The organism is Chryseobacterium rhizoplanae (genome assembly GCF_900182655.1).
GTDB lineage: Bacteria > Bacteroidota > Bacteroidia > Flavobacteriales > Weeksellaceae > Chryseobacterium > Chryseobacterium rhizoplanae.
In genome coordinates, this window is the sequence record NZ_FXTC01000015.1 from 57672 (window position 1) to 110770 (window position 53099).

The window sequence follows — 53099 nt, forward strand, 5'->3', positions numbered from 1 at the left end:
TGAAGTCTCTTGTTCCTGGTGTACATCTAACGGAAGCAGTCAATGGGCTGCAAGCTTTGGAAGAATGCAGGAAAAAGCAGTTTTCCATTATCATGATGGATGTACAGATGCCGATCATGAGCGGCATTGAGGCGACACGAAATATTAGAATGCTGCCGGGATATGAACATATACCTATCATAGGTGTTACAGCCGGAAATGTGTTGGGTGAAAAAGAAAAGTGCCTTGAAGCCGGAATGAATGATTTCCTTCCCAAACCTATAAGGCAGGCAGACCTTGTTGAAGTACTCAAAAAATATATTAGTGTTTAGGTCTTGTGAAAAATGGAGTTAGGGTCTCTTCTGTTAATATTAGGTGACAAAATTTATACTAAGATAATAGGAGATGATTATTTTTAATCTGATATAATGCTTTTAGTAAATGAACTGCCTATTATGGAATGTGATCTTAAAAATTCTTATAGCGTGAAATATGAAGACAAATACGTATTCCAAAATGAGAAATGGCTGATTAAAGAAAGAATCGGATATTTTGTAATGATTGAATTGAGAACAATTTCATAATACAAAATTGGAAAATATTAAGTCTTTTCAAGATTTTTAAAGCGATAGAATTTTTGTTTCGACAGAGAATTCTATTGACGTTTTACTTCTATAATCATTTTAGAACTGATTAGTTTGATTTTCTTAACTTTGAAAAATGAAAGAAAAGCTAAAAAGAGTTGTTTCGGAGTTTAATACTGAATTAAAACTAAAAGGTTTCCGTGCATTCCAGATTGAGCAGGATGGAAGTGAAACCCGTGTCTACAGCAGAAAAGAATTTTATAAAATCTGCCTTACGACGGGGAAGAGTATGATTCATTATTCTGATAAAAGTTTCGAGCAGGAAGGAACGGTACTTTTTTTCGGAAATCCGCATATTCCGTATTCCTGGGAAACTATTTCAACAACTTATAAAGGCTATACCATTCTTTTTTCTGAGGAATTTTTTAAAAATTCTGAACGTTCCGAGAGCCTCCAACAGTCATCTTTCTTTAAAATTGGCGGAACTCCCGTTCTGAAAATTACTGAAGAACAAAGACTTTTTCTCAATACCATTTTTCAAAAGATGATTGATGAACAGGAAAGTGACTATGTCTACAAGGATGAGCTGATTCGTAATTACATCAGCTTGATTATCCACGAATCTTTGAAATTGGAACCTGCCGAAGATTTTGATCAAAACAAAAATGCGGCATCAAGATTATCATTCGTTTTTCTGGAACTGTTGGAAAGGCAATTTCCCATCGAAACTACAGGCCAATCTCTGCAACTGAAATCAGCTCAGGATTTTGCAAAAAATTTAAATGTCCACGTTAATTATCTCAATCGAGCCGTGAAAGAAGTTACTGGAAAATCCACAACGACTCATATTACGGAACGAATTCTCACAGAAGCAAAAGCATTGCTGCAGCACACCGACTGGAATATCTCAGAAATAGCTTTCGCATTGGGATTCGATTATCCAACATATTTTAATAATTTCTTTAAAAAACAAACCGGAACCAATCCAAAAACATTTCGTTTGAAGGAAGTTTGATTTTCTTAATTTTTGGTTTGATTATCATTAACTGTTAGCACGCCGCTGTTTCTAATTTTGTATCAGTAATTTTTAAACAAAATTCAGATATGAAAATAGTAACAACAGTGATGGCTTTGTCCTTTCTTTTCATCGGACAGGTATTCGCGCAGAATAAAAAATCAAATCCAGGAAAAATGAATACAACAGAACAAAACGAACATTATACTTTCCAGCTCAGTGATAAAGTAACCCGAAAAGAAGTTACCTTTAAAAACCGTTACGGAATCACACTTTCCGGAGATTTATATCTTCCAAAAAATGCAGGAAACGAAAAACTGGCGGCGTTGGCAATCAGTGGACCGTTTGGTGCGGTGAAGGAGCAGTCTTCCGGTTTGTATGCCAATCAAATGGCGGAAAGAGGTTTTGCTGTTATCGCTTTTGACCCTTCTTATACCGGCGAAAGTGGCGGTGAACCAAGAAATATAGCTTCACCCGACATCAATACCGAAGATTTCAGTGCAGCTGTTGATTTCCTGGGACTTCAGGAAAATGTGGACAGAAATAAGATCGGGATCATCGGAATTTGCGGATTTGGGGGAATGGCACTGAATGCTACTGCGATCGATAAGCGAATAAAAGCCGTTGCGACCACGAGTATGTATGATATGACAAGGGTAATTTCTAAAGGATATAATGATGTAGTTACCCTCGGGCAACGAACAAAAACGCTCGAAGACCTGAATCTGCAAAGATGGAAAGACGCGGAAACAGGGGAACAGGCATATCCATCTTCTCATCTTCCGGAAAAATTAACTGGCAGTGAACCTCAATTTGTAAAAGATTATTTTAATTATTACAAAACGTCAAGAGGTTTCCACGAGCGTTCAGTAAATTCAACAAAAGGTTGGAGATTGACCAGCGCACTTTCATTTATGAATATGCCCATTTTAAGTTACATCAAAGAAATTTCACCGAGACCTATGCTTTTAATTGCCGGTGAAAATGCACATTCAAGGTATTTTTCAGAAGACATTTACAAAATAGCTGCAGAACCGAAAGAACTGATGATTATTCCGAATGCGGTTCACGTTGACTTATATGACAAAGTGGATGTGATTCCTTTTGAAAAACTGGATAATTTCTTCAGAACCAATTTAAAATAATTGAACATTGCAATAGCTGAATCTGCTTTTTTAAAAAGCGGATTCATCCTTTTTATTTCTCTAAATATTTAATAATGAGCTTTAACGAAGATATCTTTACCAGACTAAAAAATGGTGAAACAATAATGCCCGGCGACCCGGAAATTCATAAATTGCTGGAAGCTTCTTATGAGATTAAGAAACAATTGATTGAATTAAATAATTCCACAGAACCGGATGAGGTTTTAAAAATATTAAGTCAAATTATCGGCAAAGAATTGGAGAATATAGCGGTGTTTACGCCTATTTACATCAATTATGGAAAGAATCTCAATATTGGTAAAAATGTATTCATCAATTTCGATTGTACTTTTCTGACTTTAGGCGGAATTACCATTGAAGACAATGTTTTAATCGGCCCGAAAGTAAGTCTGATAACGGAAAATCATCCTTTAGAACCTCAATACAGAAAAGGATTAATTGGAAAATCCATTTTAATCAAGAAAAATGCCTGGATTGGAGCCAATGCAACCATTTTACCGGGAGTTACGATTGGAGAAAATGCTGTAGTTGCTGCCGGAGCGGTTGTATCCAAAGATGTTTCGGACAATGTTGTGGTGGGAGGAATTCCTGCAAAAATCCTCAAAACAATTGAATCATAAATTAAATATAAAACAATGAAATATTTAATCATCATTCTTTTAGTGTTTAGTCCAACTGTAATCGCACAAAATAAAGTAAATTCAAACAAAATAAAATCAAACGAAATGAGTACAGATATTCCTAAAATAAGTGATTTTCCGACAGGTGAAGAAAACACAGCTTATGCGCAGTATTTTATTGGCAAATCCTATTTGGCGCCACTTACAAGCAATAAAGATTTAAATGTTCCCCTTTCTAATGTCACATTTGAACCGGGTTGTCGCAATAATTGGCACAGCCACACAGGCGGACAGCTTTTGATTGTCGTGGGTGGCGAAGGTTTATATCAGGAAAGAGGAAAACCCGCGCGTCGTTTAAAACCCGGAGATATCGTAGAAATTGCTCCGAATGTTGAACATTGGCACGGTGCTACCGCCGACAATTGGTTTTCGCATTTAGCAACGAATGGAAATCCGCAAACCAATCAAAATGTTTGGCTGGAAGCTGTTTCCAATGAAGAATTTGCTGAAGCCAACAAAAAATAATTTTCTATGATGAGCAAAAACAAGTTTCTACAATGGATTATTCTTTTTATTCTCACATTAAGTATAACAAAAATGAATGCACAAGAAAATAAAACCAATCAAAATTTGAATGCTAAAGAACAAAGTTTGGTAAAGATTTCTTCACTCACGGCAACTGGAAATCTTGGAAGTCTAAAACTTCAGTTACATGCCGGATTGGATTCTGGTTTGACGATTAATGAAATTAAAGAAGCCTTAGTTCAATTGTATGCATACTGTGGTTTTCCGAGAAGTCTGAATGCTCTTAATACTTTTAAATCAGTTTTAGACGAAAGAAAATCAAAAGGTATTAATGATATCGAAGGAAAGAAAATCATTGTCGAAAATAATGTTGAAGACAAATATGAACAAGGCAGAAAAACCCTTGAAGAACTTACAAAAATGCCACAAACCAAACCGGCACCAGGTTTTGGTGAGTTTGCTCCACGGGTTGACGCTTTTTTAAAAGAACATCTTTTTGCTGATATTTTTGTGAGCGATGTGCTGACTTATCAGCAAAGAGAAATGGTGACGATTTCTGCTCTGGCTTCTCTGGAAGGAGTAGAAGGACAGTTGCAATCGCATATTAATATGGGAAAAAATACCGGAATTACTGAAAATCAATTAGCTCAATTGGCTGATTTGGTTCAAGAAACCGTTAATAAAACTCAGGCAAATACAGTTCGAAAAATCATTGGAAAACCGCTTGTTCAGATTATTGAGAACGATATGATGATTCGTATTTCCGAAATTGAAATTATCCCTGAATTTTTAGAAGAATATAATTCTATTCTGAAAGAAGAAGCTTCAGCATCAGTAAAGCTGGAGAAAGGTGTGATTGCAATTTTTCCGATGTATCAAAAGGAAAATTCAACTCAGATAAGAATTGTAGAAATCTATGCGGACAAAGAAGCATATCAGTTTCATTTGCAAACGCCACATTTTTTGAAGTATAAATCATCAACCTTGAAAATGGTAAAATCCCTGAAATTAATAGATATGGAAAGTATTGACAAAGAAGCGATGTATGAGATTTTTAAAAAGATAAAGTAGTATCAGACAAACAGTAAATTGCAATATAAAGTCATTTTATTTACACGCTTAATTTTGAAAATTTTATTAAAGAATTCAGAGAAATTAGTCTAAAAAAAATTCAATAAAAAATGGCGCCAACTGTATTCAGTTGGCGCCGTTTGGCTTTTGGTGACCTCGACAGGATTCAAACCTGTAACCTTCTGAGCCGTAATCAGATGCGCTATTCAGTTGCGCCACGAGGCCTTGTGTTACCTTGTTGTTTAAAGGTTTGCAAATATAGCACTTTTTTCCGTTCTTTGAAAGATGAAACAAAGAATTTTACTTTTATTTACGGTTTTTGCGCTAACAGCTTGTAAAAGAGAATCAAAAATTTCGTCCTCAGATTGGACCAATATATCCGCCCGCACCCAATTTAAGGAACATGATGGTGCCTTGGCGCTAAAATCGGGAAATTTTACTTATAATTTTAAGCAAAATCAAACTCCATTCAAGAAAATAATCCTGTTGAATGCAAGTATGGCAGGGTATATTTCGGAGCTTGGAGCAGAAAATGTAATCATAGGAGTTTCAAGTCCGGAGTATATTTATTCAGATAAAATTCAGAATCTGCTTAAAGAAGGAAAAATCCAAAATGTAGGAAGCGAGCAGAAATACGATGTTGAAAAGATTATCTCCATGAAGCCGGATGCTATTTTTACCAATCATATTGCCAGTTTTGACAATACTTATGAGCTTTTGAAAAACAATGGTATTCAGGTGATATTTCTGGATGAATACATGGAACAGAAGCCTTTGGAAAAAACGGCTTATATTAAAATTTTCGGAGAGTTTTTAGGGAAAGAAAAAGAAGCAGAAACAAGATACCAGGAAGTTGAAAAAAATTATAGTGAACTGAAAAAACTAGCATCAACTGCCAAAGAAAAGCCAGTTGTTCTTGCCAATGAAATGTACGGGGACGTATGGTATCTTCCAGGTGGAAATACCTCTGTTGCTCATTATATTTCTGATGCCAATGCGAATTATGTCATGAAGGATAATAAAGATGAAAAAGCACTGACGATGAGTTTTGAGGAAGTATACGCCAAAGCCGGAAGCGTTCAGTATTGGGTGAATGCAGGAAGCCACGCTTCAAAAAAAGAAATGCTGGGCATGAATCCTTTCTATGGGAAACTGGGTGTGTTCAATAAAGGGAAAATCTACACCATTGCAGGAAAAGAAAAACTAAAAGCCAATGATTTCTTTGAAAGTGGCGTGGTAAGAGCAGATTTGATCCTTAAAGATTACATTAAGATCTTCCATCCTGAACTTTTACCGGATTATCAGCTTACTTATATGAAAGAATTGCAGTAACTCGTACTATTTGCTTATTTTTGCCTTTCCTTTTATCAAGTTATGTGGAAAAAAATTAAACAGCTTATCTTCATCATTCTTGTTCTGAATGTAGTTTTTATTATCTGGGGCAGATTCTTTAATCCGCCGATTACCCTTACCCAGATAGGAGGCCTTTTTGAATACGGAAAACTTCACAGGGATTATATTTCCTATGATGAAATGGGAAACAATGTGAAAAAAGCCGTAATTGCTTCTGAAGACCAGAAATTCTTTGATCATGACGGTTTCGATTATACAGCGATCGAAAAAGCGATGAAATATAATGAGAAAGGCAAAAAAATAAGAGGCGGAAGCACCATTTCCCAGCAGACCGCAAAAAATGTATTTCTTTGGCAGGGAAGAAGCTGGGTGAGAAAAGGATTGGAAGCAGTCTACACTTTCATTATTGAAAAAGTGTGGAGCAAAGATATTATTCTTGAAAGATACCTGAATTCCATTGAAATGGGACAGGGAGTATTTGGGGTAGAAGCTGCAGCACAGTATTATTTTGGAAAATCATCCAGGGACTTAAGTGCTTCAGATGCAGCCTGGATTGCCGCGGTATTGCCTAATCCAAAAAAATATGATCCTAAAAATCCATCTCCTTATTTAAGAAAGAAACATAATTGGATCATGAGACAGATGAGGAATGTGAGTTTGAAATAGTATCTTTGTACTAATGAAATTCTTTAATTCCAGCACAAACTTTGAGTCAGTTCTTAAAAAATATTTTTCTTTTAAGAATGAAACCCTTTCTTTAGAACCCTTTGCAGAGTTTTTAGAGACGATCAAAGAGGCAGACTTTACAGATGTGCTCAATTTTTTCAGAAGCAATCCTAAATTTGCTGAGAACTTTAAACATTATATCCACAATATTTTTAGAGGAAGACCTTTCAATCTTTCATTAACGGAGGCTAATATTCTCTCGGAAAATGCTTTCTTTCCGGAGCTTAAAAAAAGAATTCTGAACAAGGTTCTACCCCCCGTTGAAAACGAAAAGACCGTGTGGTTTATGATTGATAATGTGAGTCTTAGGCCTAAAAAGGATCTGAGATATATGCATAATCTTCCTGAAAACGAGATTGACGAATTTTTAAACATGCTGGGTGCTTCAGATTTTATTCTGAAACCCAATGTGAAAAAAGAGCTCATTTTCTCTATGAATATCCTTTCCTGGAGGGTTACTGGGATGGCTATGGAGGTAGAAGTGGTGAGAATGGCTCCGCAATACAGAAATCTGGACAATCCGTTTCTGGCCCTTCAGAATGAGCTGGAAACATTAGCAGAAGATCTGGTAAAAGATCCCGAACTTCAGCTTCACTCCAAAGACAGCAGATATAAGCAGATTAAAATCTATTCAGAACAATGCCTGGAATTTGTGAATATTGCCTTTAAAAATTCCGCCAAATATGGTATTTCAGGGAAGATTAACCAATCCCTGCTTAAGATCCGCCAACAGACTGAACGGATTTATGACATTGTGCAGTTATTGGTTATTGATACCGATGAAGACGTTCTGATAAAATCTAAGCAGTTGATATTTAATATTCTGAGCTACAAATCTCATAAAAATAATATCTCTGATCTGATTAACGACAGCACAAGACTGATTTCGCACCTTATCACCAATCATACCGCAGAAACCGGAACGCACTATATTACTTCTACCCGTAAAGAATATATGACGATGTTCTACAAAGCGAGTGGTGGTGGAATCATTGTAGGAGCACTTTGTGTTCTGAAAATGCTGTACGGATATATCCCGGGAAGTGACTTTTCACACGCTTTTCTGTACTCTATGAACTATGCAATGGGATTCGTGATGATCTATCTGATGGGCTTTACCCTTGCTACAAAACAACCGGCAATGACTGCTGCTACCATGACAAAAGTGTTGTCTGAAGAAGGAAATGCCCAAAGAAATAATACTGAGTTTGCCCATTTGGTATCCAAATTATTCCGAAGCCAGTTTATTGCCTTTGTAGGAAATGTACTGCTTGCTTTTCCGGTGGCACTATCCATTATATATGGCCTGGATGTATTTTTCTCTCAAAACCTTGCCGTAGAAAGATCAGATAAATTATTAAAAGACCTTGATCCTTTTAAATCCAAAGCGATTCTCCATGCAAGTATTGCCGGGTTTTATCTTTTTATTTCAGGAATTATTTCAGGGAATATCGGGAATAACTCAGTGTTTTACCAGATTCCGGAAAGAATTGCCAAAAATCTTTCAATCAAAAGCTTTTTCGGAAAGAAATTCGCGAAAGGACTTTCAAAATATTATGCTAAAAACTGGCCTGGAATTGTTTCCAACTTCTGGTTCGGTGTATTTCTTGGAGCAACAGCTCCGGTAGGAATGTTTTTCGGCCTTGACTTAGATATCAGACACATTACTTTTGCAGCGGGTAACTTTGCATTGGGACTGTATGGAAAAGATTTTTCAGTAGATTCCTATACATTCTGGATGTCTTTTGTAACGGTTTTTCTGATTGGTTTCTTCAACTTCCTGGTAAGCTTCAGCTTATCCATGTTCCTGGCATTCCGATCCAGAAAGATGAATTTCGGACAGGTAAGTGAGATCTATAAAGAGATTTTCAGATACTTTATGAAGCATCCACTGAAATTCTTCATACCATTAAGCTCCCGACTGGATAAAAAAGCCGATGACCTTATGAATAGTACCATTTCCAATAAATCTGAAGAACATTAATTAAAATAAAAAATGCTACCTGAGGGTAGCATTTTTCTATTGTTATAACTATTAAAGACAAATAGGAAGCAAAGGGCACTTTGTTGGTAAAGTTGTCCAATAGGCACATTCATTTTCATTAGCACAGCTTACAGCACAGCAGATCTGTCCAACGCCTCCCCCTTGTATTGTTTTTAAAGTTTTTCTTGTCAGTTTTTTTGATGCAATTGATTTTTTCATAGTATTAATTTTTTTTTGAATCATAAATATATCAATTAATACTGAATTATATGATTTGTATTTTAAAGTATCTCAAAAAATTTATAAAATTTGTAAATCCTTAAATTTATCCACTCCAAATTTATCCTGGAACTTTTTCAGATAAAAGCTTTTTCGCATTTTAAAATCATGCTTCAGCAAGGGAGAATCAATTTTAATAATAATACATTCATTTTCTATATTGACACTTCTTATTTCACGGAAAAGACTTTCATCAAGATAGTCCTCAAGGAAATCTTTAATGTCAAAAGCAACAAGTTTATGTTCAAAACCATAAATCCTGGCAAAAGATTTTACCAGTTCAGAGGATTGATATTCACGTTTTTTCTTCTTCATTGTCGTGGTGCGGGTTTCGGGTTGCGTGATTCGAGGTTATGGAATTCAGGTTTTGGGTTTTGGTTCTTTTTTTATTGTAAATTGTTTTTATTCCAATTTTCTATGACCCATTTTTTATAAATATTAAGTTTTCCACCTAGTGTATTATATGAATTTCTTAATGTTTCAAATTCTGAAGCAAAATTGGGGTATAAGATGATGATTTTTTCTAAATGATTAATTGTTTCATCATTACTTGCATGGCTATAAATCAGGAAGCGAATGTAGTCATTTCTGTAAGATGATCTTCCATAGCCTTCTACAATATTCGCAATCACTGAATCGGAAGATCTTCTCAGCTGGCTGCCTAATTCAAAAAGTTCATATTTAGGGAGAAGAAGTGATGCTTTATGCGTTTTTAAAAATAATTCAAAAGCTAATTTGTAAATGTCCAAGTTTCTATAACTCATATTATTTGTGTTTTAGGATATTAAGTTAAGATAAAAAGCATTTCGATAATAAATAAATTAATTTTTTATCATACAGATAAACTCGCAATTTTAACCTCGCATCTCGCACCTCGTATCCCGTACCTCGTATCCGCACTACACTTCAAAAATGATACTTTCTTCGTTAATTTTCTTCACAACACTTTCAGTTCTTTCCCTATGAGTATCGGTAATGAAGATCTGTCCGAAATTTTCACGATTTACAAGCTCAATCAACTGGGAAACTCTTATATCATCAAGCTTATCAAAAATATCATCCAGTAAAAGAATAGGGGTCTTTTGGGTAAGTTCTTTCACAAGACTCATCTGAGCCAGTTTTAGAGAAATAAGAAATGACTTTTGCTGACCCTGAGATCCTGTTTTTTTGATTAAAACATGGTCCATTTCAAAAAGAAGATCATCCTTATGGATTCCTTTTGAGGTATAGGTGAGCATACGGTCTCTTTCAATGTTTTCTTTTAAAAGGTTTTCAAAAGAATCTTCCAGCAAATGAGATTCATAAATAACAGACACGGTTTCTTTCCCACCGGAGATAATCTGATAGAAATTCTGAACAATAGGGTTGAGCTGTTCTACAAACTCTTTTCTTTTTCTAAAAATTTTAGTCCCGAATCGGGTAATTGGGTCATCATAGATTTCCAGTGAATCCTTATCCCATGTTCTGTTTTTAGCAAAATATTTCAGTAAAGCATTTCGCTGCTGAATTGTTTTCTGATATTGGATAAGGTCGAAAAGATATTCTGAATCCGTTTGAGAGATCATAGAATCCAGAAACTTTCGTCTGCTTTCCCCGGAATCTGAAATAAGATTAGAATCATACGGAGAAATCATAACACTCGGAAGGTAACCGATATGGTCCGCAAGCCTGTCATAGCTCTTGTCATTCTTTTTGATCACCTTTTTAGCTTCTTTGGGCTGGGTAATCCTGATAATATCTTCGCTGTCTTCATTCTGAATTTCAGCATCAAGAGTAAAGAAGTCTTCTTCTCTTTTAATATTGTTCACATCTGTATTTCCCAGAAAGCTTTTTCCTACAGATAAATAATGCAGGGCGTCAAGAATATTCGTCTTTCCCACACCATTATTGCCCACAAAACAATTGATCTGCGGGGAAAATTCAAATTTTTTCTCAGAGTGGTTTTTGAAATTGTAGAGGGAAAGCTTCTTGATAATCATTCGTCAAAAATACTCCATTATTAGTAAAAATAAAAAAGGAAGTGCAGAACAAGTTTCCACCCCGAATGAATAATAAGAGTCATCTCTTTTGTTTTCAGAGAAATAGATGAAAATATAAGTTATGATGCTTGACATAAAAAAAGCAAGAGCATATGCTAATTCAAGGTAGAAAACTGAGATCATACTGCTGATGAAAACAAGCGCATAAGCAATATATTTGGTATTTTGAACCCCTATCAGCATAGGAAAGGTCTTTACGGTGTCACTATTCATATCCCGGATATCAAAAGGAAGCACAAGAGCAGTAATAAAGAAAAAGCTGATCAGGAAAATAGGAATACTGAACTCAGGAAGAGTGAGCCAGCAGTTGACCAGTGCCCAAACCAATCCTACATAAAAAACTTTCAGCAGTGGGATTTTCCGGATATAAACATCGAGAAAAAAGCTGTTATAGAGCAGTCCCAATACGACAATAATGAACCATTTCAAAAGCCTTATTTCATTGTGGTTATGAATGATTAATAAGGCACAGACAATTCCTGCAACAGCATTGATGACCACTATTTTGAAAAAATGTTTGGTATATTGGTATTTAGTGTACAGATAACCACTGAAATAGGTGATGAAAATTAATGCAAAGGTAGGGAAACGGAATGTGTTTTGCTCTTTCATGAAAAATACTGCAAAAAGAGTTCCCATAAGAGAGACATAAAATTGACTGTCTATGACAGTTTTTTTCAGTATTTTTAAAATGTTCATTTATCAAAATTAATATATATGAAAAGATTTTCCAAGATTTTTATGCTTTTGCTTGTAATGCTGAGCTTTTCAATGGTATCCGCACAGAAAAATTACGATACCCAATGGAAAAAAGTTGCTGAAAACAGCACAAAAGGAGCTTACAAATCTAATCTTCCCATTATTTTAGACATACAAAAACAAGCCATGAAAGAAAATAATGCCTTTGAACTAATCCGTTCTCTGAAAGCTGAATTCAGTATTGTAAACCAAACGGTAGACGACGAACAGAATGATTCCGCTTCCCAATTTTTTAAAAAACTTAAAGATGCAGAGGGCAAAATGAGTGGGGAAGGAAAATTGGTATACAAAGTTTTACTGAATGGTTTTTTCATGGATTATTACAATCAGAACTCATGGAAAATAAACGGAAGAACCAATATCAATTCTCAGGATGTTGCACAGATTGAGACCTGGAGCAAGCTCGATTTTAAAAATTATTTGACAAAAAGCTTTCAGGAACTCGATCAGGAAAAACCTGAAATGAAAAAGATTTCTCTGGAAAAGTATAAGAATATATTTTCCGGAACAGGTGATATCGCCTATTTCCCAACATTGTATGATTGGTATGCCATAAAGAAAGTAGAGTTTTTATCTGAAAACAATATTTTCACAAAAAATGAACTGACAGCCAACCGTACTGCAATCAATGCAATTTATGATGAACTGATCGCTCAGAATACAGGAAATGCAAAGCTGTACTTTATGAAAGAAAAGATTACAGAGAATTGTAACTTCAATCACTGTAAAGATAAACTTGAACAGCTTCAGAATCTTTTAAAATCCAATGTAGAAGGAGATTATAAAGTGATGATCATGGGAGAGATCATGGATGAGCTTGTGGGTAAAAAGAAACCTAAAGAAGCTATTGCACTGGCTGCGCAGGCTAAAAATGAATATCCGAAATCTCCATTCATTGAGAATATCAAAAGTAAAGAAGAGCAGATTGTAAATCCATATCTGACTTTAAAATATGAAGCTCAGACTCAGAATAACCTTCCCATTCATTTTGTTGCACAATATCAGAATGTGTCAGAGTTTACCCTGAATATTTATGAAGTAAAAGATGACTTTACATCACTGCTTCAATACGTTCAGAACTCTTATTCCAATACTTTTGGAAAACTGAAAAAGAATCTGGTAAGGAAAGAAACATTCCAGCTTCCTGATCCTAAAGATTATCAGAATCATAAAACTTCACTGGAAGTGAAACCGCTTCCTTCAGGAGTATATGTAGCAGAATTTACGATTGCAGGAGCTGACATGAAAGATTCAGACTCCAGACAGAATTTTTACTTCCTGGTATCCGGAAACAAGATCATCTATCAGTCTAAAACAGACAGAAATCCTCTTTCTGATGAGTTAAAACTGGTTAATAGTGAAAACGGAAAACCACTGACGAATGAAGGACTTCGTTTTTATGAATTTGTTTCCAATAAGACATTAAATAAAATTGAAGGTAAAACCAATGAAAATGGAGTATTTAAGTTCCCTTCTTCGGAAAACAAAGACTATTACAGAACTTTCCTGATCCAGCAGCCTAAAACCAATGATTTCCAGATCATGCAGGTCTACGGAAACAGAGGGTCTGCTGAAGATTATAATCCTAACAAACAAACCCGCTCAACGGCTCAGATCTTCATAGACAGAGGTATTTACCGTCCCGGACAGACGGTTTATTTCAAAGTTATCAATACGAATATCAATAAAGAAGTTGAATCTGTTCTTTCAGGATTAAAGCAAAAAATAACTTTATTAAATACCAATAGCGAGGAGGTTTCTTCCCAGGAATTTACCACCAATGAGTTTGGCTCATATCATGGAAGTTTCATTCTTCCAAAAGGAAAACTGAACGGTAATTTTTACCTGAGAATAGAGGGAGAAAGCCAGGGATATAAAAACTTCAGAGTAGAAGAATACAAAAGACCGAAGTTTGAAGTCACCTTTGATCCGGTAAAAGAGGAATACAAATACGGACAGACCATAGAACTGAAAGGAAAAGCAGTAATGTTCTCCGGTGTTCCGCTGAATAATACCACAGTAAACTATGAAATCAAAAAACAGAATATCAGATGGAGATATTTCAGCTGGTATCCACAGGACGATGATAATGAGAACTCAATTCTGGGTGAAGCAAAAACCAATGAAAAAGGTGAGTTTACGATTCGTCTGGAACTTAAAAAAGATGAAAAACTGGAAGGGATACAAATTGATAACTATGCCATCAATGCTTCTGTAACAGACATCAATGGGGAAACACAGACTGCAAATACTCAATTGAAAGTAGCTTCGGTATCTCACTATATTCAGGCAGAAAATATCGCCAATACTTTTGCTGATGAAAATGTAAAAGTAAAGGTGGAAACCAAGAACTATAACGATCAGAATCTTAAGAAACCATATCAGGTTAAGTTATCAAAACTGATCGCTCCGGATAGAATTTTCAGAGATAATTTCAAATCTGATGTGCAGAATCTGCCGAAATATTCAAAAGAAGAGTTCATCAGCAAATTTCCACATGATCTTTTTGATGAAAATGATGAAATCAAAAACTGGAAAACAGAAAAAATATTGATAGAAAAACAACAGCAGCCATCTGCAGACAATGCTCAGCTAACAACAAATCTTGATTTAGGAAAACTGGAAGCGGGAGATTACCAGCTGGAACTTTTCAATATCGAAGGAAAGGACACGATAAAAAGTGCTCAGTATTTCAGTGTTTGGGATAAAGCTTCTTTAAAGCCTTCTCAAAAAACTTTTCTGACGGTTATTGCTCCGAAAGAAGAATTGTCAAGAGGAGAAAAAGCCAAAGTATATGTTTTCTCAGCAATTCCTGATGCATTGGTCAATGTTTTTGTACAGGACGGATCCGGGAAAACGGTTTCAGAAGTTCGTCAGCTCAAAAAAGGAATATTAGAATATACCGTTGAAGTTCCTAAAGACAAAAGTGTATCCACACTGAATCTGCAGTTTCAGCTGGTCGCATTTAATGATGTAAAAACAGAATCTGCAGCTTTAAATATAAAAGATACAGAAAAGCCGTTAAAAATTGAAACGGTGACCTTCAGAGATAAACTGGAACCGAATGCTAAGGAAAAATGGACGGTAAAAGTAACCGGAAATGATAATGAAAAGATCAATGCTGAGGTATTGGCCAATATGTATGATATGTCTCTGGATCAGTTTGCTGCAAACAGCTTTACTTGGAGAAAATTGTACACCCCATTTGTGATTGTTACTTCTTATGGAATCAACAATTACCTTCAACAGCAAAACTATCAGAAAAGACTGAGATATTTCGAAGACAGATATATAAATGTTCCTCAGTTTAATTGGTTTGATGGTGATTTTGCTCAATATGGATTAAAAGGAAGAGTTTCAGGGGTAATGGTTAGCGATATGGTAATGCCAGCTCCTGCTGCAAAAGAAGCAGCAATTGCCGGAGCCAGATTTAAGACTGCCAGAGCATCTGTTGCAAAAGAAGTTGTAATCAATGAAGAGGCGATAGATGTAATGGCATCTAATGCAGACGGTGTTTTAGATCATGATGATGTTGAAAAAAATCTGGAAAAAGTAGCGGTACGTCAAAATCTGAACGAAACAGCCTTCTTCTATCCGGATCTTAAAACCGATGCCGAGGGAAATGTAAACTTCGAGTTTACTTCTCCGGAAGCATTGACAAAATGGAAACTGATGTTCCTTGCTCACACAAAGGATGCAAGAGCAGCTACACTGGAAAAAGAAGTGGTAACGCAGAAAGAATTCTCTGTGACACCGAACTATCCGAGATTCCTGAGAGAAGGGGATGAACTGAACCTACAGTCAAAACTTTCAAATCTTACAGATAAAAAATTGAACGGTTCTGCCGAGTTACAAATTCTGGATGCCTTTACCAATGAAAATATTTCTTCAAAATTTGGAATGAATTCAGGGGTGCAAAACTTTAACTTAACTGAAAACGGAAGCAGTGCATTAACGTGGAAATTAAAAGTTCCTGACAACGTTTCCTCTGTTATTTTTAAAGTGGTTGCCAAAGCTGGCGCGTATTCTGACGGTGAGCAGCAAGCCATTGCTGTATTGCCAAACAGAATGCTGGTGACGGATGCCATTCCTGTATTTGTGAAAGAAGGAGAAACCAAAACATTTGTCCTGGATAACCTTAAAAACAATACATCCACAACAGCTTCTAATATTTCCAACACGTTAGAACTGACAACCAATCCGATCTGGGAGATTATGTTTGCCCTTCCAAGTCTGAAAAATGATCAGAATAACTCAGCAGATGTGATCTTCAATAAATGGTTTGCGGATGTGTTGGCTTCAGAAATATTCAAAGCAAATCCGAAAATGAAAACGGTTTTTGAAGAATACCAGAACAAAGGATTATTACATTCAAATCTCGAGAAAAATCAAGAGCTGAAACAACTCTTGCTGGAAGAAACCCCTTGGGTACTGGAAAGCAAAAATGAAACGGAACAGATGCAGAAACTGGCATTATTATTTGATGTCAATACGATGAAAAATTCGATTAATCAGGATTGGGAGGATTTCAAAAAACTGCAAAACCCTGATGGTGGATTCTCATGGTATCCGGGTTATCCAAGTTCTTACGGTACTTCATTGTATATCCTTAAAAACTTAGGAAAAATCAACTCCTGGTTAAAAGATAATGTGAAAGACTATCAAAGTGCCGACCAGAATGCTATTACAGCTAAATTGATTCAGTATGTAGACAATGAGGTGAATAAATATTTTGATGTGAAAAAGGGTAATGTCTGGAACAACTGGACTATGGATTATCTTGATACCAGAAACTATTGGGAAAAACAGTATCCTTTAAAAGGAAAAGGTGCTACTCTGAAAACGTTAGTTAAACAAAAAGCGAAAACGGCGAAGATCACAGATTTCACATTCTTCGGACTTCACCGCGCAGCGTTATTAATGAATGATTATGGTCTGAAAGAGGTATCTGATAAATTGATGACTTATCTTAAAGAAACCTCTACAGATACAAAAACACAAGGGATTTACTGGAAGCAAAACCTGAACGACTGGGGATGGTTTGGTTCCAAAGTGGTGAACCATGCAGGAGCATTGGAAGCATTCAATAAATTAAAATCCAACGATCAAAGTTTTATTGAGGAAATGAAGATCTGGTTGGTAACTCAGAAGGAAGTCAACTCATGGGGAAGCTCAAGAGGCACAGCAGAAGTGATCTTTACTATTTTAAATTCAGGAAAATCATGGACCGGAACAGAAAGTGATAAAGCGACTATCGTTTGGGGAGGAAAAGAACTGGTTCCTCAGACCCAGGCAACAGGCTATGTGAAATCAGCAGTGAAAACAGACATCGTAGATAAAAACCTAGCCACCGTAACCGTTACAAAACCTGGTCCCGGAATTGTTCAGGGTGGATTGTTCTGGCAGTATTACGAAGATCTCGATAAAATCAAATCTTCCGAAAACTATATTTCTGTAACAAAAGAATTATACAAAAAAGTGAAAACGGTAAACGGAGAAGAACTTCAGAAAATCTCTTCTGAAACGCCGTTGAAAGTAGGAGATAAAGTAACCGTAAGAATGATTCTGAATACAGACAGAGCCATGGAATTTATCCACATTAAAGATATGCGTGCAGCAGGATTTGAACCTGTAGATGTATTATCCGGATATCAGTGGAAAAATAATCTTGGGTATTATCAGTCGACCAAAGATGCTTCTACCAACTTCTATATTCAGTACATGCCAAAAGGAAAATATGTTTTTGAATACGATTTGGTAGCCAATGCATCAGGGAAGTTCTCCAACGGAATTACGACCATGCAGAACTACTACGCACCACAGATGAATGCTCACACCAAGGGAAGTAATGTGACAATATCAGAATAATTTATAAAAAGAGGCTGTCTTAAAAGTATCATTCTGAATGAAATGAAATGGAGTGAAGAATCTCATAAATTTGGTTATTAATAGGATTCTTCCTTCGTTGGAAATCGAAGATTCGACGTAGTCAATGACAAAAGCCAATTTATTTGAATTTTGAAACAGTCTCTTTTGTTGAAAGATTTAAATGTAAATAGAATTAAATCGAAAAATCAAACAATTGTTTAATTTTGGAATGGTTTTTGGAATTAGGTTAGTAGAAATTTAAAAAATTATAAAGATGAAATTTTCTAAAACTTTAATTACTGGATTGGTATTGATGGCTGGAGTAAATGCTTTCGCGCAAAAGAAAGCAGAAAAGTTTGAAAAACTACAGATTGAAATGTTCCCCAAAGCTAAAGAAGGATATAAGCAGGTATATATTCAGCTTCCCGTAGCAAAAAACGAAAACGATTTAAAAGTTGAACTTTTTGTTGGTGCTGAAAAAATGGTAGACTGTAACAACTATTTCCTGATGGGAGAAATGAAAACCCAGGATCTTCAGGGATGGGGCTATAATTACTATGAAGTAGAGTCTAAAGGAGAAACAGCAGGAACCCTTATGGGATGCCCAGGGCAGAAACAAACTAAAAAGTTTATTACTCTAAAGCCTGAAACCGTAAGATACAACAGTAAACTCCCATTGGTATTCTACGTACCGAAAGACATCGAAGTTCGTTACAGAATTTTACGTCCGGATGCCGGCATGAAAAAAGCAGTTCAAAGATAAATCAGCTTATTATAATTATACAGGAAACTCTTCACAGCAATGTGGGGAGTTTTCGTTTTTTTATATATATCAATTTGGAATTAATTGAACGTGTCGTTTGTCATTCCGCAGGAATCCAGGTTCGAAAATTCAGAATCATCTTATTATTAATTTTGTTTCCATTAACCTTAAATTTTATTTAAAACCAATTTTTATTGAATGATTTCAAGTAAATATTTCCTCATTATTTTCGCTGAGTGAAACGCCCTTGCGAACGAAAAAATAAATAATGATTTTGCGAACATCGCGTTGTATTATAGGTTTTGGCTAAAGCCGTTTGAAATTTTAACCTTTATCAAATGGGCTCCCTTCGACTAAGCTCAGGATAATGGTCCGTTCCTATTGAATAATCATTCTCGCAAATTTTACTGATTATTATTCCCCAAGTCTATCCACCACTTTGTCATTCCGCAGGAATCTAGATTATAATAGTCAGAATCAGAATAAAAAGTTAAGGGTGTTTTTTTTTAGATTGAACTTGCTTTTATTCCCTATGTTCTCTGAAAAAACACATAACAAAAAGGAAGTGCGAAAAGTAGAGTTAAATATTTTTTCAAACTTTTTTAGTTTTTAATTAACATTTAAACACACCGGGCAAAACTTTATTTTATAGGGCTTTAAACTTAAACAGATTTTAAACTTACTTTAAATTCACACTATTGTAGAATTATCTTGAAGGATTTTACTTTTTTTTGCATTATATTTGTTGTAAACATAAACCATGAAAAACAATTTATTGATTTTTACGTTTAGTTTTTTTGCTTTCCCCGCTTTTGGCTGGGCACAGTCTGCGCCGGATTTTAAAGAACTTCTGGATAGTGCTATGGTTCGGGACTCGAACCTCAAAATGCAGGTGACCCAAAACAAACTTACCGATCTTGATGAACACAAACTGAAAGACATCTTTCTTCCTACGCTGGAATTGAGTGGTAAAGCCGGCTATCTCAACGGAACAGCAAGACTGACGTCCCCTGAATTCAATCTCGCTCCCTTTATTAATATTCCTGAAGGGACTTTCAACAATAATTTCAATGTATCAGGATTTTCAGGTATCGCCAAGGCAGATGCCAAAATGCTTCTGTATTCCGGAGGGAAGGTCAAATACATGAAAAAAGCAGTTGAAGAAAAGAAAAAATCTGAAGACATCCTTTTGGAGAAGACAAAAGATGAGGTGATTGCGACTATTTCTAAAGCATACGATCAGCTGGCTCTCATTCATCAGTCTAAAAAAGTACTGGATGAAAGCAAAAAAAGACTTGATATCAACAGAAAAACAGCCGATAAAGCGCTTGGTTACGGTTTGATCACTCCTTATGACCATAAGAAAATTGAACTTGCTCAGGCTACTTTAGATGCAAAAATGGTAGAATATGAAGGGAAAAAAGAATTGCTTCTTACCCAGCTTTATATTTTAACAGGAATCAATAGAGAAAGGCTAAGAATGATAGATCCGGTATTATCTCCTGTGGAATTACTGGCCGCAGAAAAAGGAATAGAACAAAGAGCTGAAATCCGTGCACTAGAACATGGTATAAGTGCTGCAGATTATAAAATAAAAGCCGAAAGGACATGGATGATTCCTAAAGTGCAGCTGATGGCTTCCGCCTATTATATTGGCTTGTATGGCAATAGGATCAAATCTTCGGAAAATATAATCCCGGCAGTTCCGATACTGGGATATGAAGGAAAAAAACTGGACTGGAGACCTAACAATATCAACGTATTCCCTTTGATTACGGCAGGAGTAGGTTTTAAATGGGAGATTTTTGACGGTAAAGAAGGGAAACATGCTGAAGAAACAGCTAAAGTTGGAAAAGAAGTATTGCAGAACCAGAAAGAAGATGCGCTGAAAAAACTGACACTGAACCTGGCTAATAATCAGACCAATTATGATATCGCTTCCGCTCAGATTACCTTAAAAGCCAAAGAAAAAGAACTGGCAAAAAATGCACTCGTACAGGCAGAAAAAGAATTCCGCTACGGAATGAGCAAATCTTCACAGCTTATTGATGCGGAAAACGATCTTGAAGCTTCCGAACTTGAATATCAGAATGCCATTTTCAACCAGAGAAGAGCGGGAATAGAACTGATGAGGTCTACCCAGGAGCTGGATATCACCAAATTTTATTTAATCCCTTAAAAATTTAAATGATGCATAAAAATATATCTATACTCTTCGCTGCTCTGTTCCTGTTGGGGAGCTGTGACAAAAAAAATGAAAAAATAAAAGAACCTGAAGGGAAAACCAAAAAGGATGTAATTTCTTTTGCTCCTAAAGTTACCGGAAGGATCTTAAAAATATACGTTTCCGAAGGCCAGACGGTGAAAAAAGGAGATACCTTGGCACAGCTTGATGTACCTGAAGTATCTGCAAAAATAGCGCAGGCACAAGGCGCAGTAAATGCTGCTTCAGCTCAGGAGCAAATGGCAAAAAACGGAGCTACAGCAGATCAATTGAGACAGCTTAATGCCAAATATAAAGGTTTGAAAGAACAATATGAATTTGCCCAGAAATCTTACAAAAGAGCCAACAATATGTTCCGCGACAGCTTGATGTCTCCGCAGGCTCATGACGAAATTTATGCAAAACTGCAGGGTGCAAAAGCACAATATGATGCGGTAGTGGCAGAGCTGGATGACGTAAAAAGAGGAACCCGTTTTGAAAAGATAGAAATGGCAGCAGGACAGGCATCACAGGCCAAAGGAGCTTTGCAGGAAGCCAATGTAGCCTATTCCGAAAGATACATCATTGCCACCAATGATATGGAAATAGAAACCATCAGCTTAAACACAGGAGAGCTTGCTACAGCTGGTTTTGCCTTGTTCAACGGATATATCCCGGAAAGTACTTATTTCAGGTTTACCATCCCGGAAAGTGCTATTTCAAAATATAAAAAAGGGCAGGAGGTTACGATGCAGATCGTTTATAATAAAGAAAATATTACAGGAAATATTGTATATATCAAACAGCTTACAAAGTATGCAGATATTACAACGGCTTACCCTGATTACCAGTTGCAGGATGCAATCTATGAGATCAAAGTAAAACCCAAAGACATGAATAAGGCTAAAAGTATTTTAGTCAATGCTAACATAATTCTGAAATAAATTAAAAGAACGGATGAAATTTTTCTTGAATTTCATTCTTCAAAATATAAAAATATACAGATGAAAGAATTTTTCCGTCTTTTGAAACGTGAGTTCAAACTTTTTATCGGCAATTCTACCTTAAGGACGGTGTTCTTTTTGGCACCGGTCTTCTATGCAACCTTGCTGGGGTTTGTCTACAAAAGCGGAAAAGTTGAAAATACTCCGGTACTGGTTGTAGACAGGGATAATACCCCTTTGTCTAACCAATTGACGGAAATGCTGGACGATAATAAAAGCATCAAAATTATCAGATATCTGCAGGAGCCTCTGAGCATCAAAGATGAGGTGATCAGGCATGAAGCAGCAGCTGTAGTGATTATTCCCTCAAGGTTTGAAGGTGACATGCTTCAGAAAAAATATCCCGAACTGAATGTTTATATCAATACAGGAAATGTTTTAACAGCAAATTTTGCTTCCAAAGCACTTCAGTTAACCATAGGAACCTTTTCTGCCGGAGCATCCATCAAAGCTCTTCAAAAGGCAGGAATGCCCGCAGTAAAGGCAGCGACACAATATGAGCCTTTCAAAGCTAATTATATCACTCTCTTCAATACTACCGGAAACTACCTGATCTTCATGTGGCCGGCAATGCTGGCAGTCGTATTACAGCAGGTGATCCTATTAGCTATGGCTGTAAGTTTTGCTGCCGAATTTGAAAGAGGTTCTTTTGTGAAAGAATACCTGAAAATGAAAAAATGGGCCTTTCCAACCATGCTCATAAAAGTAATTCCTATCTGGGTATTTTCTATTCTCATTGTAGGTATTTACTACTTTATGCACATGATTTTCCATGTTCCGATGCCGGAAGGAATACTCAATTTTATTTTGCTGACAGCTGTTTTTGTAGGATCGGTCTCATTTTTGGGAGTATTTATCAGTATTCTGATTCCTGATGCATTGAAGGCTACACAGATACTTATGGTTATTGCTTCACCAGCTTTCATTATCAGTGGTTTTACATGGCCATTGAATGCGATGCCTGCTTTCGTTCAGTTTATCGCTAATATTATTCCGCTGACCCCTTTTTTACAGGCTTTCAAAATATTATTAATTCAAAAAGGTTCAGTAGAACTTACATTCCCTTACCTGAAACATTTGAGTATCCTTTTAGTGGTTTACGCTGTGATAGGCTGGATTGCATTAAAGATCAAACTTTGGTTTATTTTCAGAAAAGCAGCACCACAGGGAATTACGGTCGAGAATGCTCCTCAGGAAGATGTTGAGTAGTTTTGTTTTTTTAGTTGCTGGCTGCTAGTTTTTTAGTTTCTGGTTAGATAGATGATAGTTGTATTAGGTTGTTGGTTTCTATTAAGTTAAACAATTTAAAATAGCAGCAAAAAATAACCACATCGCTTAACTCTATATTATCATCACCCGAGACCTGCCAACTTGAAAATCGACATCATACATTCCATATCACTTCTTAACCTTTATCTCCACATTTAACCATTAAACCCGCAACCCGAATCCCGTAACCAACAACTCTCAATTTTTTCCGACAACTATAAAATCAAACAAAAAAACTGATATATTTGTCTGTAGTAAAATAGAAATTATATGGAAAATGTATTTGATGCAAAAGATGCTCAAAATTATATTGATAGGATAAATAAGTTAGTGGAAGACACCCATGGTTTGTGGGGGAAAATGACGGTGGACCAGATGCTGGCACACTGCTGTATAACCTATGAAATGATTTATGAGCCGGAAAAACATAAAAAACCGGGATCTATTGCAAAATTTATATTAAAAACCTTTGTGAAACCTAAGGTAGTGGGAGAGAAAGCATATCCAAGAGATTCCCCGACGGCTCCACAGTTTTTGGTGACTACCAGAAAAAACTTTCACGAAGAAAAAACAAGACTGATTGGTTTTATTCAGAAAACACAGCAATTGGGGGCAGAGGCTTTTGATGGGAAGGAATCTTTTTCTTTCGGAAAATTAAAAGCTCAGGAATGGAACAATATGTTTGCTAAACATCTGAACCACCATCTGTCACAATTTGGCGTTTAAAACTCACTGTATGAAAAAAACTTTATTACTCTTTCTTCTGGCGGCCAATTTTGTATTGGGGCAGATGCCGGATATTTCAAACACATGGCTGAACAACAGTAAACCTTATCTGGGAACTATCGGAAACAAAGGTCAGGAACTGAAACTGAAGATCAATATTTCTGAACAGAATAAAAAAAATGATCAGGAGTATTTTGTTTCAGGATATTCTCTTGTGGATACCAACTACACAAAATTTGAAGGTAAGATGACCATTTCAAAATATAAAGACTCCAGAAAGCAGGGAACCGTGTTTGGGGAATATGAACTGGCAGAAGAGAATAAAGGAAAACATTCAGGGCTTTTTAAGGGAAAATTTGTCTACAATTTTAAATGGAATAAGAAAACAGAAAAGATTGAAGGACAATATATTGAGCTTATAGGGGACTGGAAAAGCTATGATAATACCCTGGAGTTTAAGACTCATTTAAAAAACCAATAAAAATACGCTGACCTTCACATTCCGAAGCCCATATCTCGAATTCACACTTTAAAAACCACTAACATTATGAAACTAGGAGCATTTTCAATCAGCTTAAGTGTAAAAGACCTTCAGAAATCCAGGGACTTTTATGAAAAGCTGGGCTTTACAACAATGGCAGGAACTACGGAAAGTAACTATCTGATCATGAAAAACGGTTCTACACTCATAGGACTTTTTCAGGCTATGTTTGACGGAAATATGCTTACTTTCAATCCGGGATGGGATGAAAATGCACAGAATCTTGAATCTTTTGACGATGTGCGGGAAATTCAGAAAAAATTAAAGGAAAGCGGAGTTGAGATCGGAAAAGAAGCTGATGAAACTACTTCAGGTCCTGAACATATCTACCTGAAAGATCCCGATGGAAATATGATTCTTATAGATCAGCACAGGTAACCAATCTGGAAAACGGGACAAAAATTACTTAAAAAAACTTAACTAATAAAAAACAACTATGGCAACAGTAAACGTTTATTTAACCTTCAATGGAAATTGCAAAGAAGCATTCGATTTCTATAAATCTGTTTTCGGTGGAGAATATCCTTACATCGGAACATTTGGAGAAATGCCTCCAATGGAAGGGAAGGAAACTCCGGAGGAAGACAAAGACAAAATCATGCACGTTTCACTTCCGATTTCTAAGGAAACTATATTGATGGGAAGTGATACAGGAGGAGAGTGGTCTTCCAATTTCAAGGCCGGGAACAATTTCTCTATTTCTATCAACGCAGGGTCTAAAGAAGAAGCTGATAAATTATTCGGTGGTCTTTCTGCAGGGGGACAGGTAACAATGCCAATGGCAGATACTTTCTGGGGAGCTTATTTCGGAATGTTTAGCGATAAATTCGGAATCAACTGGATGGTAAACTATGATGATCCTGCGAAAATGCAGCAACATCCATAAAATTAATATTTTGTATTTGAAATATAGTTAGTTACCGGCAGCCACATTGCCGGTTTTTTATTTGCTCTATATGATGTAGTGAGAGAACAGGTTCCTGGATAATCTGTTATGTGGTGAAATAGTATTTGCTATTATTGATTTAAATTATTAATTTTGTTAAAAACGATAGATAATAGTAATTGGTAGGCATGAGAAAGGTTTTTACGAAGTTGGCATTCACGGTATTAGGTTTGGGATCCATATTGACATATGCTCAAAAAAGTGATCTGGGAGCATGGTACATGTATTTTGGAAATAACAAAATCAGTAAGAAACTGAACTGGCATAATGAAATTCAGTACCGTAATTTTGATGCGGTTGGAGATCTGGAACAATTACTGATCCGTACCGGGATTGGATATGATCTTACAGAAAACAATAACAATGTTTTATTGGGATATGGTTTCATTCTGAGCCAGCCTTATGTAAACGGTGAGAAAAAAGAAAATATAGAACACCGAATTTTCCAGCAGTATATTACCAAACAGAAATTCGGGCGTTTTTACCTTCAGCATCGTTACCGTTTGGAAGAACGTTTTCTGGAAGATGATTTCAGGATGAGGTTCCGATACATGTTGGGAGTTAATATTCCGATTACCCAAAAAGAAATGCTGCCGAAAACCCTTTATGCATCAGTATACAATGAGATTTTTCTGCACTTCAACAGCCCGGTTTTCGACAGAAACAGAGTCTATGGTGCTTTAGGATATGTCATCAATAAAAATATGAGGATTGAAGCAGGTTATATGAATCAGATTCAGGAAAACAGAAACCGCGGCCAGTTTCAGATTGGTTTTTATAATAATATTCCATTTACCAGAAACTGATTGTAACCGCTGCCGAATGCTTGATGAAGACCATTATTTGAAAATAAAAAATAATAAACACAAAAAATAAACACTTATGCATTCAGGAAAAAGATTTGGAGCCCGTGAGTTCATTATCTGGACCAGACGGAGCATTTATGCTCTGATCGTATTGTCAGCTATCCCTACAGTTTTGTATTTTCTAGGCTGGAAATTTCTCTCAGTTCCGTGGCAGCCGATTGCCATCATGGGGACAGCAGTCGCTTTTATTGTCGGTTTTAAAAATAATGCCAGCTATAGCAGGCTTTGGGAAGCAAGACAGATTTATGGCGCGATCATTAATGACAGCCGTAGTTTCGGATATATTCTGAGAGATGCACTGCTTTCCAAAGATGAAGGTAAAGTAAAAGAAATGTTTCTCCGTCATTATGCATGGCTTACCGCATTGAGATTTCAGCTCCGTGAACCAAGAGCTTGGGAAAACATGGGTACAGAGCAGTTTGATGAATATTCTAAAAAATATGACATTCCGGAGAGGCTTTCCAAACTGGATGAAGAATTGAAAAAATACCTGTCCGAACCCGAACTTCAGTATATTTTAAGCAAGAAGAACAGGGCAACACAATTGATGGCAAAGCAGAGCAAAGTTTTATCTGAAGCCTATGAAAAAGGAGAACTCAACGATTTTCAATGGACGCAGATCAATCAACAGCTGGTGAAGTTTACAGACAATCAGGGGAAAGCTGAAAGAATTAAAAACTTTCCGTATCCAAGAAACTTCTCTTCAATCACCACTTATCTTTTGCTGTTGTTCATTGTTTTTGTGCCTTTCGGATTGCTGAAAGAACTCGATAAATTAGGAGACGGAACAATAGTGGAAGGCTGGACATTGTGGTTTAATATTCCGTTTTCTTTATTGGTGACATGGTGTTTTCATACTTTGGATAGTGTTGGAGAAGCTTCCGTAAATCCATTTGAAGGAAGTCCTAATGATGTGCCGATTACTCAGATCAGCCGTACCATAGAAATCGATATGAGAGATATGCTGGATGAATCTGACCTTCCGCCGGCCATCACTCCAAAAAACAACATTGTCCTCTAATTTAAAATTAAAAGATTAAGATATTTTCCGCAAAAAGCAGGAAGTTTATTAATCAAAACAAAAGAATAACACTTAAAAAAAACAACTTAAAAATGATTCACAGCTATGTTATAATATCCATTGCAGTACTGCTGTCTGTGATGATATTGGTAATGATCGGCCAGAAACTAAAAGTCGCTTACCCGATTTTTCTTGTGATTGCAGGATTACTGATAAGCTTTGTGCCGGGAATGCCGCGTATAGAAATAGAGCCTGATCTTGTTTTCCTTATTTTCCTGCCGCCTATTTTGTTTGAAGCGGCCTGGTTTACCTCATGGCAGGACTTTCATAAATGGAGAAAACAAATATTTTCAATGGCCTTCGGATTGGTGTTTTTAACATCCATCGTTGTGGCTTACCTTTCTTCTTCCATTATTCCGGGGCTTACGGTAGCAATGGGATTTTTGCTGGGAGGTGTCAATTCTCCACCGGATGCGGTAGCGGCGACTTCGGTTTTGAAGCATATGAAAATTCCTAAAAAAATAACCAATATCCTGGAAGGAGAGAGCCTTATTAATGATGCATCCAGTTTAATTGTATTTAAATTTGCCCTTGCAGCCGTTATTTCAGGACAGTTTATCTGGAGAGATGCTGTACAGGATTTCTTTACGATGGCGATCGGAGGTATTGTGGTGGGAGTGGCGACCGGCTTTTTATTTGGGGCTTTGCTTAGAATTATTCCTACCAATTCTAATATCGATACCATTATTACCCTTATTGTGCCGTACATTATGTATGTGGGAGCAGAGCACTTCCATTTTTCAGGAGTGCTGGCAGTAGTAGCCGGAGGTTTACTGATGTCTTATAATTCTCATTGTTATCTAAGTCATACCTCAAGAATACAGTCCGGGAATGTGTGGAGTGTATTGATATTCCTGATGAATACGATCATCTTTATCCTGATTGGTCTTGAACTTCCCATTGTAGTGGAAGGAATGAAAGAATATACCATTTCTGAAGGTATTTTCTACAGTGTGGTAATTGGTGGAGCCATCATCGGGACAAGAATCCTGTACAGCTATGCATTGATGTATTTCCCAAGAGTTTGTTCTAAAGAATTAAGGGTAAAAGTTCCCAAACCAGATTGGAGAGAACCATTCATTATCAGTTTTGCAGCGATGAGAGGAGTAGTTTCACTGGCTGCAGCACTTTCTATTCCTGCTTTTTTACCAAACGGAGACGCATTTCCACATCGGAACATTATTTTATTCGTAACTTTCGTTATTATATTGATTACCCTTGTAGGGCAAGGATTATTGTTGAGCCCGATCCTGAAATTATTGAATATTCAGGATGCCGGAAGTGAATTGCCGGAAGAAAAACAGGAAGTGATCCTGATGCGTAAGCTGAAGGAAACAGCACTGCACAAGCTTGATAATGATTTCTCTGAACTGGCAGTCACAAACAGCTTGGTTCGTCATCAAAAACATAAGCTGGAAAATGAAATGATGTTGATGGCAGACAAAGCCCAATGTATGGCCTCCACAGGAGACTATGTATCCGCAATCAATGAAAATAAAGATGTACTGCGACAGATCATTCAGGCACAAAGAAATGAGCTGCATAGAATGAAAAGAGAAAAGATATTTGACGATCATGTGATGAGAACCATTGAAATGCAGCTGGATTTTGATGAAGCGAAGATCACAGGTTTTTCACATGCATAATTCAACAAAAAATAAACCACTAAAGTCACAAAGAGTGTAGATCAGAATAAGTTTAAGTGTACTTTTCATTATTTGAAATTTAACTTTAAACAAATTCAGGTTAAAACTTTTATGACTTTTGTGGTTAAATAGTATAGACAAAATGTTTAATTTTAGACATATTAAATCTATAATATGAGCACACCCATCACTGTTCAATACAAAATAAATGCTCCGGCTGAAAAAATCTGGAAAGCATTGACCGATAAAGATGAAATGAAATCCTGGTATTTTGATATCCAGGATTTTGCATTAGAAATAGGAAAAGAATTTAATTTCTACGAACCCGGAGGTGAAAATAAATACCATCATCATGGAGAGATTTTGGAAATAATACCCAATCAGAAGCTGAAACATACATGGTCATATCCTGATTTTTCAGTATTAAAAACTATTGTGACCTGGGAATTACTGCCGGAAGACGGACAAACTCTGGTAAAGCTGACTCATGAAAATATTGAAAATTTCAAAGACTTAGGTGATGGTTTTTCAAGAGATAGTTTTACACAAGGCTGGAACACTATCTTGGGACAGAGTTTAAAAGAATATGTAGAAAAGTAGACCATGATTACACTACAGCCCTTTACAATTCACGATGCGCCGCTGCTGATTTCAAAGATAGAAGATGAAAGAATGCTTCTTCAGTTTGCCGGGCCCGGATACCGTTTCCCGCTTACAGCAGAACAGCTGGAGACCGATTTGTCCGATGAAAAAAGAACCTTGTTTACCATTGCAGATCATACAGGAACAACGATTGGCCATGCTCAGATTTTCTTAAAGGAAAAGACATTTCTGCTGGGCAGGATTCTGATCTGGGATGAAAACAACAGAGGGAAAGGATATGGTAAAAAAGTAATGCAGGAACTTCTGAAATATGGTTTCAGCCATTTTGATAAAGAAATTGCAGAGCTTAATGTTTACGACTGGAATACCGGAGCTATTGAATGTTACCGGAAAGTAGGTTTTGCTTTTGACCCTGAAGTTAGAAGCGAAGCGAAGATTAATACAGAAACCTGGGTTTCCCTGAATATGAAAATCCATAAAAATACTTTTGAATTACAGGAATCATGACACAGTTTACTGCACTTCGTCCCATCCTCTGGACAGAAAATCTTGATGAGACCATAGGGTTTTACATGCACGTTCTGGGTTTTACCCTGATGGGTAGAAATGATGATTGGCAATGGGCTTCCCTTCGTAAAGATGAAATATACATTATGCTTTCTCAGCCTAATCAGCATGAAAAAAATACTTCAATCGGTTTTTCCGGCTCATTGTATTTTAATGTAAATAAGGTGGATGAACTTTGGGAAGAGCTTAAAACAAAGGCCAAAGTCTGCTATGAGATTGAATCTTTTGAGTGGGGAATGAGGGAATTTGCGATCTATGACAACAATGGTTATATCCTGCAATTTGGAGAACCCATAGATAATATTGGCAATACGGAATAAAATTTGCTATTTTTGGGGAAATATTTAGAAATTCAATGAAAAAAAATATAATAGCGGGTTTCGCAGCGATTTTATTACTGGCATCTTGTAACAAGAATAAAGAAATTCTTGATACACTGAATACTTATAATAATTCAATGGAGGCGAAAGGATACCATTTCGGAGATAAGCTTGAGCTTCCGAAAGAGGTAACGGAAAATGCAGAAAGTGTAACCATCAGCTTTGGAGATAAAGAAACAACAGATCTAACCGTTGATCCTAAATTTTTCACATTAGGTGATAATGCTGTTACCTTCAACGTTAAAACAAAAGGTGGAGAAGTATTGAATCAGGATGCAACTATTAATGTATTTGCAAAAAATCCTGAAAAAAATATTCCTTATCAGATTGTAGCAGAGTATCCTCACGACCCTAAAAACTTTGTACAAGGTTTCCAGGTGGAAGGAAATACCATTTATGAAAGTGACGGACAAAACGGAGCTTCCCAGATTTTAAAATATACATTGGGAACTACAACGCCGCTTGCTTCTACCAAACAGGCTCAGGAAGACTTTTCTGAAGGAAGTACCATTGTAGGAGATAAAGTATATCAGCTGACATGGCAGAGCAAAAAAGGGTATATCTATGATAAGAGCTCTTTAAAACTGCTTTCGGAATTTGCTTATCCAAATGTATTGGGTGAAGGTTGGGGACTGACGTATGACGGGAAAAACCTGATTGCTTCTGACGGAAGTAAACTTTTATATTTCCTTGATGTCAATAACCCTTCAAAACTGATTAAATATATCGCTGTTGCAGGTAGTTCTCAGGCCTACGATCAGTTAAACGAGCTGGAATACCACAACGGATTTATCTATGCCAATGTATGGCAGAAACCAATTATTTTAAAAATTAATCCGGCCAACGGTGAAGTAGTGGGTACTTTTGATTTCACAGAAATTGCCAAACAGAACACAAAAGGAAGTGATGATGTATTGAACGGAATTGCTTTCAAAGGTGATAATATGTTGGTGACAGGAAAGAACTGGCCGAAGATTTATGAAGTTGTAATTAAATAATAAAAGTTTAATAACAATTTCTATCTGAATAAAATAAAGTATGTAAATTGGTAGCGTTCCATGAGGAGCGCTATCTTTAGTAAAAAAGAATTTTGAGATTAGTATATCTGATATTGACTTTTGCTTTCTGCACATTTTCTGCGCAGAATATTCTCCCTTTAGATACTTTAAAATTAAAGGAAGCTAAAGATATGCTTGCCGATGACTACGGAAGTCTGTATATCTATAAAAACAAAGATTTTAGTTTTACCAAATACGATTCTTTAGGAAAGCAGATTGGAAAAATGATGCTTACTGTTCCTTACAAAGTGCAGAATGTACAAAATCCGTTGAATGTGCCTTTATTCTCTGAAAATGCTCAGGAAATGAAATTTGTGGATCAGAATATGAATGAAATTCAAAGGCTTGATTTTAAGCAGAAATTTGGGTTCATCAGAATGGCTTATGCCGAAGATCTGCAGCAGCTGTGGCTTTTGGATGACAGTACAAAACGTTTGATCCAGTACAATTTCAGGAATGATACTACCATCAATTCCTATCCATTTGATATCAGTTTTGAAGATCTGATGGATATGCTGGTCTACGAAAACAAGGTCTATATTTTAACAAGAAAACATATCAGGATTTACAGCCTGAAATTTGAAAAACTTTTTGAAGCCCCTTTAGAAAACGGCAAACGCTTTAGAAGAGAAAATGATGCAATTCTGGTTGTGGCCGGTAATTTTATTTCACAATACGTTCCTGAAAAAGGAATGGTGACGGTTTTTGAAGATCCAGAAGCGCAAATTGTGGATAAAAACATCCTTTCTTATTTTGAAATCAAGGGGAACAAACTCTATCTTTACAGCCTTGAAAAAGTAAAGAAAGCCAAACAGCAGAAACTGCTTGACGCTCAGCCGGAATCTCTACAGCAGCCTACAGCAAATCCCGTAGAAAAAACTGAAGAAAAACCCGTTGAGAATAAAGAGGAGAAGCCTTCAGACAATACGCTGCAGAAATTGCTTGAAGACACTTCCAGAGTTCAGACTGAGGGAATCGAAAAGCTTATCAATTAATCAGTAAATACAAGGAAAAAGAATATGCATATTGCAGTTACAGGAAACATTGGAGCAGGAAAAACAACTTTGACGACAATGCTTTCCAAGCATTACGGATGGGATGCACAATTTGAAGACGTAGATCATAATCCTTATCTGGAGGATTTTTATTCAGATATGAGCAAATGGAGTTTTGCACTGCAGGTTTATTTCCTGGGAAGCAGATTCCGTCAGGTAAAGGAAATCAGAGAAAGTGGTAAAAACATCATTCAGGATCGTACCATTTACGAAGATGCTCACATTTTTGCAGAAAACTTAAATGATATGAATCTTCTTTCGGACAGAGATTTCAATAATTACTCATCCGTTTTTGATCTGATGAAGTCTTTTGTTTCGGCTCCGGATTTGCTGATCTATCTGAAATCAGATGTTCCCAATCTGGTTAAAAAAATCTATAAAAGAGGTCGTGAATACGAAGCTTCTATCAGTATTGAATACCTTTCAAAACTGAATCAGAAATATGAAAAATGGATCTCCAATTATACTGAAGGAAAACTTCTGATTGTAGAAGTGGATGATCTTGATTTTGTTGAAAAACCGGAAGATTTCGGGTTTATTCTGGAGAAAATTGAAGCAGAACTTCACGGATTGTTTTAACATACTTTTATTAGAATATTAAGACATCTTTAGTGGGATTCTTCTTAAATTTGATAAAGAGAATGTAACTTTTTGAATAATAATATCATGGTAGTTAAAGTTTTACATAACGGGAACTGTTCAAAGTCAAATGCCGTATTAGAGTATCTTGACGAGAACGGTGTGCCTTTTGAGATCATTAATATCATTGAAGATCCGTTAAGCATCCTTGAGATCAGGACTGTGTTGAAAAAGCTGAACCAAAGTGTTTTTCATATCATCCGTAAGACTGATAAGCTGTATATTGAGAATTATGCAGATGAAAATTATTCAGAAGAAGAATGGCTGAAAATTCTGTCCGAAAATCCTTCTCTGATACAAAGGCCAATTCTGGTAAAAGGTTCAGTCGCCATGTTGGGAAGACCCATTGAAAATGTAAAATTCTTTATTGAAAAATAATAAAATACATAAATAAAAAATCCGTTCTGTAAAAGAGCGGATTTTTTTGTTTTGATTCTTTATTTGAGAGGCTTCTTTTGTCTTGGTTTTTGTAAAGTATTGTATAATGCTTCAAGCTCTTTTGGTGGAATACCAGCATCAAAAGTAGCGGAAGTATAGGTAACCCCATTGGAAGTGATAATAATAGTAGCAGCTAAAGCCCTATCGGTATATCTGCCGGTAGTGGGAGACTGAAGATCTGATATTTTGGATAGATTCAGAGCTTCTGCCTGTCTGGAAATGTTCTCCCATTCAGAAAGAGACATTGTCGTTTGGGTTGAATCTCCGTTTAATGTAGCGCTAATAAGGGTGGGTGTATATACAATACTCCGGTTGTTTCCCCGGGTTCTTTCTGTTAATTCGATTTTTTCAATTTTTTGTTGTTTTTCTGATTTGGTTAAATTTTTACTATTTATGTTGTTTTTATTTTGATTAACACAACCAATAGTTGATAAAATTGCAATAATATTAATTATAATAAATTGTATTTTCATTGAATTATTTTTATTTTATTTTGTATTTTGATAAATTATAAGTTGCTTATGGTGGTTTTTTTTGTATGTTTGCTAAAATACAAAAAATATAATAATGAATAACTCTATTATTTCGAGATCTTCTTTAGCTGTCCTATTCTTTATGGGAATCGGATTTTCAAATGCACAGATCAGAGAGGAAACAAAATCTCCGAAACGTCTTACAGAACAAAAGCTGGACCCTAATGGAATTGAAAAATGTGGAACGCTTGAATATGAAGCGAATCTAAAGAGAAAATTTCCTGAGAGACTTACAACAGAACAGTTTGAAAAGTGGCTTGCCCCTTTGATTGAAAAAGCCAATGCCAACAAATCCCAGAACGGAACTGTGATTACAATTCCTGTTGTAGTTCACGTCATCCACAGTGGTCAGGATGTAGGAACTGCTCCTAATATCACAGATGCTCAGGTGATGTCTCAGATTACAGTAATGACTAATGATTTTAGAAGAAAGATTAACACTCCCGGATATAATACTAATCCTGTAGGTGCAGATACTGAAATACAGTTTGTGCTGGCAAAGGTAGACCCTAATGGAAATCCAACCAATGGAATTGACAGAGTGAATCTTTGTAAAGACTATTGGGCGAATGGGGCTCCTCAATATGGATATCAGAATTTTATCAATGATGTTGTAAAAACAAGTACGATTTGGGATCCTACAAAATATATGAATATGTGGAGTGTGGACTTTGCAGATAATGGATTGTTGGGATTTGCTCAGTTTCCGTCTGACTCTGGTCTTCAGGGTCTTAATGCGAATGGAGGCCTTGCCAGTACAGATGGCGTAGTCGCAGGATATTCTACTTTTGGAAGTATGGATTATAATGACGGTACATTTTTAATGCAGGCTGGCTATGACAGAGGAAGAACAATGACTCATGAAGTAGGACATTTCCTTGGGCTTAGACATATCTGGGGAGATGCAGCATGTGGTACTGATTACTGTGCAGATACTCCGACAGCACATGAAGATAATTATGTGTGCGATCCTGCAATCCCAAGTTGTGATGATCCTGCGATTTTTGAAATGGTACAGAACTATATGGATTATACAAATGATACCTGTATGAATATTTATACCATTGATCAGAAGACCAGAGTAAGAGCAGTGATGGACAATTCTCCAAGAAGAATGGAACTTAAAGCATCGAATACAGATCTGCCTATTCCTTTGTTTGCCAATGATGCTGAGATAAAATTTGACGGAGGATGCTCAATAGGAGTCGTTAATTGTGGAGAAGGAGTGCTTCGCCTGCTTATCACCAACAGAGGTACGAGTAACTTGACATCAGCTGTTATTTCTTATTCAATAAATGGAGGAGCTGCTCAAACTTATAATTGGACGGGTAACCTGGCTCAAGATAAATCGGGGGTAATTAATATCCCTGTAAGTGGTTCTGTAGCGTCTTCTCCGGTTTCCTTCTCTCTTACATCTGTTAACGGAGCGACAGATCAGAGAAGCACTAATAACTCTACAAGCGGTAACTATGTAAAGCCAGTAGCCCCTCAATATTTTTCAACCACTACTGTTACCTTTAAGTTGCAGAGAGATAAGTATGGCAAGGAAACGAGATGGAATCTGAAAAACAGTGCGGGACAAGTTGTAAAAGAAGGCAAATATAGTAATACTCAACAAGGACAGCCTACTCCGGCTCTTATTACTCAGGTGTGGACTTTACCTCAGGATTGTTACGCATTTACAATTTCTGATGACTTTGGTGACGGGTTAGAGAATGGGTATGTAGATCTTGCTACAAGTACCGGACAGACCATATTTCATTTAGATAATGAATTTGTTTATCAGACCAAAACATTTACCACACGGGAATCATTAGGAACTGCTGAGGTTAATAAGAATAATAAATTTGGTATATATCCTAATCCGGTTAATGATATTATTAACGTTACCGGACTTTCAGGAGAATCTCAATTTGAAATTCATAATGCTGTAGGGCAGATCGTTAAAAAAGGAAAGGTTAATGATAATCAGATTCGTGTAGCAGACCTTGTAAAAGGAGTGTATGTTATTACAATACAGAACGCTAAAACTTCAGAAAGTATTAAATTTGTTAAGAAGTAATAATACAGAATATATCAATTTTTTAACATAGATGATCCGCCTCTATAATGGGGCGGACTTTTTTTATTAACTGGAAAGTAATAGAAATAAGAAAAGATTTAGAGTCAAGAATACTATGACTTGTACCTATTAATTCGGATGAAAATCTACGATGTAGAGAAGGAAATTTGGAGCACATCAGTACAATAAAAAACCGCTTCATCACTATGAAACGGTTTCTGTTTTTTACAATAGAATAACGCCTTCTATTTTTGCTACTTCTTTATAAATATTCACAACCTGATCTGCATCCAAAACAAATGCATTGATATTGCAGGCCGTGTATTTTCCATTTTTACTTTCGCGGTTTCCCAGTGTAAACTTAATGCCGTCAAAAACTCTGTATATTTCAGTAAGCTTTGACTGGTCTGTAGGAATAATAAATTTAAATAAATAATCTTCCGGAAAATCATGATGATCCTCCAGTTTATCCTTCAAAGACTTGTAAAAATCTTCAGGATTTGCGTGTTGATTTCCTTGTAATATATCCATCTGCAATTATTAATATAATATAAATATAACGAAATTTCTCCTATTTTCCAAATGGCCCCAGGAGAGATTTAGAGTTCTGATGCTCATAATCTTCAATGATATTAAATAACCCATTCACCAGTTGTTCAGAAGCCAGCTGGCTCAATCCACCTGAATTGACCGTATTTTTATTTCCTCCTAAAAGGCTGCCCAGGAAATTGCTTCCTGATAACGCTGTATTGATGGTTTTTACAATTCCATATTCATTCAGTTTCTCATCCACTTTGGGAGCGATTGCTGCAATAAGCTGTTGGGATGTTTTCTCTTTTAAAATTTGTGTTGCGGTAGTTCCCTGCATAATTCTGGTGACATCCTGAGCATTCAGACTGTTAACAGCATCCTGTAAAATAGGTTTTGAAGTATTCACAGTGTAAGCTGCTGCCTGTGCAATATAATCTCTTTCTTTAGCTACCAGTGAAGGAGCAATCTTCTCCAGCGTAGAATTGATATCTCTCAGCTCTTTGGGAAGTGCCTTATCTACCATATTATTCTGCAGAAAAGCCTCTTTGTTTCCGTAAATGCCCATTCCTTTATCAATACCATTAAGCAGAATCCTTTTTATAATAGAAAGCCCCATATCGGATGTGGCTAATGATGTGCAAGATTGCACACTGGTGGTAATAACAGCACCGGTTCCTATGATAAGAGCGGCTGCAATGATATATTTTTTCATTGATCTTTTTATTATTGATTTCTAAATGCTTTTTTGTCAAAAACTGCACCAAAGGTAATTACTATTCTCTATTTAACAAAATATTAAGTTCACATGAATATTTGGTGAATTTTTAAGTTAAAAACGTTAATTTATCATTAATAATATGATATTTAATTGATAATTATTTTAAGTATAAAATTATAAAATTTGATTGGTTACTATTTTTTACATAATAAAAAGAAATAATGTTTAAATATTTAAGATAGTTTAACATTGTTCAATATTTTTTCTATTTTTGGCTAATGTCTTTTTTTGAGATTTTAAATAACTCCACTATTTAGAGACAGGTACAAATTTGAATTTATTTGAATAAAATTGAAACTATATGAAACAAAGTAATTTAAAGTATTCATGTCTCATTGCTGCTTTGTACTTCGGTATGAACGTCAATGCTCAGACTACTCCAAAAGATACTACTGCCAAAGAGCAGAAGATCGAGGAAGTAGTTTTGATCGGATATGGATCTCAGAAAAAAGAAAACGTTACCGGAAGTATCGGAATGGTTTCTGCAAAGGACCTTGCCGATAAACCTAACGCTAACCCGATAAGCTCAATACAAGGTAAATTATCTGGTGTACAGGTTCTGAATTCTGGTACACCAGGGAGTTCTCCGAGAGTAGATATCAGAGGGGTAGGTTCTCTTACTGGTAAAACAGTATTCATCGTTGATGGAATGATCACTGATGACATCTCTTTCCTTGGTCCTCAGGATATTGAATCTATGAGTGTATTGAAAGATCCTTCCAGTTTAGCAATCTTCGGAGCAAGAGCTGCTAACGGAGCTGTAATTATTAAAACAAAAACAGGGAGAGGGAAACCGATATTCAATTTCAATTCTTATTTAGGAATCAAGAAAGTTACCAATGTTCCTAAAATGACTAATTCTGATCAGTATATTGAGCTTTATAACGAAAAGCTGATGAATGATAATGGGAATCTTAATGGTGCACTTTCCAGAGCTAATTTCCCTGCTGATACAGATTGGTTTAATGAGATTTTCAGAACAAGTATCATTAATTCTAATGATTTCTCTGCTTCAGGAAGTTTAGGAAAACTTAATTATTATGCAAGCATAGGAAATCTACAGGATGAAGGAAATATTGCTGCGGGACAGGGTATTAATTCAGGTTCAGGATTTAACAGACTTAATACAAAATTAAATCTTAGTTATAAGATTACGGATAACCTGACCATCGGGAACAATTTCACATTCTCTAAAATGCGTACCGATCAGGCAAAAAATCCTTTATTAAATGCTTATAATGCACCTCCTATCTTTTCTGTGATGAATCCGGGTACAGGAGACTACCAGTTCTTTAATGGATATTCTATTCCTAACCCACGTGCTATATTAGATTTATACCGTTCTCAAAACAGACAGGAGAGGTTATTGAACAATGTATGGGCTGAATATAAATTCTTGAAGGATTTTACTTTGAGAGTAAGCTATACAACAGACAATTATAACACAAATCTTTACGAATATACTCCTACATTTAATTATGTTCCTGTTTCCGATCAGAAGCCTAATAAGCTGATTACAAGAGATTCAAGAAACAGAAATTATATTTGGGACAATACATTAAGCTGGAAAAAATCATTAGGAGATCATAACCTTGAGATTCTTGCCGGTTTTTCCAGAACAAGAAATTCTTATTCCCAAACGTATTTAGAAGCACTTAATGTTAATTATGATGGAACCAATGCTTCGATGAATATTTTTAACGGGACCAATATTATTATGATTGACAAGGACGTAGAAGGCTATGATGTAGTCCCTTATCAGGATAGAATTGAGTCTATGTTTGCCAGAGTAAACTATGATTATAAAGGAAAATATCTGATTAATGGATCGGTTCGTAGAGACGGTACTTCAAAATATTCTTCAGGAGACAGACACAGGGTATTCCCAGCGGTAAGTGCCGGATGGGTAATTTCCAAGGAGAACTTTATGAGCAATCAGAATGTATTCAGCCTTTTGAAGTTAAGAGCAAGCTGGGGTAAATTGGGTAATCCCGATGTAACCAGAGCTTATACTTTAAGAACTACAATTCTTAAAGAAGGTGCTTATTATGGAAATTCAGGAGCGCCTGCACAGACCATTGACAGAGTGATTGATCCAAATATTGGCTGGGAAACTACAACGGGTAGAGATATCGGTTTAGAAATGGGATTATTCAATAACAAATTGAAAATTGATGCAACCTATTTTGATAAAGATACTAAGGATGTAGTATATGGTGTTACACAAGGAACGGTTTCGGGGGCAAGTAACTGGAAAAATTTTATTACCAATGCATATTCATTTAATAACAGAGGTTTTGAAGTTTCAGTAAATTATGATACGAAAATTTCTGAAAAAGTGAAATTAGGAGTATATGGTAACCTTACTACTCTTAAAAATAAAATTACATCTGTATATCAAGGTTCATACCTTGAAACAGGAGCAAGTTTATTTGGAAACTCTATTGTAAGACTGCAAAACGGACAGTCTGTAGGAGCATATTATGGATATGAGGTAACTGGGGTATTCCAGTCTGATGCAGAAGCTGCTGCTTCCGGTCAAACCGGAGCAAAAGCGGGGTGGCTAAAATTTGCTGATATAGACGGAAACGGAGTTATTGACACCAGAGATAAAACATTCTTAGGAAGCCCGATTCCAAAAGGAACTTATGGATTCGGAGTTAATTTAAGTGTTCATGATTTTGATATTGCTGTAGACTTCCAGGGGGTATTCGGTAACAAAATTTATAACTATAACCGTGAACAGCGTTATGGAAATGAAAACTGGGATCTTGATTTCTACAACAACAGATGGCATGGGGCAGGAACTTCCAATGCATATCCGATGACTACCAACAACCAGTCCATTATTCTTCCAAGTAGTTTCTTTGTGGAAGATGGAAGCTATTTCAGAATCAGAAATATTACTGTAGGATACAACCTTCCTAAAGACTTTGCAAAATCTTTATTGCTTACTAAATTTAGATTGTATTTAAGCGCTCAGAACCCTTGGACAAGCTTTAAATATAATGGCTTTTCACCAGAGATTGTGAATACGGACAGAGTACAAATGGGGGTTGATAATAATATTTATCCAATTTCAGCCATTTATACAATCGGTATGAATTTAACATTTTAATTAGAAGAACATGAAAAAAATATTTTTATCAATCGCTTTATTTTCACTTGTAATAAGTTGTAAAGACGATTATCTGGATATAAAACAGGAAGGAGTAACAGAAGCAGATTCCTTTTTCAAAACTCAGGATGATGCCATGCAGGCTACAAATGCAATTTATGTGTTTTTAAGAAGCTGGGAAAATTCTGCATTTCCTTATCAGTTTGTATTTGGTGTACCGGCAGATGATGTGGTAAAAGGATCTAATCCTGGAGACGCTTCTTTTATTAATGCGTATGACCAATTTACTTATACCGTAAGTGATGATGGAGTTAGAGGATATTGGATCGGACAATGGCAGGCAGTGAACAGATGTAACCAGGTGATTACAAATGTTCCGAAAATTGATATGGATGCCACTTTAAAAACAAGATTGATTGCAGAAGCAAAAATGCTGAGAGCTTATTTTTACTTTAACTTACTGAGAATCTACGGCGGCGTTCCAATCTTTGACGGAATTCCTTCTACTTATACAGTTCCTAGAAACTCTGCGGAAGAAGTGTATAACTTTATTATTTCGGATCTTACCAGTGCAGCAGAGATTCTTCCTCAGACTTATGCTGCTGCTGATCTTGGAAGAGTTACCAAAGGAGCTGCTTTAGGACTGCTTTCGAAGGTTTATCTTTATAAAAAAGACTGGCAGAAGGCTTATGATACTTCTAATCAGGTGATGTCTATGGGATATGATTTAGATCCTGACTTCAATCACTTATTCAGAATCGCAGGAGAATTTGGAAAAGAATCTGTATTTGAAGTGAACTGTGATTGTTCCACTCAGTTCGGAGGAAGCCAATATGCAGAAGTACAGGGTGTAAGAAACCAATTTGGATGGGGATTCTTTACACCTTCTCAGGCATTGGAAAATGCATTTGAGTCTGGTGATATAAGAAAAGAGCTTACTATTCTTAGAAATGGAGAAACTACTCCGGAAGGAGATCTTATTGCAATGGGGGATCCAAACTCTGTAACAACATTTAATCAAAAAGTATATGTTCCTAAAGCTTTGAATAACAGTGCTTGTGCTTACGGATCAAAACAGAATATCAGAATTTTAAGATTTGCAGAAATCCTTTTAATTAATGCAGAGGCAGCTAACGAGTTGGGTAATACCGCTACAGCAATTGCTAATCTCAACAAAGTAAGAACCAGAGCTCAGTTAGGAGGTACAACAGCATCAACACAAGCTGCTCTAAGAACTGCAATCTGGCATGAAAGACGAGTGGAACTTGCTATGGAAGGTGACCGTTTCGTAGACCTTGTAAGAACGGGGCAGGCAGCTACTGTACTTTCTTCTTATGGATTCAAAGCAGGGAAGAATGAATTATTCCCGATTCCACTGGATGCAATGAATGCAAGTTTAGGATTGTTCACACAGAACCCTGGCTATTAAAATAAACCATAAACATTAGAGGAGAATGAAAGTTCTCCTCTTCTTTTAGTTAGAAACCCTATAAAAAGAGATCTCATGAAAAGGAACGTATTATCAATGGCTATCACCTCTTTATTTTTTGTGTATTCCTGTAAAAATGCTCCTGTGGCAAAACAGGAAGTTGGAAAAACTGAAGCTGTAAAAAGTACTATTACTGATGAACAGCTTATGGATAGAGTACAGAAAGATGCTTTGAAGTATTTCTGGGATTATGCAGAACCTAATTCAATGTTAGGAAGAGAGCGTTATCACGAAGATAATATCTATCCGGATAATGATAAACATGTTATCACTACAGGAGGTTCAGGCTTTGGGCTGGCAACCATTCTTGTGGGAACAGAAAGAGGATTTGTTCCGAGAAAAGAAGCCGTAAAAAGACTTACTCATATCATGGATTTCCTGGCTAAGGCAGATCGCCATAAAGGTGCCTGGTCACACTGGATCAATGGGGAAACCGGAAAGACGGTTCCTTTTGGCAAAAAAGATAATGGCGGGGATCTTGTGGAAACCGCATTCCTTACCTCTGGAATACTGATGGTCCGTGAATACTTTAAAAACGGAAACGCAGAAGAAAAAGCACTCGCCGCAAAATGTGATGAGCTATGGAAAGGAATTCAGTGGAACTGGTATACAAAAGGAGGCGAAAAAGTTCTCTATTGGCACTGGTCACCGGAATACCAATGGGAAATGAACTTTCCTCTTGAAGGATATAATGAATGCCTGATTACCTATATTCTGGCCGCATCTTCACCTACGTATTCCATTGATGCAGAAACCTATTACAAAGGCTGGACGAGAAACGGAACCTACCTTACAGACAAAACAAAATACGGATTGCCTCTGTATGTAAAACACAATTACGCTGAAGAATATGGCGGACCGCTTTTCTGGGCGCAATATTCATATATCGGACTGGATCCTACGGGATTGTCTGATAAGCTTGTCAAAAACTATTTTGATATCAATAAAAATCAAACCCTTATCGACTACAAATACTGTGTTGAAAACCCAAAACAATGGAAAGGTTACGGACCCAACTATTGGGGATTGACAGCCGGTTATACCAGAAATGAGGATGGAAGCACAGGATACACGGCTCACATGCCTACTAATGATAATGGAGTAATAACTCCTACAGCAGCATTGAGCAGTTTCCCTTATACCCCGAAAGAATCAATGGCTTTCCTTAGATTTATTTATACTCAGAAACCTGAATTTATAGGATCCGCAGGCCCTTATGATGCTACCTCTATCAATTATAACAATTGGTTTACCCCAAGATATCTGGCGATAGATCAGGGAACAATAGCACCAATGATTGAAAACTACAGATCGGGATTCCTTTGGAAATTATTTATGAATGCTCCTGAAATTCAACAGGGATTAAAAAAACTAAGCTTCCAGTCAGCCAAATACGGAATAAAATAAATTCAGTATAAATGGGCTTTAGCCAAAACCGAAATAACAATATGAAATTAAAACTGAAACATATTCCTCTTTTACTGCTGCCATTTTCATTGAATGTGAATGCACAGGAGATAAAAGCAGAACTCAATAAAGAAATTAAAAGACAGGAAAAAATATCCTATATTCTGGATTATCCTAAAAATACAAAAGGAAATGTACCATTAATAGTCTTTCTTCACGGTTCAGGAGAACGCGGAACTAATCTTGATTTAGTCAAAGCTCACAGTCCGTTCACCTATAAAAACCTGATCAAAGAACCGGTAGCTATTCTGGCTCCTCAATGTCCGGAAGGAACATGGTGGGATACGGTTACCGTGTATAATCTGATCAAAGAAATTCAGAAGAAGTATAAAATTGATGCTTCCCGAATCTATCTTACAGGACTTTCTATGGGAGGATGGGGAACTTTGAAACTTGCCATGGAGCATCCGGAAATGTTTGCTGCTGTGGCTTCAGTTTGTGCTCCTACAGATCAGGTAATGACCGCTAATATTCATCAATTTAAAGATTTGAATATGAAAATATTTCATGGCGGAATGGATGATATCGTATTACCTGCCAATGCCTTTAATTTTTACCAAAAACTGCATCCGGTAAATCCAACCGCAGAATTGGTTATTTTCCCGAATGATAATCATAATTCTTGGGATTCTGCTTATTCAAATCCGCAGCTCTATGAATGGATGCTGTCTAAAAAGAAAGAAAAGTAATATGATACACACAATGATCGAAAGATAAACCCATCGAATTAAAGCAAAAAATATAAACAATAATTTAAGAAGATAGATTTATGAAAAAGTTAATTGTAATCGCCACCTTAGCATTGGCACCTGTATTTTCAGCGCAGGAAATGGTAACAAAGCCCGTTCAGTCTTATCAGACGGCTCAATATCAGGCTAAAAAGAAAGCTTTTGTAGACAATCTTTTAGCTAAAATGACATTAGACGAAAAAATTGGCCAGATGAACCTGCCGACTTCCGGAGATTTTACTACAGGGCAGGCACAAAGTTCTGATATCGGAAAGAAAGTAGAGCAGGGACTGGTAGGAGGTCTATTCAATATAAAAGGAGCAGATAAAATAAAAGCTGTTCAAAAAGTAGCTGTAGAAAAAAGCCGTCTGAAAATTCCGATGATTTTCGGGATGGATGTTATTCACGGGTATGAAACTACTTTCCCTATTCCTTTGGGATTGGCTGCTTCATGGGATATGAATCTTGTACAGCAGTCTGCCAAAGTAGCCGCCAGAGAAGCTGCTTCAGACGGAATTAACTGGACATTCTCTCCAATGGTAGATATTTCCCGTGAACCAAGATGGGGAAGAGTATCAGAAGGTTCCGGTGAAGATCCGTATTTAGGAAGTGAAATTTCTAAAAATATGGTATATGGTTACCAGGGGAAAGATCTTGCTAATGGAACCAATATCTTAGCATGTGTAAAACACTTTGCACTCTACGGAGCCGGAGAAGCGGGAAGAGATTACAACACGGTTGATATGAGCCATGTAAGAATGTTCAATGAATATTTTCCTCCTTACAAAGCTGCAGTAGATGCAGGTGTAGCTTCTGTGATGGCTTCATTCAATGAGGTGGATGGTGTTCCTGCAACAGGAAACAGATGGCTTCAGACTGAAGTATTGAGAAATTTATGGAAGTTTAAAGGCTTTGTAGTAACAGACTATACCGGCATCAATGAAATGGTAGACCATGGTATGGGAGACCTTCAGCAGGTTTCTGCTTTAGCTTTAAAAGCAGGTGTTGACATGGATATGGTTGGAGAAGGTTTTTTAACAACATTAAAAAAATCTCTGGCAGAAGGAAAAGTGACACAAGCTGAAATTGATATGGCGGCAAGAAGAATTCTTGAAGCAAAATATGACTTGGGTTTATTTGATAATCCATATAAACATGGAGATGCCAAATTAGCAGCAAAAGAAGTCTATAATATGGAAAACCGTAATATAGCAAGAAGTGCAGCTGCCCAATCAATGGTGTTATTGAAAAATGAAAATCAGGTGTTGCCTTTAAAAAAATCCGGAACGGTAGCGGTAATCGGACCATTGGTAAATAATTCTATGAATATGGCCGGAACATGGAGTGTTGCTACTAAACATGCCTCTTCAGTTTCTTTAATGCAGGGATTACAATCCAACTACGGAAAAGAAGTTAAGTTTTTATCAGCAAAAGGAGCAAACATAGACTATGATGCTAAATTAGAAGAAATCTATGCAGCTCACGGGAAGAAAACAGACAGAGACAACCGTTCCAAAGAAGAACTTTTAAAAGAAGCTGTGGACGTTGCCAACAAAGCTGACGTTATTGTTCTTGCGATTGGAGAATCTGCGGAAATGAGTGGTGAATCCTCTTCAAGAACAGAAATTACCATTCCTCAGTCTCAGGTTGATTTATTAAATGAATTAAAGAAAACCGGGAAACCTATTGCCATGGTTCTTTTCACAGGTCGCCCATTGGCTTTAACCAATGTAAAAGATACTCCGGATTCTATTTTGAATGCATGGTTTGCAGGATCTGAAGCAGGAAATGCAATTGCTGATGTTCTGTTCGGAAAAGTAAATCCATCAGGAAAACTTCCAATGACCTTCCCAAGAAGTCTCGGTCAGGTTCCAATTTATTATAATGCTAAAAATACAGGTCGTCCGCTAAGTCAGGATAAAGTAGATAAATGTACTTACGAAAGGTTCCGTTCCAACTATATGGATGAGTGCAATACACCGTTGTATTCTTTTGGTTATGGATTAAGTTATACAAAGTTCAATTATTCTGATATTACAGTATCCAATACCAATCCGAAAGGAGATCAGACAATTCAGGCATCCGTTACAGTAACCAACAATGGAAATTATGATGGTGCTGAGGTGGTGCAGCTGTATATCAGAGATATGGTAGGTAGTATTACAAGACCTGTAAAAGAATTAAAAGGTTTCCAGAAAATATTTTTGAAAAAAGGAGAATCTAAAAAAGTAACTTTTGATATTACTCCTGAAAACCTGAAGTTCTATAACGGAGATTTGAAATATGACTGGGAATCAGGTGAATTCGATATTATGATCGGAACTAATTCTACTGACGTGAAGCATTCAAAGATCAATTGGACTAAATAATAAAAGTAAAAAGTATTCACAGAAATGTGTATTATATCTTTTTTGGCACGATTTTTAATAATAATTCGGGTAATTATTATATACAAATTGACATGAAAAAAACACTTTTATTAAGTACAATGTTCCTTGGATCTTTAGCTATTGCACAAAATACACATGTAGTAGGAGGTGATAGAGATGCACATGGATGTATTGGTTCTGCAGGATATACTTATTCTCAAATTAAGAAAGACTGTATAAGAACGTTTGAACAGAAAATAAAGTTAACAGAAGTAGCTCCGAAAGAAAGTTCTACTTCAATAGCTGCAGTGATTTTCAGTAAAGACATGAAAAAAGCTGAGGTTTTTGTAAAAGATGCCGGTGAAAGAAGCATTATCCTTACCCGAGCAGGAGGTAGAGCCAAAGCATGGAAAAAGGATGGTTATGTATTGGTTCCTTACAAAAAAAACGGATACCAGCTTAAAAAGGATAATATTGTGATCTACCAATAAGATCAGATTTCAAAATGAAAAACCACTCGAAAGAGTGGTTTTTTTTGTACCTTAGAGGAATTAACTAATACCCTATTTAGGGATTTAGTTCTATCAATCAGAAAACAAAAATTTACCACATGAAAAAAACAATTTTACTCAGCACAATGTTCCTTGGATCCTTAATGTTTGCACAAAAACAAGCTCCTGTTCTAGGAGGCGATAGAGATGTTCACGGCTGTATTGGCTCTGCAGGATATACCTATTCACAGTTAAAAAATAGTTGTATACAAACTTTCAATCAGAAAATAAAACTGAAAGAAGTAAACACAGATAAAAGTTATACCTCAATGACGGCAGTAATTTTCACGAAAGACATGAAAAAAGCCGAAGTTTTTATTCCGGATGGAGCTGCAAAAAGTATTATCCTGAATAAAGGAGGAAAAGAGAAAATCTGGAAAAGCGGATCTCATATTAAAGACAGTTATGTTTTAACTCCTTATAAAAAAAGTTACCAGATCAAAAAGAATGATGAAGTAATTTATCAGTAAGATCAGATTTCAAAAAATAGGCAAACCACTCGAAAGAGTGGTTTTTTTTATGCTGTATATTCATTAGTTTCAAAATAGATTTTTAGGCGACAAGTTTTGTCGTTATGCAGAGATAATTTTGCACCAGGATAAGATAAATCTTAATATGCTTTAAAGAGGATTTAACAATAAATAGTATGATTTACAGCATACCACATTAAAATAATTTTCATGTCTTAAAAAGTGTTAAATTCGCGAAGTTTTAAGAAACTAATTACTAACTCAAAAAAACAACAATACGGGAATGAAAAAAATCTATCTCGGAGCGCTCACTTATGCGCTATTCTGGACACATCTGCTCAGGAAGTGGTATGGCAGAAAGATATCAAATCCTCTACCCAGGATTTTCTTAGCCAGGTTACTACAACCATCGATCAGCAGTATCTTATCACGGGAAGCTCTATCCAAAGCGATAAGCAGCAGACTTCAGGAAATAAGCAAAATAATGGTTACGATTTTCATTTGGTAAAATTAAACCAGCAGGGGAATGAAGTCTGGGAGAAATACTTCTCAGGATCAAATCATGATTATTTGTCAGCTACAGTAACCACACAGGATGGTGGATTTTTATTGGCCGGAACCTCTTATTCAGGAAAAGGTTTGGATAAAAAAGAGGATTCCAAAGGAGGATCTGATATCTGGCTGATCAGAATCAATGAATTCGGTGATGAATTATGGCAAAAGACACGGAAGCTCTTCTGATGAAGAAGCAAAAGCTGTTTTCAGACTACAGACTTAGGATTCTTTGTCGCTTGTGTCTGCATTATATCTGGGATAGACTTCCAAGGTTATAATAATCAACTACTAAAATTATTTTTCCATCATTAAACATTAAAACTTTAAAAATGATAAATAGTAAAATTTTCACTTTCTTATTTTGCTCTGCAACTTTATATATGAATGCACAACAGAATAAGACAGGTGAGCAAAATAATATCGGCAAGGCTACTAATGTAGTTCCGCCAACTCCGCAGGCCGACGAAATGACTCGATACGGAAATCAGCCATTAAATGAATATAAAGGAATGGCTCAGATCAATATTCCTGTCGCTGAAATAAGGGAAAAAAATATATTCAATAAAGTTGAATTAAATTATTCAAAATTGGGTGTAAAAGTAAATGATTTACCTAATAATGTTGGAATAAGCTGGTTCTTAGATGCAGGAGGGGTTATAACAAGAACAATTAATGATCTTCCTGATGAAATGCAGGTATCCTCTAATCGATTAATGTTTAATACTTCATCTGAGATTGAGAATTTAGTCAATATACCGGATGGATCAAACAATTCATTATTGGTGAAATCATATTTTACAGATGATTCTTACGATAATGAAATTGATATATTTAGTATTTCGGTAAATGGATTGACAGGGAAATTTTATTTAGATAAGAATTTAAATCCGGTTTTAACTACAGACAGTCATCAGTTCAAAATTGAAACTATAGGGGATTTTAAAACGACACATCAGTTTGTATTAACTACTTATGATGGTATTAAATATTATTTTGGAGGAGAAACTGCCATTGAGAAAACTTGGATTCGTGATGCAACTATATACTCAGGATATACAGGTTTTTATTTAACAAAAATCACTAATGTTGAAAATAATGAAATTACTTTTGAATATCAGAATATTGGTGCGAAGTCATTTTTAAACTCAATAACAGAAAGAAAAGTACTTAGGTCTCAGGAATTAAATGGTACTGTTTGTCAGGGAAATGGATCAGCTGCTATTTCAGACTATGTCAAAGAAAGTAATATTTTAAGAATTCAGGATGCAAGAGTTTTAATAAAAATAAAAAGCAAAGAAAAAACAATAAATTTTAATTATAATAATGTGAATGGTGTTTATTATAATAAAATTTCATCCATTGATATTGTCAATAATTTTTCAAATAAAAAATACCAGCAAATAAGTTTTGAATATTTGGATCTATACTCACAATTAAACCCTTCCGTTCTTGAACGGTTTTTTTTAACTAAGATAAAAAAATATAACTTTAAGGGAGATACCCCGGTATTTGATAACGAATATTCGTTCTCTTATGATGACCCTCAGGGGTTACCGGATAAATACAGCTATAATGCTGATGTATTTGGGTACTTTAACAATAAATTTAATTCTACATTAATCCCGAATTTGAAATTGTTAGGACTTTCTAATTTTTCTTATGCTGTTGGTGATTTATATGGCTATGCAGACAGGACTTCTGATTTTTCATCAGCAAAAAAAGGAACATTAACCTCTATTTCCTACCCTACAAAAGGAACCACTTTTTTTGATTATGAAGCCAGACCACAAAAATATGCTCTTTTACAAAGTAAAAATGGAGAAGTTCGTAGCAATCCTTATGATGTTCCCATAACAGAAAGTACGGCAACATTAGATGGAAGTAGTATTATTGATAATCAACTGGCCTTTGATTTAGTGATTACACAAAATGAAATTACTTCTATAACCACAATGCTGGAAGTTAATTTAAAAATTCTGGATGAGGTTACAGGCAGCGTGTTACTGAATGAGGTAATTAATTTGCCCAAAACTACACAAGCTGATATAGACAATGGTTCCAGAACAAAAAACAAAAGTTTGACTTTTACCACTGATCCAACTAAGAGATATATTGTAAAATTATCATTGGTACCAAAACCTAATGTTAACTATATGGGTACTTTTATGGTTTCGTACAAAAGTGGCTATGGGAGTCAGAATATAGCAGGCCTGAGATTAAAAAAGACCTATGATGTTGATGAAAATAATACCATTACCAATATAAAAAGAGTATATTATTCTTCATTTAAAGATATCAACAATGTAAATCTTTTATCTACGACTCTTTATCCTACAAACTATACTACATCGCAATATACTGTAGAAAGTTGTACTGGAGGGATGGTTCTTGTGCCTTTAGCGTATAATCACGATTTTGAATCATCAGAACTTATAGGTCCTTTTTCTGATTACTTTATGTACCCATCATATCCTAACGTTACGATTAGCTATGGAGGTGATAATTTTGAGAAAGGTGGAGAACAAAAAATATTTAGTAATGGATATCATCAAGATCAATTCATTATTAGAACGCCTGTGATGCCTGTATTTGACGGAAGTTATCAGAATTTTTTTGGTTCTGACGGTTATTTAGGAAGTGTAGTTTCAAATACAGTAAGTTCAATGGATAAAAGTTTTTCTTATGACGATTTTAATGGAAAACTTCTTGAAAATAGAGTTTTTTCTAAATCAGCATCAGGACAGTTATTTCTTAAAAGTAAAACATCAAATAATTATGACCTGAAAATCTTAAAAACCGTTTACGATTTACGAGGTAAAGAAGCATATGCATTATTTTCTTCACATGTAAATTTGCCTCTGGAGACAATTATTTCTAATTATAATATGGTGTCATTACCCAAAGAAAGTTATTATTCAATTCTTTCCAATACAAAAAATACTGAATATTATGAAAACGTACCTGTAGATATACAAGATGATACTCCTTACAAAAAGCTTATGACTACCATAGAATATTTATATAACAATACTTCTCATTACCAGCTGACTTCCCAGAAAACTACTTTTCCTGACAATTCACTATCTAATACCATCTTTAAATATGCTCATGAGAAAGGGAATCAACGTCTGATTAATGCAAATATGATTGGTATTCCTTTAGAAACTGAAACAACACAAACTATTGGAACTGCCACAAAAATACTTTCTAAAACAGAAACAAAATACGATAACCCATTGAACTTACTCCCAAGTTCTGTCCTATCTACAGATTTACAAAATGTTACTTCTACAGAAGTAATATATGATCAATATGATTTAAAAGGAAACTTACAGCAGTATACCACAAAAGATGGTATTTCAACGGTTATTATCTGGGGCTATAACCTGACCCAGCCTATTGCTAAGATTGAAGGAGCTAAATTAACAGATATCCAGCAATCATTAATTGATTCCATTGTTACTGCTTCCAATACAGATGCATCAGCAGGATTAAATAATGATGAGACAGCATTTTTATCAGCATTGAGTTCATTCAGAGCTAATATGGCCTTATCTGCTTATCAGATTACCACTTTTACGTATGATCCTTTAGTAGGAGTAAGAAGCATCACCCCACCATCCGGAATCAGAGAAAGCTATGTCTATGATTCGGCTAACAGGCTTGAAAAAGTGATAGATGTGAATGGCAAAGTGCTGAAGGAGATGAAATACAACTATAAAAACTAAACACAAACATGAAAAAACTTATAATTCCTATAGGAATTCTCATCATAGGAACAACCCAGGCGCAGCTTACTAGTACAGAAAATTATGTGTATTCCAAGACGTATCTGTCCGATCCTACCCTTGCCAATGTTAAAACCTCCGAAACGGTTCAGTATTTTGACGGACTGGGAAGACCCAAACAAATAGTAGGTGTAAAAGCCTCTCCATTGGGTAAAGATGTAGTTACTCCCATTAAATACGACCAGTTCGGAAGACAGGTTCAGGACTATCTTCCTGTTCCCCAGGGAGGAACGCTCAACGGAGCCATTACCCCTGATCCATTATCCAATGTGAGCAGTACCCCTTATGGTTCAGAGAAAATTTATTCAGAGAAGATTCTGGAAAACTCACCGTTAGACAGGATTCAGCAGCAGATTCAGGTGGGTACAGCATGGAGTACAAAACCTGTACAATTTGGATATGATGCCAATGCAGATGGTGAGGTTAAAAAATATACCGCCACTTTTAACTATACCAATTTTACTTCCCAACTCACTTTATCCGGCTCCTACGGAATAGGACAGCTGTATAAAAATACAGTTACCGATGAAGATGGCAACTCAACCATTGAGTTCAAAAATGGACAGGGACAGGTGGTATTGGTCAGAAAAGCAATCAGTGCTACAGACAATGCAGATACCTATTATGTTTACAATAATTATAACCAGCTGGCTTTTGTGATCCCCCCCAAAGCTTCTGTAGAAGCAGATCCCAATACCGTATTGAATGAGTTATGTTACCAGTATAAATATGACGGAAGAAACCGTCTGGTAGAAAAGAAACTGCCCGGAAAAGGCTGGGAATATATGGTGTATGACAAACAGGACAGGCTGATCATGACCCAGGACGCTGTCATGGGAGCATTAAAACAATGGCTTTTTACCAAATATGATCAATTTGGAAGGCCAGCCTACACTGGACTCTATAC

General features: G+C 36.0%; 48 protein-coding genes and 1 tRNA gene (1 of these 49 only partly in view). 40 read left to right on the top strand and 9 right to left on the bottom strand.

Features of this window, described 5'->3' with window-relative positions:
- The 7 genes from FN817_RS21995 to FN817_RS22020 all read left to right on the top strand — a co-directional run.
- On the top strand, positions 1-311 hold the 3' end of the coding sequence (locus tag FN817_RS21995; protein ID WP_142719792.1) for a response regulator. 2653 nt of this gene lie to the left of the window's left edge; 311 of the gene's 2964 nt are visible here — the last part of the coding sequence; the start codon falls outside the window, past its left edge; its stop codon occupies positions 309-311.
- Between the two features lie 96 nt (positions 312-407).
- Positions 408-563, top strand: a complete 156-nt coding sequence (locus FN817_RS23285) for a hypothetical protein (RefSeq protein WP_167498917.1) — start codon at positions 408-410, stop codon at positions 561-563.
- 136 nt (positions 564-699) lie between these two features.
- The gene (locus tag FN817_RS22000) at positions 700-1578 is read left to right on the top strand and encodes a helix-turn-helix domain-containing protein (RefSeq protein WP_142719793.1); all 879 of its coding nucleotides are present in this window, start codon (positions 700-702) and stop codon (positions 1576-1578) included.
- An 89-nt stretch (positions 1579-1667) separates the two neighbouring features.
- Positions 1668-2723 (top strand): alpha/beta hydrolase, encoded by a 1056-nt coding sequence (locus tag FN817_RS22005; RefSeq protein ID WP_142719794.1) that lies wholly within the window; start codon positions 1668-1670, stop codon positions 2721-2723.
- A 74-nt stretch (positions 2724-2797) separates the two neighbouring features.
- Positions 2798-3364: a DapH/DapD/GlmU-related protein gene (locus tag FN817_RS22010; protein ID WP_185149931.1), complete on the top strand. Its 567-nt coding sequence runs from the start codon at positions 2798-2800 to the stop codon at positions 3362-3364.
- Between the two features lie 15 nt (positions 3365-3379).
- Complete coding sequence (locus tag FN817_RS22015; protein ID WP_142719796.1) at positions 3380-3889, top strand: cupin domain-containing protein; 510 nt, start codon at positions 3380-3382, stop codon at positions 3887-3889.
- A 72-nt stretch (positions 3890-3961) separates the two neighbouring features.
- Positions 3962-4960 (top strand): carboxymuconolactone decarboxylase family protein, encoded by a 999-nt coding sequence (locus tag FN817_RS22020; RefSeq protein ID WP_228451637.1) that lies wholly within the window; start codon positions 3962-3964, stop codon positions 4958-4960.
- 148 nt (positions 4961-5108) lie between these two features.
- On the opposite strand, the gene FN817_RS22025 is transcribed toward FN817_RS22020, so the two are convergent.
- Positions 5109-5185: transfer RNA gene (locus FN817_RS22025), tRNA-Arg, on the bottom strand.
- Positions 5186-5245: 60 nt separating this feature from the next.
- Between FN817_RS22025 and FN817_RS22030 the strand changes: the two genes are divergently transcribed.
- The 3 genes from FN817_RS22030 to FN817_RS22040 are packed head-to-tail and all read left to right on the top strand — an operon-like array spanning position 5246 to position 9023.
- Entirely contained in the window at positions 5246-6292 is a 1047-nt protein-coding gene (locus FN817_RS22030) for an ABC transporter substrate-binding protein (RefSeq protein ID WP_167498918.1), read from the top strand.
- 42 nt (positions 6293-6334) lie between these two features.
- Positions 6335-6979 carry a monofunctional biosynthetic peptidoglycan transglycosylase gene (gene mtgA / locus FN817_RS22035; protein WP_142719798.1) on the top strand — a complete coding sequence of 215 codons (645 nt, stop codon included), beginning with the start codon at positions 6335-6337 and terminating at the stop codon, positions 6977-6979.
- Positions 6980-6992: 13 nt separating this feature from the next.
- Positions 6993-9023: a recombinase gene (locus tag FN817_RS22040; RefSeq protein WP_142719799.1), complete on the top strand. Its 2031-nt coding sequence runs from the start codon at positions 6993-6995 to the stop codon at positions 9021-9023.
- Between the two features lie 51 nt (positions 9024-9074).
- Here the strand turns inward: FN817_RS22040 and FN817_RS23290 are convergent, their stop codons facing one another.
- The 5 genes from FN817_RS23290 to FN817_RS22060 all read right to left on the bottom strand — a co-directional run bounded on the left by FN817_RS23290 (position 9075) and on the right by FN817_RS22060 (position 12040).
- Positions 9075-9242, bottom strand: coding sequence for a hypothetical protein (locus FN817_RS23290; protein WP_157885754.1), 168 nt, complete (start codon positions 9240-9242; stop codon positions 9075-9077).
- An 81-nt stretch (positions 9243-9323) separates the two neighbouring features.
- Positions 9324-9617, bottom strand: coding sequence for a hypothetical protein (locus FN817_RS22045; RefSeq protein ID WP_142719800.1), 294 nt, complete (start codon positions 9615-9617; stop codon positions 9324-9326).
- Positions 9618-9688: 71 nt separating this feature from the next.
- On the bottom strand, positions 9689-10066 hold the full coding sequence (locus FN817_RS22050; protein WP_142719801.1) for a four helix bundle protein: 378 nt from the start codon (positions 10064-10066) through the stop codon (positions 9689-9691).
- Between the two features lie 135 nt (positions 10067-10201).
- Positions 10202-11281, bottom strand: a complete 1080-nt coding sequence (gene recF, locus FN817_RS22055; protein WP_142719802.1) for a DNA replication/repair protein RecF — start codon at positions 11279-11281, stop codon at positions 10202-10204.
- Positions 11282-11284: 3 nt separating this feature from the next.
- Positions 11285-12040, bottom strand: a complete 756-nt coding sequence (locus tag FN817_RS22060) for a UbiA prenyltransferase family protein (protein ID WP_142719803.1) — start codon at positions 12038-12040, stop codon at positions 11285-11287.
- Between the two features lie 18 nt (positions 12041-12058).
- On the opposite strand from FN817_RS22060, the gene FN817_RS22065 reads away from it, so the two are divergent.
- The 19 genes from FN817_RS22065 (at position 12059) to FN817_RS22155 (ending at position 33693) form a co-directional block, all read left to right on the top strand.
- Positions 12059-17968 (top strand): alpha-2-macroglobulin family protein, encoded by a 5910-nt coding sequence (locus FN817_RS22065; protein WP_142719804.1) that lies wholly within the window; start codon positions 12059-12061, stop codon positions 17966-17968.
- Positions 17969-18242: 274 nt separating this feature from the next.
- The gene (gene eco, locus FN817_RS22070; RefSeq protein WP_142719805.1) at positions 18243-18731 is read left to right on the top strand and encodes a serine protease inhibitor ecotin; all 489 of its coding nucleotides are present in this window, start codon (positions 18243-18245) and stop codon (positions 18729-18731) included.
- 760 nt (positions 18732-19491) lie between these two features.
- Complete coding sequence (locus tag FN817_RS22075; protein ID WP_142719806.1) at positions 19492-20910, top strand: TolC family protein; 1419 nt, start codon at positions 19492-19494, stop codon at positions 20908-20910.
- Positions 20911-20921: 11 nt separating this feature from the next.
- On the top strand, positions 20922-21878 hold the full coding sequence (locus FN817_RS22080; RefSeq protein WP_142719807.1) for an HlyD family secretion protein: 957 nt from the start codon (positions 20922-20924) through the stop codon (positions 21876-21878).
- 60 nt (positions 21879-21938) lie between these two features.
- Positions 21939-23147 carry an ABC transporter permease gene (locus tag FN817_RS22085; protein ID WP_142719808.1) on the top strand — a complete coding sequence of 403 codons (1209 nt, stop codon included), beginning with the start codon at positions 21939-21941 and terminating at the stop codon, positions 23145-23147.
- A 330-nt stretch (positions 23148-23477) separates the two neighbouring features.
- The gene (locus tag FN817_RS22090) at positions 23478-23933 is read left to right on the top strand and encodes a DUF1569 domain-containing protein (protein WP_047378067.1); all 456 of its coding nucleotides are present in this window, start codon (positions 23478-23480) and stop codon (positions 23931-23933) included.
- A gap of 10 nt (positions 23934-23943) precedes the next feature.
- Positions 23944-24414, top strand: coding sequence for a hypothetical protein (locus tag FN817_RS22095; protein ID WP_142719809.1), 471 nt, complete (start codon positions 23944-23946; stop codon positions 24412-24414).
- Positions 24415-24480: 66 nt separating this feature from the next.
- On the top strand, positions 24481-24852 hold the full coding sequence (locus FN817_RS22100; protein WP_142719810.1) for a VOC family protein: 372 nt from the start codon (positions 24481-24483) through the stop codon (positions 24850-24852).
- 58 nt (positions 24853-24910) lie between these two features.
- Positions 24911-25360, top strand: a complete 450-nt coding sequence (locus FN817_RS22105; protein WP_142719811.1) for a VOC family protein — start codon at positions 24911-24913, stop codon at positions 25358-25360.
- Between the two features lie 188 nt (positions 25361-25548).
- Entirely contained in the window at positions 25549-26226 is a 678-nt protein-coding gene (locus tag FN817_RS22110) for a DUF2490 domain-containing protein (RefSeq protein ID WP_142719812.1), read from the top strand.
- Positions 26227-26302: 76 nt separating this feature from the next.
- On the top strand, positions 26303-27307 hold the full coding sequence (locus FN817_RS22115; protein WP_142719813.1) for a bestrophin family protein: 1005 nt from the start codon (positions 26303-26305) through the stop codon (positions 27305-27307).
- Positions 27308-27399: 92 nt separating this feature from the next.
- On the top strand, positions 27400-29013 hold the full coding sequence (locus FN817_RS22120; protein ID WP_142719814.1) for a Na+/H+ antiporter: 1614 nt from the start codon (positions 27400-27402) through the stop codon (positions 29011-29013).
- Positions 29014-29187: 174 nt separating this feature from the next.
- The gene (locus tag FN817_RS22125; protein ID WP_142719815.1) at positions 29188-29613 is read left to right on the top strand and encodes an SRPBCC family protein; all 426 of its coding nucleotides are present in this window, start codon (positions 29188-29190) and stop codon (positions 29611-29613) included.
- 3 nt (positions 29614-29616) lie between these two features.
- Entirely contained in the window at positions 29617-30123 is a 507-nt protein-coding gene (locus tag FN817_RS22130; protein WP_142719816.1) for a GNAT family N-acetyltransferase, read from the top strand.
- The gene (locus FN817_RS22135; RefSeq protein WP_047421591.1) at positions 30120-30503 is read left to right on the top strand and encodes a VOC family protein; all 384 of its coding nucleotides are present in this window, start codon (positions 30120-30122) and stop codon (positions 30501-30503) included. The genes FN817_RS22130 and FN817_RS22135 overlap by 4 nt, the downstream gene beginning before the upstream one ends.
- Before the next feature lie 35 nt (positions 30504-30538).
- The gene (locus tag FN817_RS22140; protein WP_142719817.1) at positions 30539-31561 is read left to right on the top strand and encodes a glutaminyl-peptide cyclotransferase; all 1023 of its coding nucleotides are present in this window, start codon (positions 30539-30541) and stop codon (positions 31559-31561) included.
- Between the two features lie 92 nt (positions 31562-31653).
- On the top strand, positions 31654-32616 hold the full coding sequence (locus FN817_RS22145) for a hypothetical protein (RefSeq protein ID WP_228451638.1): 963 nt from the start codon (positions 31654-31656) through the stop codon (positions 32614-32616).
- Between the two features lie 24 nt (positions 32617-32640).
- Positions 32641-33255, top strand: a complete 615-nt coding sequence (locus FN817_RS22150) for a deoxynucleoside kinase (RefSeq protein ID WP_002977952.1) — start codon at positions 32641-32643, stop codon at positions 33253-33255.
- An 87-nt stretch (positions 33256-33342) separates the two neighbouring features.
- On the top strand, positions 33343-33693 hold the full coding sequence (locus tag FN817_RS22155) for an ArsC/Spx/MgsR family protein (protein ID WP_142719818.1): 351 nt from the start codon (positions 33343-33345) through the stop codon (positions 33691-33693).
- 59 nt (positions 33694-33752) lie between these two features.
- On the opposite strand, the gene FN817_RS22160 is transcribed toward FN817_RS22155, so the two are convergent.
- Positions 33753-33998, bottom strand: coding sequence for a hypothetical protein (locus FN817_RS22160; RefSeq protein ID WP_142719819.1), 246 nt, complete (start codon positions 33996-33998; stop codon positions 33753-33755).
- 322 nt (positions 33999-34320) lie between these two features.
- Between FN817_RS22160 and FN817_RS22165 the strand changes: the two genes are divergently transcribed.
- On the top strand, positions 34321-36348 hold the full coding sequence (locus tag FN817_RS22165; protein ID WP_142719820.1) for a M43 family zinc metalloprotease: 2028 nt from the start codon (positions 34321-34323) through the stop codon (positions 36346-36348).
- Between the two features lie 225 nt (positions 36349-36573).
- On the opposite strand, the gene FN817_RS22170 is transcribed toward FN817_RS22165, so the two are convergent.
- Positions 36574-36879: a DUF493 family protein gene (locus FN817_RS22170; RefSeq protein WP_047421595.1), complete on the bottom strand. Its 306-nt coding sequence runs from the start codon at positions 36877-36879 to the stop codon at positions 36574-36576.
- Positions 36880-36919: 40 nt separating this feature from the next.
- A complete protein-coding gene (locus FN817_RS22175) occupies positions 36920-37591 on the bottom strand; it encodes a DUF4197 family protein (protein WP_142719821.1) in 672 nt (223 codons plus the stop codon).
- 367 nt (positions 37592-37958) lie between these two features.
- Between FN817_RS22175 and FN817_RS22180 the strand changes: the two genes are divergently transcribed.
- The 10 genes from FN817_RS22180 to FN817_RS22225 all read left to right on the top strand — a co-directional run.
- A complete protein-coding gene (locus FN817_RS22180) occupies positions 37959-40775 on the top strand; it encodes a SusC/RagA family TonB-linked outer membrane protein (RefSeq protein ID WP_142719822.1) in 2817 nt (938 codons plus the stop codon).
- A gap of 10 nt (positions 40776-40785) precedes the next feature.
- Positions 40786-42204 (top strand): RagB/SusD family nutrient uptake outer membrane protein, encoded by a 1419-nt coding sequence (locus tag FN817_RS22185; RefSeq protein ID WP_142719823.1) that lies wholly within the window; start codon positions 40786-40788, stop codon positions 42202-42204.
- A gap of 75 nt (positions 42205-42279) precedes the next feature.
- Entirely contained in the window at positions 42280-43671 is a 1392-nt protein-coding gene (locus FN817_RS22190; protein ID WP_142719824.1) for a glucoamylase family protein, read from the top strand.
- Between the two features lie 41 nt (positions 43672-43712).
- Complete coding sequence (locus FN817_RS22195; RefSeq protein ID WP_142719825.1) at positions 43713-44420, top strand: carboxylesterase family protein; 708 nt, start codon at positions 43713-43715, stop codon at positions 44418-44420.
- Positions 44421-44500: 80 nt separating this feature from the next.
- The gene (gene bglX / locus FN817_RS22200) at positions 44501-46828 is read left to right on the top strand and encodes a beta-glucosidase BglX (protein WP_142719826.1); all 2328 of its coding nucleotides are present in this window, start codon (positions 44501-44503) and stop codon (positions 46826-46828) included.
- Between the two features lie 92 nt (positions 46829-46920).
- Positions 46921-47319 (top strand): hypothetical protein, encoded by a 399-nt coding sequence (locus FN817_RS22205; RefSeq protein WP_142719827.1) that lies wholly within the window; start codon positions 46921-46923, stop codon positions 47317-47319.
- Positions 47320-47438: 119 nt separating this feature from the next.
- Positions 47439-47849, top strand: coding sequence for a hypothetical protein (locus FN817_RS22210; RefSeq protein WP_142719828.1), 411 nt, complete (start codon positions 47439-47441; stop codon positions 47847-47849).
- A 222-nt stretch (positions 47850-48071) separates the two neighbouring features.
- Positions 48072-48590 (top strand): hypothetical protein, encoded by a 519-nt coding sequence (locus FN817_RS22215; RefSeq protein ID WP_228451639.1) that lies wholly within the window; start codon positions 48072-48074, stop codon positions 48588-48590.
- Between the two features lie 143 nt (positions 48591-48733).
- Positions 48734-52132, top strand: coding sequence for a hypothetical protein (locus FN817_RS22220; protein ID WP_142719829.1), 3399 nt, complete (start codon positions 48734-48736; stop codon positions 52130-52132).
- 8 nt (positions 52133-52140) lie between these two features.
- On the top strand, positions 52141-53099 hold a 959-nt coding region (locus FN817_RS22225; RefSeq protein WP_228451640.1), incomplete at its 3' end, for a DUF6443 domain-containing protein.

Coding starts and splice junctions, on each gene's coding strand:
- FN817_RS23285 (WP_167498917.1), top strand. CDS start 408: ATGCTTTTAGTAAATGAACTGCCTATTATGGAATGTGATCTTAAAAAT.
- FN817_RS22000 (WP_142719793.1), top strand. CDS start 700: ATGAAAGAAAAGCTAAAAAGAGTTGTTTCGGAGTTTAATACTGAATTA.
- FN817_RS22005 (WP_142719794.1), top strand. CDS start 1,668: ATGAAAATAGTAACAACAGTGATGGCTTTGTCCTTTCTTTTCATCGGA.
- FN817_RS22010 (WP_185149931.1), top strand. CDS start 2,798: ATGAGCTTTAACGAAGATATCTTTACCAGACTAAAAAATGGTGAAACA.
- FN817_RS22015 (WP_142719796.1), top strand. CDS start 3,380: ATGAAATATTTAATCATCATTCTTTTAGTGTTTAGTCCAACTGTAATC.
- FN817_RS22020 (WP_228451637.1), top strand. CDS start 3,962: ATGAATGCACAAGAAAATAAAACCAATCAAAATTTGAATGCTAAAGAA.
- FN817_RS22030 (WP_167498918.1), top strand. CDS start 5,246: ATGAAACAAAGAATTTTACTTTTATTTACGGTTTTTGCGCTAACAGCT.
- mtgA (WP_142719798.1), top strand. CDS start 6,335: ATGTGGAAAAAAATTAAACAGCTTATCTTCATCATTCTTGTTCTGAAT.
- FN817_RS22040 (WP_142719799.1), top strand. CDS start 6,993: ATGAAATTCTTTAATTCCAGCACAAACTTTGAGTCAGTTCTTAAAAAA.
- FN817_RS23290 (WP_157885754.1), bottom strand. CDS start 9,242: ATGAAAAAATCAATTGCATCAAAAAAACTGACAAGAAAAACTTTAAAA.
- FN817_RS22045 (WP_142719800.1), bottom strand. CDS start 9,617: ATGAAGAAGAAAAAACGTGAATATCAATCCTCTGAACTGGTAAAATCT.
- FN817_RS22050 (WP_142719801.1), bottom strand. CDS start 10,066: ATGAGTTATAGAAACTTGGACATTTACAAATTAGCTTTTGAATTATTT.
- recF (WP_142719802.1), bottom strand. CDS start 11,281: ATGATTATCAAGAAGCTTTCCCTCTACAATTTCAAAAACCACTCTGAG.
- FN817_RS22060 (WP_142719803.1), bottom strand. CDS start 12,040: ATGAACATTTTAAAAATACTGAAAAAAACTGTCATAGACAGTCAATTT.
- FN817_RS22065 (WP_142719804.1), top strand. CDS start 12,059: ATGAAAAGATTTTCCAAGATTTTTATGCTTTTGCTTGTAATGCTGAGC.
- eco (WP_142719805.1), top strand. CDS start 18,243: ATGAAATTTTCTAAAACTTTAATTACTGGATTGGTATTGATGGCTGGA.
- FN817_RS22075 (WP_142719806.1), top strand. CDS start 19,492: ATGAAAAACAATTTATTGATTTTTACGTTTAGTTTTTTTGCTTTCCCC.
- FN817_RS22080 (WP_142719807.1), top strand. CDS start 20,922: ATGCATAAAAATATATCTATACTCTTCGCTGCTCTGTTCCTGTTGGGG.
- FN817_RS22085 (WP_142719808.1), top strand. CDS start 21,939: ATGAAAGAATTTTTCCGTCTTTTGAAACGTGAGTTCAAACTTTTTATC.
- FN817_RS22090 (WP_047378067.1), top strand. CDS start 23,478: ATGGAAAATGTATTTGATGCAAAAGATGCTCAAAATTATATTGATAGG.
- FN817_RS22095 (WP_142719809.1), top strand. CDS start 23,944: ATGAAAAAAACTTTATTACTCTTTCTTCTGGCGGCCAATTTTGTATTG.
- FN817_RS22100 (WP_142719810.1), top strand. CDS start 24,481: ATGAAACTAGGAGCATTTTCAATCAGCTTAAGTGTAAAAGACCTTCAG.
- FN817_RS22105 (WP_142719811.1), top strand. CDS start 24,911: ATGGCAACAGTAAACGTTTATTTAACCTTCAATGGAAATTGCAAAGAA.
- FN817_RS22110 (WP_142719812.1), top strand. CDS start 25,549: ATGAGAAAGGTTTTTACGAAGTTGGCATTCACGGTATTAGGTTTGGGA.
- FN817_RS22115 (WP_142719813.1), top strand. CDS start 26,303: ATGCATTCAGGAAAAAGATTTGGAGCCCGTGAGTTCATTATCTGGACC.
- FN817_RS22120 (WP_142719814.1), top strand. CDS start 27,400: ATGATTCACAGCTATGTTATAATATCCATTGCAGTACTGCTGTCTGTG.
- FN817_RS22125 (WP_142719815.1), top strand. CDS start 29,188: ATGAGCACACCCATCACTGTTCAATACAAAATAAATGCTCCGGCTGAA.
- FN817_RS22130 (WP_142719816.1), top strand. CDS start 29,617: ATGATTACACTACAGCCCTTTACAATTCACGATGCGCCGCTGCTGATT.
- FN817_RS22135 (WP_047421591.1), top strand. CDS start 30,120: ATGACACAGTTTACTGCACTTCGTCCCATCCTCTGGACAGAAAATCTT.
- FN817_RS22140 (WP_142719817.1), top strand. CDS start 30,539: ATGAAAAAAAATATAATAGCGGGTTTCGCAGCGATTTTATTACTGGCA.
- FN817_RS22150 (WP_002977952.1), top strand. CDS start 32,641: ATGCATATTGCAGTTACAGGAAACATTGGAGCAGGAAAAACAACTTTG.
- FN817_RS22155 (WP_142719818.1), top strand. CDS start 33,343: ATGGTAGTTAAAGTTTTACATAACGGGAACTGTTCAAAGTCAAATGCC.
- FN817_RS22160 (WP_142719819.1), bottom strand. CDS start 33,998: ATGTCTCTTTCTGAATGGGAGAACATTTCCAGACAGGCAGAAGCTCTG.
- FN817_RS22165 (WP_142719820.1), top strand. CDS start 34,321: ATGAATAACTCTATTATTTCGAGATCTTCTTTAGCTGTCCTATTCTTT.
- FN817_RS22170 (WP_047421595.1), bottom strand. CDS start 36,879: ATGGATATATTACAAGGAAATCAACACGCAAATCCTGAAGATTTTTAC.
- FN817_RS22175 (WP_142719821.1), bottom strand. CDS start 37,591: ATGAAAAAATATATCATTGCAGCCGCTCTTATCATAGGAACCGGTGCT.
- FN817_RS22180 (WP_142719822.1), top strand. CDS start 37,959: ATGAAACAAAGTAATTTAAAGTATTCATGTCTCATTGCTGCTTTGTAC.
- FN817_RS22185 (WP_142719823.1), top strand. CDS start 40,786: ATGAAAAAAATATTTTTATCAATCGCTTTATTTTCACTTGTAATAAGT.
- FN817_RS22190 (WP_142719824.1), top strand. CDS start 42,280: ATGAAAAGGAACGTATTATCAATGGCTATCACCTCTTTATTTTTTGTG.
- FN817_RS22195 (WP_142719825.1), top strand. CDS start 43,713: ATGAAATTAAAACTGAAACATATTCCTCTTTTACTGCTGCCATTTTCA.
- bglX (WP_142719826.1), top strand. CDS start 44,501: ATGAAAAAGTTAATTGTAATCGCCACCTTAGCATTGGCACCTGTATTT.
- FN817_RS22205 (WP_142719827.1), top strand. CDS start 46,921: ATGAAAAAAACACTTTTATTAAGTACAATGTTCCTTGGATCTTTAGCT.
- FN817_RS22210 (WP_142719828.1), top strand. CDS start 47,439: ATGAAAAAAACAATTTTACTCAGCACAATGTTCCTTGGATCCTTAATG.
- FN817_RS22220 (WP_142719829.1), top strand. CDS start 48,734: ATGATAAATAGTAAAATTTTCACTTTCTTATTTTGCTCTGCAACTTTA.